The sequence below is a fragment of the Alteromonas sp. IB21 genome (genome assembly GCF_016405965.1).
Lineage (GTDB): Bacteria > Pseudomonadota > Gammaproteobacteria > Enterobacterales > Alteromonadaceae > Alteromonas.
In genome coordinates this window covers 67065-124735 of record NZ_JAEFCD010000011.1, presented here as the reverse complement: position 1 = coordinate 124735, position 57671 = coordinate 67065, and the positions used below count along the sequence as shown (strand labels likewise).

Sequence of the window (57671 nt, the reverse complement as noted above, 5' to 3'; positions counted from 1 at the left end):
GCTTCAAGACGCTCAATTTTATCTAGCGCATCTTGAACTCTTGCCTCTAACACCCGCACTTGCGATTCTTTTTCTTCGTATTTACTGCGAGATACAAACATAGTGTGATTACCAGTGTATTTATAAAATTGTTTTAACATTAACAGATTTTCAGGCTTTTTACCTATTAGCCTGAAGTAGTGTTGTTATCTAAATATCGGTATAAAATAGAGAAGCTTAAGCATTAATTCTTCTAAATTTTTCGCATTCATTGTTTAGGTAATAAGTGAGGGGAAAGCTGAGGGCGCCTTGCACTTTTTTTCGGTCCGTACCAGGTTGATAAATAATCCAGAATAACAGGTTCAGCTTCTCCTAGAGCCCACAACTTTTGGGTCTCCTGCATCCATCGGATAGTGTCTAACCAGCGCTCTCGACTCATGGCATTTTGTGTAATAAGAGAAGAAGAGTGGCAAGCGCTACAATGTGCTAGTACTAGATTGAAGCCTTCTGCTTTCACTAAACCAGACTGGGCGTCTATTTCAGGTTTGGCAACAGTCATTGACGTGCCCTTGATTACCTGTCCTTTTTCGCCCGCCCTCGCATAGCTAGTATGAAATGCAGCAAAAGATAAAATAAAGCCAATAAAAACAAGTAAGCCAGAGATGTACGGTTGTCTTTTGAGATTATTCACGAAGCACTTGCCCTTTCAAAAACTGGGATCATTACTTTCACACAACGCGAATAGCAATTCGATGACAGGCATTATTTAAGTAACCTTTGGGGTTCCAACCGGGCAAAACCATCGGCTGTGCTTTTCCATGTTCGTCTTGTGCTTTCGCCCACACCTCATAATAGCCTTGTTGAGGAAAATTAACCTGTGCACGAAATTGCTGCCACGCATGCCTGTTTGCTGGCGCACTCAAATGAGCCAGCTGCCATGTTTGCCCAAAATCAATAGAGGTAAACACCTTGGCTATTTTGCCCTCGCCACTCCAGGCATGACCGCGAACGTCTAGCTTCTTTGCCAGAGGGTGGTCGCTACCTGACTTAGGGAACGTAATAAGCGACTTAACCGGCATGGCTTCGATAATGCACATGTCCCCGTCGGCGACTTTTGCGCCAGGCGCAACAGGTTTACACGGAACTCGATAGGCTTTCCCTAGCATTTTCGCACCGTCGTGAATGCGATCTCGAATAACTATTTTTTTGAGCCATTTACCTGACGTTGATGCGGGCCAGCCGCCAAATACAAGTCGAAGCGGATAACCGTTCATTAAGGGAAGCGGTTCATCATTCATAGCCCATGCAATTAACGACTCATCTTCCATCGCTTTATCAATAGGTACGCCCCGCGAAATAGCCGCCTTACCCGGCGTTCGGCTCAAGTGCTGATCGTCACCGTAATAGCCAATGTAAACCGCGTCATCCTTTACACCCACTGATTCTAGTACGTCTTTGAGCCTTACCCCAGTCCATCTTGGACAGCCTACCGCCCCCGTTGTCCACTGATTACCTGTGGCTGCCGGAGAGAACTCGGCACGCCCGTTGCCGCCACACTCTAGCGTTAGCTGATAGGTATAGTGCTTAAATTGAGCTTTAAGCTCTTCAAGGGTAAAGGTCTTCGACCGTTCTGCAGACTCTCCTTCGATGGTGAGAGTCCAGGCGCTCGCGTCTGGCTTTTGCGGGGGAATACCGTTATTTCTCACGAAAAAACGCGAGGCGGGTGTCACCGCATCATCTAACATGTGTGCGGGGGTTTCTGCGTTTAGTGGTCTGTCGTTGAGTATGGTTAAGCCGTCCTTGCCATCTATAGAAAATGGTGTTTCGGACTGGGCAAATGCAGCAGGAATAAGACCTGCCGGCATAAATTTACCATAAACGACTTCGGCGCCAAGCAACAAAGACAGGGACTTCAGACCTTTAATAAAACCGCGCCGAGTCAACGTGTTGCTAGTTCGCTGAAAAACCTGTTCGTCGGCTTTTACAGGGTCTTTAGCATAAAGTTCGTGAAGACCGTGTTTTTTCACTTAGACCACCTTATCAATACAAACGCATTATGTGCAGAACGTGCAGCTATAAATTGATGAACTGCCTTCACATGGCGTAAAGAAAACCAAGAATAAGCAGCGCAATCCATAGGGTTTCAACGACTATCATGACAATGGGGAGCACACCCACTTCGGCAAGCTTGCCCAGGTTTGATTTCATGCCGATAGCAGTAATGGAAATCACCAGAAAGAAACGAGAAACCTGCGTGCCTGCTTCAATCACAAATTCAGGTAACGTTGCAAAACTATTGAGCAGCATTAATGCAATAAACCCGATGAGAAACAGCGGCATTTTAGGTACTTCACCGCCCTCTGCTTGGGTATTGGTTTTATAGAAACGCTTGATGACAAGCATCATGATCAATACCACCGGCATGAGCATGGCAACGCGAACCAATTTGGTCAGTGTCGCCATATCACCGGCGCTTTCTGACACTGAGTAACCTGCACCTACTACCTGTGCTACATCGTGAATTGTGCCGCCGAGAAAGATGCCAGCTTCGGTATCTGTCATACCTAACTGTCCAGCAATTATCGGGTAAAGCACCATGGCGATAGTAGACATAGCCGTTACGCCGATAACGGTAAGTAACGTATCTCGCTCGTGGTTTTCACCTTTCGGGAGAATAGTAGAGATCGCAAGGGCTGCAGAGGCACCGCAAATAGCAACGGAGCCGCCGGTAAGCGCTCCGAAACGCTTTTGAAGCCCCAATATTTTTGCCAGTCCCACACCCAATACAATAGTGGTGAATATGGCGCCAGCGAGCATGAGTGCTGTTTGCCAACCTAATACCGCTAAATCACCTAGGGCTATTCTTAAGCCAAGCAAAACGACGCCCGCGCGAAGCAGCGTACTTGCAGTAAAGTCGATACCGCAAGCGCATGGCGTATCGTTTTGATAAAGAAACGATACCGCCATGCCTAACAATAAGGCGAACAACATAGCAGGGGCATTGTAGTGCTCACTTAAAAACAGCGCCGCCATGCCTGTGATGGTAGCAATACCCAGCCCAGGCCAAATGTTTTTACACTTTACTGCTATGTCATTCATGCCATCATCGCTCTGACGCAACCAAGGCCACAAGTACTACACGCTTGCGGTCACCAGAGTAAGGACGACGTCCGTGCATTGCGCGATAATTATCAACAATTGCTACGTCACCGTCTTGCCACTCTAAGTCAAACGTAAAGTCTTCTGATAGCGCAGCTACACGCTCTAACCCCTCTTTTGGGATAGCGCTACCGTCGCCGAACGTTATTGCTGAGGATGGGTTCTCGCGAACGCCTTTCCAGCCCATATAGGCTGCGATAAGTTGGTTATAAAACACTTCAGAGCCGTCATCTAACTCGATGACCGCAGGCAGTACAGGAGTGATAGCTTTTAAGCTTCCATCTTCCAACCATTCCCAGCTATAACCTAATTCTTTAAGTTTAGCCTCGCCTTCTTCCACCGTCTCAACGCTCAGCGTACTTTTCCAACTTCGCCCTTGACCAGAATTGGCATCATTTGCTGCTGGCATTGTGGTCGTGTACTTCAGACCCTTCTCTTTAAAATCGTTTGCTAGTGCTGGGTTTTCAGCTTTCAACGCTTCAAATAATTTATCTGAGCGACACAGGGGCGTTGCTCCTCCTTCATCCGCTGCGGTTTTACAGAAGAAAAAAAGCTTACTGGGAGAAATAGGCGTTTGCGCCATTTCGTGATGAAGAAAAATTTCAACATCTTTAGGCGCTTCGTTTGCGGTAAACACCCGTTCGGTATAATTGATGCGCACCGCGTTAGACAGCGACTCTTGGTAAGTAAAGTTAGGATAGCCGAAGCCTGCTGAAAAAACGTCAAAGGTCTCTGCCGAATCAAGAGGAAACCCTCTGAAAAGCAGCGCACCAGATTTAGCAAGCTTTGCTTCAAGTTCTGCTTGATTTGCTTTAACAAAGGCAACGGTTTCCGCTACGGTGGAACAGTTTTCATTGTTCACGACTATTTCAGGGAATACGCCGCCGTTATAGTTGTGCTGTGTAGGTACGCTTGCATACGCTACCGCAGAGCTGTCATTGACGTTTTTCATAATTTACTCCTAGTCGTAAATGGGGTGGAAACGATTAAAGGCTGCTTCGCAGAAGTGACCCGGATCGTTAAATCGACGGTTCATGTTTAACGCAGAAATTGCCTGCATTTCACTGTCGCTTAGTGAGAAATCGAAAAGCGCCAAGTTTTCTTTCATACGTTCCACTTTTGACGTTTTCGGAATAATGGCGTTACCGCGCTGAATACCCCAACGCAATACAATTTGCGCTGGCGTTTTATCATGGGCTTTTGCCGCAGCTTTTACTACGCTTTGCTCTAGCACTGATTCCGTCTGATCAGCCATTTCAAGCTCTAAGTATGAAAGCGCACCTAAAGGCGAAAATGCAGTGACGTTTAAACCATAGTCTTTCGCTAAGCGAATTAAACGTTCTTGGGTAAGATATGGGTGAGATTCAATTTGCAGCATGGCCGGCTTGATACGCGCGTAACTCATTAGGTCGTTAAGCAAGCCTGTGTTGTAGTTGCACACACCGATTTGTTTAATTTTCCCCTTATCCGCTAGCGCCTCCATGGCTTCCCATGTTTTGTGAAGCGGTACAGGAGCAAGCTCCATTTTAGGTTCAGCTGCATCTGGTTCGTAGAACCATTCAGGCGGATATCGTGTTTCGATTGGCACGAATTTTTGCGCGATAGGGAAATGGATTAGGTATAAATCTAGGTAGTCTAGCTGTAAATCAGATAGCGTTTTTTCAAGCGCCAGCTCAACATGTTCAGGGGCGTGAAAGGTATTCCACAGCTTTGATGTTATCCATAACTCTTCTCTGGTGCATAAACCTTCATCAATAGTGCGCTTTATACCTTCGCCCACTTCTTTTTCGTTACCATAGTCTGCTGCGCAATCTAGATGGCGATAGCCCGCTTTGATGGCTTGATAAGTTGTTTCGGCACAAATGGCAGTATCTACTTTCCAAAAGCCAAAACCTACCTCTGGTATCTTATTCATTGTTTTATTCACCTTAGAATTTGTTGCATTGAGCTAATTTGTTTTACTTTAACAGTATGCTCTTGTATAAATTCAGCTTCAAACTTTAGTCTTGTATAAGATATAAGTTATTACACAGACATTGCTATGTCAACAAACTGTTAACAAGCTAAATAAAAAGATTAGCGCTAGCATCAAGGTACCCTAATAGATACCTGTCGTAAGCTTTTTAATTCAGGCTGTGGGTAACTTAGAGTAGTAGCAACATAGGGTGCGGCTTTCTAGCGTGAAGAGTGGGCGACAGAAGAAGCAAAACAGAAGATAATGTAAGCGAAAAGCGCAAAGCCACCGTCTAGATGACTCAGCCTGAAGGTTCCTTAGGGTGTATCAAATTAATCAAGTTCAACTTGATAATGATAATGGTCGGTTCTGCACTTACTTTCGCGATACTCTATTAACTTGCCGTCAATAGATTCAGTAACCCGGGTGACCAAAAGTAATGGTGTTCCTTTTTCAATACCCAAGCTTTTCGCATCACTTTTTGACGCAAGAACAGCCTTGATGCTGTCACGGGTTTTAAAAACAGTTTGGTTATAGTCAGTCTGATAAAAATGGTACAACGTGTGAGGAATGTCTTCACGTTTTTCGATATCAAGAAACATTTTGGAAGGCAGGAAAATAGTCTCTAGCATACAAAATTCGTTTTCTAGTATGCGCCTGCGTTTAAGCTTCACGGTTTTATCCTTTGCCGTTAAAGCAAGGGCCCCCTGTACCGTTTCATTGGGCTCTACCAGCTCTTTGCTTATTAGCTCTGCTTTAGGTAAGTCAGCACCTTTTCCGTCGGCTTGCAATGGAAAGAAACGAAATAATGCATCTTGAGCGGTATGTTCAGAAACGAATGTACCAACGCCTTGCCTGCGGGTTACAATTTTAGTGTCAGTAAGCAGTGTTAACGCTTTGCGAACCGTTCCCTGACTCACGTTGAATTCATCAGCAAGTTTGAACTCACTAGGCAGCATTTCACCGGGTTGCCATCGACGCTCAACTATAAGCTGCTTGATGTATTCAGCTACTTGTTGGTATAGAGGCTGAAAGGCAAGACTTGGACCGCTGAGTTTGTGATCGAATTGAGATGAAGACATGAACCCTAACCTAAATGCTAAATTTTTGTTTTTATATCATACACAAGAGTTATAGCGCATTTTTGATTTAAATCACATACATCATAGGAATAACGTAAATGCTTTTGGAAACAATGCTGCCCATGTTTGCGCTGCTAGGTCTTGCGACGCTCCTGCAAACCCTAAGCGGGTTCGGGTTTGGGTTAATGGTGGTATCTAGCTTTACCTTATTCGGTATCATGCCGCTTACCGCGACAACATTTATGGTGAGCTTTTTAAGCCTTTTTAATTCGGTTAGCTTGGTTGCCAAAAATCGTAACCAAATTAGTTCGCGTGCATTTAAAATAATACTTATTAGCGGCATTCCTTTTATGGCGATTGGTTATGCGCTACTAGAATACTTATCGATAGGTATGGCTACGTGGTTAAACCTGTTACTAGGCTTCGCTATTTTAAGCTGCTGCGGCCTACTTTTAATAAAGAGAAAACGAGTACAACCATCAGGCCGCGCTTATGGTTTCTCTATTGCGGGCGCTTTAGGAGGGCTGCTCGGCGGTCTTTTCTCGACCTTTGGCCCTCCTGTGGTGTTTCAGTGTTATCGTCAAACATGGCCGATAAATGAAATACGCACTACATTGTTGGCCGTGTTTAGCGTAACCGCATTGATACGTCTTGCCATAGTACCTTTCGGCACACTCCCCTCGATAGACGTTGTGATTTCTGCACTACTCGCAGTGCCAGTCATTCTTATATTTACACGAGTAGGCCGCGTGCTGGCTGCGCGAGTGTCAGCATCTTCAGTGAGATTACTGGCGTTAACCATGCTCGCGCTAAGTGGCGTTACGCTAATTGTGAAAAACATAAGCTTTTAAGCCCTTTTAACCCAAACTTCAGTGATAATGAACAGAACTTAATAAGCTACAAACGCACCTCAGCGAAGCCACCCCGAATCTAAATCTTCATAATTTACTAATTGCAGATTGACACCTAAGTTACATTTCATTAACTTATGTCTTATATAAGACATCAAGGGTAATGTAAAAATGAGTAACGCTTTTTGTGTAACTGAGCCAGATTGGAACGATATTAAAGCCGCTGACATTACTGAGCAGCCCTTTTTGTCTGACGATAAAACACTTATTGTCCCTACGCAACACGGCGAGTTGAGCCTAAGTATCAGCCAGTTTGGTTTACGTATTCAAAGTGATGCAAACGTAACTGAGGACTTTGGAATGCTTACACAAGCACCCGATAGACAAACATTGGTACTTTCCGGTGACAAGTCCCACAGTACCCTGGCAGCAGGTGATTATCGATTAGAAATTTTTGCAGCTCCTCTTCATTTCAAACTATATAAAAATGACGTTTTAGTTCAGCAAAGCGCCACTGACGGCCACTTTGTGCGACAGCATCGCTTACCGCCGTTTGCTAAAACTGACAAGGGTTGGTTAGTAAGTTTAGAGCTAAGCTACGACGAAGCCGTTTATGGACTTGGCGAGAAATGGGGCAAGCTTGATAAACGCGGCCAACTTATTCGCTCGTACAATCATGATGCCTTGGGCGTAAACGCAGAGAAGTCATACAAAAATACGCCTTACGCATGGAGCCCAGAAGGTTGGAACCTTTTTGTACACACGCCAGCTCCTGTTACTCATGGTGTGGGATATGCGCTCTGGTCACAGCGAGCGTATGTGTGCTTGGTTGAAGATGAAGTACTCGACATGTTCTTGTTCCATCAAGACTCACCAGCTAAAAGCCTTCAAACCTACAGCGAATTAACAGGCTTTGCGCCAACGCCGCCTACGTGGAGTTTGGGCGTCATTCTTTCTAAAGCATATTATAAAGATGCTGATGAGCTACTCGCCGTTGCCCGAGAGGTGCGCGAAAAGAACATGCCTTGCGATGTAATAACACTCGATGGCCGCGCATGGCAAGACACTGATACCCGCTTTTCTTTTGAGTGGGACCCTAAGCGCTACGAAGATCCAAAGCCGGTTATTGATGAGCTTAAAGCCCTAGGTTTCAAAATCTGCGTATGGGAATACCCCATGATTTCAGTGAAAAACCCACTCTATAAAAAAGCGGCAGAAAAAGGCTGGCTCATAAAATATAAACGCACTGGCGAAGCGTATCGCTATGAATGGGATTTGAGCCCATTTGGTGAAGTGCTTACACCGCTACCAGACTCAGGTATTTTAGACTTTACCAATCCAGAAGCTTACGAGTTTTGGAAAACCTCGCATAAACCTCTTTTTGACCTTGGCGTAGACATGATCAAGGCCGACTTTGGCGAGCAGCTAGAAGACGACAATATGCTGTCTTATAGCGGTGATTCAGGCAATCGTCTGCACAACGTTTACAGTATGCTCTACAACCGCTGTGTCTATGAGGCGGCCGAGGCTTACTGCAAAACTGGCCCGTTCTTATTTAGCCGTTCAGCATGGACGGGAAGCCAGCGTTATCCTTCACAGTGGGGCGGCGACCCGCAAGCTGATTGGCACGGGCTCGCAGCAAGTATCCGTGGCAGCTTGTCTTGGGGAATGTCAGGCGGACCTTTTTTCGCCACGGATATCGGTGGTTTTTACAAAGATACCCGAGATGCAGAGCTATATGTCAGATGGGCGCAAGCGTCGGTATTTAGCGCTCACATGCGATTGCACGGCATTGGTCCTCGCGAACCCTGGTCTTACGGCGACGCCGCCTCCGACGCTGTTTTTGAGGCACTGAAGCTACGCTACAAACTTATTCCTTACTTAAGAGAAACTGCAGAAAAAGCATCACAAACAGGCCTTCCGGTGCAGCGCGCTATGGCGTTGGCCTTTCCTGACCAGCCGCTTTCTCACGCTTTTGAGCAACAGTTTATGTGTGGTGATGACTTGCTGGTTGTGCCTTGTGTTGTGCCTGGCGGTAAAATTAAATACTACTTACCTAAAGGCGAGTGGGTGCGCTTTGGTACCGATGACGTGGTACAGGGTGAACAATACATAGAAGAGATATTGGCACTTAATGATGTGGCGGTATTCATTCAAAAAGGCAGTCGCATAGTCATGGGCCCAGATGTTCAGCATACCGATATGGATATGTCGAATATCTCGCACTGGCCAGCATAGCGCTTAGGAGTTGTTCATGGATATTACCCTTACTCTACTGTCATGTATGGCATTTATGGCAGTGGTTGCCGTTATTTCTTACATGAAAACTAAAGGGGAAGTAAATACGCAAGACGGTTACTTCCTTGCTGGAAGAGGGCTTACCGGCACTTTTATTGCCGGGTCCATGATCCTAACAAACCTTTCCGCAGAGCAGCTTATTGGCTTAAATGGCTCTGCTTTTGGCTACAATTTAAGTGCGATGGCATGGGAAGTCACTGCCGGAATTTCTACCATTATCATGGCGCTTATTTTCTTACCCCGTTATTTAGCGGGCGCTTTCTCCACCTTGCCTGAGTTTTTGCGCGACCGATTTGACGATAGCGTACGTAGGATGACGGTTGTTCTGTTTATGGTGGGCTACTCATTAGTAACTATTCCGTCGGTACTTTACTCTGGCTCTATTGCCGTACTTCGGCTTTTCGATGTTCCAAGCCTATTTAACGTAAGTTATGAAGTAGGCTTAGTTATGACCATTGTGATTGTTGGCACCATAGGCGCGCTTTACGCTATTTTTGGTGGTTTAAAGGCAGTGGCAGTATCAGATACCATCAACGGTGTGGGCCTTTTAGTTGTGGGTTTACTGGTTCCCGTTCTGGGCTTGGTTGCCTTGGGAGACGGCAGCTTTAGCCAAGGTCTATCTACTATTGCTACAACGGAAACCGAAAAACTAAACGCCATAGGTGGCGTAGACGACCCTGTACCCTTCGGTACTATTTTTACCGGTATGATATTAGCTAACCTGTTTTATTGGGGTACAAACCAATACGTGATTCAGCGTACTCTTGGGGCAAAGAACCTGGTTGAAGGCCAAAAAGGCGTAATATTCTCAGGCTACTTTAAAGTGCTAGTACCTTTTATGATGATGCTGCCAGGCGTAATCGCATACCACCTGTATCAAGACGAAAATCTTCAAACTATTGATCTAGCCTACCCCCACTTGGTGAAAGATGTGCTGCCACAATATTTGTCAGGCTTCTTTTTAGCGGTCCTGCTGGGTGCGGTGTTTAGCTCTTTCAATTCTTTACTTAACAGTGCAGCCACCCTCTTTTGCTTGGATGTATATAAACCCTTCAAGAAGAATAACGTAAGTGACGAAAAGCTAATACGCGTTGCCAAAATCACCAGTATTGTTATTGCGGTTCTTTCCTTTATTACTGCGCCGTTGCTTATGTTTGCTCCAGAGGGATTGTGGCAAATCATTCGTATATTCACTGGGTTCTACAATATCCCTGTAATCACCATTGTACTGGTTGGTTTGTTTACCAAGCGAGTACCTGCCCTAGCCGCAAAAGTGGCCATTATTTTCCACGTCATCGCCTATGGACTGCTTAAGTTCGTATGGGAAGTCGATATCAACTTCATTCATATTTATGCCATCTTATTCGCTATCGAACTGGCCATTATGTTAACGATAGGCAAGTTCTATCCAATGGCGACACCATGGCACTTTACGCCCAAAGCCGAAGTTAATATGACCCCTTGGCGCTATGCGATACCGTGCGCCATTGTGCTTGTTGGCCTTATTGCAACACTGTACCTGATGTTCTCTCCTGTAGGCTTTGTGGGTGGTGTTAGCAGCGCCTTTATTCCGGCACTTATTGGATTATGGGCGACATGTTTTGTCGCAATTGGACTAAGCCTTAAATGGTGGCGTGTAAGATATGAGCGAGGTTTAGAGCGTCTAACCTCGCAGCCCGCATAAGCCAAACATTTTAGTTCTGTATAGAAAAAACACGAAAAAATTAACATAACGTTTGCAAACGACTTAACAATTGTTTAACTTAATCACTCTTATATAAGACACTAGATAAAAGATATCTTTTATCTAGTTCTTCAAATAGAAATTCGCGTAGCGCTGTACCCTACGTACTAAAAATAAAAACCAAGCACCGTCTACTTACAACGGTTGATATATCAAAAAAGTGTTGGCCATTGTTAGTTAGAGCGAGATAAGCGAAAGACCCTGGAGAACAACATGAATACAAAAAGATCGATCATTAGTAAGGCGGTAACCCTTGCTATGACATCTGGCTTGCTGCTTCACGCAAATGGCTATGCGCAAGATGCAGAAACCGAACAAACTGAAACAGCTAAAGACGACAAGTCATTCGAGCAAATTGTCGTTACCTCACAGAAACGTGTACAAAGTATTAGCGACGTCCCTGTTGCAGTATCCGTATTGCGCGGTGACCAGATAGAATCGGCTTTCGCAAACAATGTTGAAAATCTTCAAGCGCTTGTTCCATCGGTAAGCTTCCGCAAAGGTACAACAACCCGTAACTCTGCACTAACCGTTCGTGGTATTGGCACAATTTCATTTAGTATCGCTGCCGAACCAAGTGTGGCGACAGTGGTAGATGGTGTGGTACTAGGCCGTTCAGGGCAAGCTTTCGCTGACCTCTATGACGTTGACCGTATTGAAGTGTTGCGCGGTCCCCAAGGCACGCTTTTCGGTAAAAATGCTTCAGCCGGTGTAGTCAACATCACCACAAAAGATCCTTCACAAGAGCTAACGGGTAGCCTTTCCACAGAATTTTACCAAGACAACGAATATCGTTTAAAAGGCACGGTGAGCGGCGGTTTAACCGACGACCTTTCAGCTAGCCTGACCGTCTTCCAAGGTAAATTCGACGGCTACATCGACAACGTTTACAATAACGAAACGGTAAACGGCTATGACCGCGAAGGTGCGCGTGCAGTAGTACTCTATGAACCAACCAACGATTTAAAAGTAAAATTTATCAGCGAATTTTACAGTGCTGATGACGATTGCTGTGCCGACTTAGAGGGCGTATCAAGCGGTCGTAATCCAGATTCAGAAGCTGCGCCTAGCAGCGCGACTATTTCTGACGGTATTGATTTAGAGCAGCGTCAAATTGACCATGACTTTGAGTCTCGTACTATTGACGACCACTCAGCCTTCTCTGTTCAGGTTGATAAAACCGTTGGCGATTATACGTTCACTTCAATCACCGCTCAGCGTTCGTGGGAAAATACTGAATTCCGTGAAGGTGACTTCACCTCAATTGCTGGCGACAGCGACCAACCTGTATTTGGTGTACCATTCCAATTACACGATGTAGGTGAGCAAGAGTGGAGTCAGTTTTCTCAAGAATTCCGTGTTGCTTCAAACCTGTCTGGCCCATTTAACTTCCTAGCTGGTATGTTCTACTGGAACATGGATTCAGAACGCAACTTTACCCGTGATGCGAGCTGCCAGAATAATGCAGGCCAACTTGGTGATGCACTTTCGTTTTACGCACAAAACAATTTATCGGGTGACGACCTAAGTGCCGCACTATCAGACTTAGACGCTTACGCTGATTCATTGGGTGTATCGTGCAATGCAAACGATATTGTTTCTGCCACCGCATTTATGAGTACCGAATTTAATAACTGGGCGGTATATGGCGACGGAACTTATGACTTAACTGATGATATGCGTCTTATCTTCGGTCTTCGCTATACCGATGACGAAGTGTCTTATAAGCATCGTCGCATTAGTAATGATGAATATGGTCGTCGTGGTGTTGGTGTGCGCCCTGCTACCGAAAACACTGACGCAGAAGGTGTGGTAGATGAAACCAATCTGTCTGGCCGTGTTGGTCTTCAATACGACCTGGACCAAAACCAGATGGTTTATGCAACTTACTCACAAGGATACAAAGGCCCTGGTTTCAACGTTTACTATAACTTCAATCCAGCGAACGACGGTAGACCTATTGGTGCTGAAGAATCTGACGCGTTCGAAATAGGCTATAAGTACGCAAGTCGTGATTTGTTACTAAACGTTGCGCTCTTTAGCACTGACATTGAAGGCTTCCAAGCGAACAACTTTGACTGTTCAGACGGTGCGTGTATTACCCGTCTTACTAATGCTGGTGATGTTACCACCCAAGGCATTGAGCTTGACATGATGTGGAACGCTACTGACAACTTAACCCTTATCGGTGGGGCTGCATATACCAAAGCAGAAATTGACAAGTTTAATTGTCCCGAAGAGGCAACATGTACTGACCGTTCAGGTCTTGATGTGCCTTTCTCGCCTGACATGAAGTACTCACTAACAGCTGAGTATTTTATGGAAACAGAGCATGGTTTTAACGTTTATTACAACGCGTCTTACATCTACACCGATGAACAGTATTCTGACCTTCCGGGTAACACAGGTGAATTTAATCCGCACTCATTGCTACCTAACTACAGCATGCTTAATGCTAGTGTTAGTTTCTCATTCAAAGACGACGCTTTCCGTGTATCTTTGATTGCTAAAAATCTGTTAGACGAAAGCTATGCAACCACATATAGCGGTGACAACTTCCGTTATCAAATTCCTCGAGATGCAGACCGTTACTACGGCATAGCATTTAAGGCACAGTTCTAAAGCTTCAAAACGTGTGTGTTCAAAGGGGCGTGCAAACGCCCCTCTTTTTTGCTTCGCCTTCACTTGCCAATCAGCAGCAAGGTATGCCCTTATAAAAAAATAAAGACGTTCAACTAATTTCTTCGTGCTCATGATGATGAGAATGAGCATGCAAATGATCACTTTCATCACGGCAGGGTTCTCCCGGTAATTCAAACTCTATCGTGGTATGCGCAAGCTCAAATGGCGCTAGGCGCTCATGAACCTCGTCTTTTAGCAATCGTAATTTGTCGTTATCTATTGCACAATTAATTACTACATGCGCGGTAAGCACATGCTGCTCACCGTCAAGGGACCAAAAATGCACGTGATGGATTTCTTCAACGTGCTGTATCGACAGCAGCGCACTGCTGATTGCATTCCTCGTAGCTAAATCAGGTACACCCTGCAAGAAAAGCGTCATTGTTTGAACGACATAGCGCACTACGTTTACTAAAATAAAAAGCGTAAAACCAATAGATAAAATAGGGTCGAGAATAGGCCACTCTACAAAGTGAAGGACAATGGCAACCGCGAGTACTGCGACCCATCCCATTGCGTCTTCAATTAGGTGCCAGTTCAGCACTTTTTCATTCATCGAATGACCGCCATGAAGTTTATAAGCGGCGAAACCATTAACAATGATGCCGAGTATCGCCAGCCCAATCATCCCTTCGGTAACGGGCATTTCTGGGTTGTATAATCGGGGGATGGCCTCAGACAACACCCATATTGAGCCAACGACAAGGATCACCCCGTTTATCATCGCCCCCATAAGGCTCAAACGTTTAAAGCCGTAAGTGTATTTTTCGGTTGATGCCTTGTGACCAAGTTTACTTAAATACCACGCCAAGCCTATGGAAAGCGAATCACCTAAGTCGTGAACAGCATCAGCCATAATGGCGACACTATTAGTTAGCCATCCGCCAATAAATTCAATAATGGTAAAAATAAAATTGAGCCAGAATGCCCAACCAATACGTGTGGAGTCTTCGTTGTTCGTTGATGGATCACAATGGTGATGGCCGTGATGGTGCATGTAGGTGTCCGGTGCTATGTATACCCACAATACTATGCCAATCTAAATAAGCTTTTGCTTCTTTTTTCGCTCTTGAGGCAATTAAAATACTGCACTGAGGCAGAGGCAACAAACTGAGAATATAGCGTGGCGCGCCTATTGCGCACCACGCTGAAAGGTTAACTGTTGAGACTTACCCGCAGAAACGAGTAATGTAGTCTTGATGAGGAGGTAGTTTAGCAACGGTTTTATCAATACCTTGCTTGATACTATTTAATAAGGTTTCCAGCTCCTGTCGACTCATTGTATCAACAATCGGATGGTAGCTTTGTGGCATTAATCCCTGTCCAATCATAACTTGCTGCCAAGAATCATCAAACAATTCGCTACCTTCTCTAAACACACGTCCTGTTTTTTTGAATAAATCTATACGATGTCGCAGAGATGCTGGAATATCCATTTGACGACAGTGTCGCCAAAACGGCGAATCTGTCCTGTTAGTCACATGATAGTGAAGGATGATAAAGTCCCGAATGTGCTCAATATCAAAATCAGCTTGACGGTTGAACTCATCAATATCCTCTTGCACAATTCCTGCAGTTGGAAACATGCGAAGAAAGCGCACTATGCCCTGCTGAATTAGGTGAATACTCGTAGACTCTAAAGGCTCAAGGAAGCCGCTGGCCAACCCTAGTGCTAAACAGTTCCTATTCCATTGTTTGCGCCTTTTTCCCGTTCTAAAATGAATAACTCTAGGGTCGTTTAGTGGCTTGCCTTCTACGTTGTTTAACAGTTTCTCAATGACTTCATCATCAGAAAAATAGTTACTGCAAAACACCATGCCGTTACCAACTCGATTTTGCAGAGGAATTCGCCATTGCCATCCGGCTTCATGCGCGATACAACGAGTATAAGGGATAGGTTCTCCAACAGACTCTGTCTGAACCGCTACAGCACTATCGCAAGGTAACCAATGCGACCAGTCTTCATAACCTGTATGTAGCGCTTTTTCTATCAATAGACCTTTGAAGCCTGTGCAGTCAACAAAGAAGTCACCTTCAATTACTTCACCAGATGCTAAGGTTAACGACGTTATAAAGCCATCCTGCTCTCTTGTCGTTACTTCTTTTATTGTAGAATCGATGCGACGAAGGCCTTCTTTTTTCGCCAAGTTACGTAAAAATGCAGCATAGCGCGTGGCGTCAATATGATAAGCGTAATTCAGGCCATTGTTTGGCAAGTGTGCAAACTTATTTGCTTCTGCCGCCTTTCGCTCTAAGCAGTAATCACCGAAGTCCGTTGCCAGCCCCTCTTTCAGGCCTCGCATCCAGAAGTGCTGGAAACCCGCTGCCCAGCAGTCTTTCCCTGTTACACCGAAGGCATGTAAATAAGCATGCTCAAGATCTCTCCAATTCTCAAAGTTAATGCCCAGCTTAAATGTTGCGTTGGTTTGGGCCATGAATTCTTGCTCATTAATCTTGAGCAACTTATGAAAAAAGACAAGCGTTGGAATAGTGGCCTCGCCCACGCCCACAGTCCCTATATCAGAACTTTCAATAAGCGTGACGTCAACTTCTTTACCTAGCAGCCGTGTAAATGCGGCTGCTGCCATCCAGCCTGCGGTACCTCCACCTGCTATGACCAATCGCTGCTTTTTCTTTGTCTGCGTAGATGCCATATTTACCTCTAATTTAATGCTTTAAATTGTTAACCAGCCACGCTTTAAACTGGCGTATAGTATTTTCGTCTAGCTCGCCAAGAGGACCTTGCTTTGACGGTGGTATATGATTGAAACGCGTCCCGTCGTCATCAAAGACGTAATGTTCAAAAAGCGCCTGCCACGCTCTTCGCTGTGTCTTGGGTAGCTGCTTTAAAGTAAGTAGCGCGTGATATAAAGCATTTTCGGAGCGGCCGATATATGCAGGTACCTCTCGCCACCAATAATTGATAAGTAGATTAATTGATTCTGTGCCTTCTATGTGATGCCACCACATAGACGGTATGTAAAGCGCATCGCCCGGTAGTAACTCAACCACCAAGGAATGCTTCATCGCCTCCTCAAATCGAGGGTATTTGCTCAGGTCTGGGGCACTGAAATCGACCATACTGATCGGTTGACCTGCAGGCGTAAAATGCAGCGGCCCAACATATAAATTTTTCGTCTGAGAAGGGGGAAACAACGTTACTCTTCGCTTACCAGAAGCAACACAGATTAAATTATCAGGAGCGTCGTAATGCGCAGCAATTCGGCTTTTATTACCAATCCATAGCGTACCCAATGGGTCTAACGACTCGATCGCGATTTTGTTTTTTCCAAGCAAACCTGGCAGACAGGTATCTACTGTTGTAGAGCCCACATAAAGGGTCTCGGCCGTTGAATTATGCTGCTCAGCCAAAAGCGCGCCTAGCGCAGTTTTAAACGGCATTTTAACCCGCGAGAAATTAAAGCCGGTGATATCGTCGTTATAAAACATGCGGCCATCGGCAGACGCTGGCAATCGAATTGCGTCAACGACTGCACCTCTATCAAACTCAAGAAGATAGTCACACAAAGATTCATTGCTAACCTTCGCAGCTTGAACAAGTGGCCACTCTGCAACAAGCTGCTCAATAACGAGCGGTTCGTCCCGCCCAGTAAGATAGTCAGCAAGTTCACTTTGCGAGCATTCAAGGGTCGACGTTGTTACAGTTTCTGGTTTGGCGCAGCGATGCTGCCACATGTTATCCATAGAGGCGAAACGCTCTCTTATCTTTGCAACGGCTGAATGGTATAGTTCTCACGCGCGTTCTTTTTTAAGCGTAACAAGAGTACTCAGTTGAGACATAGACGCTAGCATCATATAAATCGTGTTTAGGTGACCTTTCTCGTGCAGATCTCCTAGTGCATCTTTATCCAACGATTTAAGCACATCTTCGTTAATTGTATAAAATCCAGACAAACGATTCGTTCCGTTGCCATCCAGATCAATATCTACAACAAACGACTCGATAAGGTTATTTGCCTCAAGGGCAGCTATAAATTGTCCGTGGCTAGCTTGAGACTCGTGTAGTGTGCTGAGTACATTTGCTACATTGTCGATATATTCGCTGTTACCTCCATGCGGCAAAAACACGTCAACACTATTATTGTGGGGTTCGTTTACTACTCTCGGGTCGTCCATATCGACATGAATAGACAAGCGCTCTTGGCCATCCGTGTTGCTTCTTCCAATTAAAAATGGCCCTTTTTCAATGACTAAAGGACGGTAAGAAGCGTGCCACTTGTCATCGTCTAGAAATAAGTTTTCACCTTGTTCTAGTCCAAACAATGCAACCATTTGAAAGTTGCCTTCACCATCTTTTGCGAAAACCAGAGGATAATGTGCTTGTGCATGTCTAGCCTCAACAGGAAAAGCGGCGACACACATTTGCTTAGCGTCAGGTGAAAGTGAAAAGTCTTGAATCACTTTTAGATTTTTATGTTCCACATTGTTTAGCAAAACATGATTTGCCATCATTTTCTCCTAGGTGCAATTCTATGCGCGAATTGCCTTAATTAGTTCACGATTAGTCGGAAGAGCAGCAACGTGCTTCTGAGAGAGTTTTTCGTTCGCCTTTACTGCGTTTAACGTTTGTCCCATCACGCTATCAGAGTATCGAGAGAAGTTAATAGCGAATTGCTCTGGCGCTTTCATTCCGTAAAGTACATACATGTAGCTAGCCGCTGGAAAAAGTTCGTCGGCATAGCAGAAATCTGTTAAAGAGATAGGTCTATACTGCCACTCAAGCAGCCAGTCTTTGAGCTGTTCAGAGGCATTATCAAGGTTAGTCATGAAGCGCCAATAGGGCGAATCCTTTCGTTCGCTTAACACGTAATGCAACTTAAGAAAGTCAACGATACGCTCCCAGCGACGCGTAAAGTTGCTATTAAAACGTTTGCTCACCGAAGGCATAATTTCACGATGATTTGGTAAGTGCTCCGAAATAAAACGAGCGGACATTTCAACCATTACTAAGGCTGATGCCTCTAGTGGCTCTACAAAACCTGCACTTGTCCCTACCGCGACACAGTTTTTAACCCATGCTGTTTTTCTATAGCCTGGACTGAATGTGATTTTTCTGAAGTCGCTTTCCGACACATCTTTCGTTTTTTTACATGATGTTAGATAGGCTTTGAGCGTTTCTGCTGCTTTTTCGTCACTTGCAAATTCGCTGCTATAGACGCAGCCTACGCCTTTTCTGTGCGGTAGGCCAATATCCCAAATCCATCCGTTCTCATGCGCTGTAGATAATGTCGCTGAAGCAATATCAACATTTTCATCTACGTAGCCAGCTTGGACTGCCATCGCACTGTTATTTTTCAGGCCATGTGATACATCGGTGATGGGTGAATTGAAATGTTTTCCAATTAGGCTTGCAGAGAATCCCGTACAATCGACGAATAAGTCACCATGTATTTCTTGGGACTTACATTGCAGACTTGCTATATAACCCTCAGCATCTTCTTTAATATTTTCTATATGGTCGTTAACATAATTAACACCCAATCTTTCGATACTGTGTGTTTTTAGTAATTTTGCAAATTTGTGAGCATCAAGGTGATAGCCATAATTAGCCACGGCGGCATATGGTGGTGTTTGCACCTGCTTTGGCGCCTTAGAAAAGTTACACAGTAATGACTGCGTACTAAACATTTCGGAAAAGGTGGATTTTTGATGCTTGTGACCCTGTGATAGCCACAATGCACCAACTTCACCCTCGAAAAATCCGGCCGGAAGGCTAAACGGATGGTCGTAGACATTTTCTGATTCTGTCGACTTCCAGTTTACAAAACGGGTGCCCTGCTTAAATGACGCATCGCACGATGCGATAAAATCGGCTTCACTGATCCCTATTTTTCTCAGTGTATCGCGCATTGTGGGCCATGTGCCCTCGCCTACCCCTAGTATTTTTACATCTGGGGATTCCACAAGTGTTACCGACACACGCTCATTGTTTGTGATGTTGTGCTCTGCAGCGAGAATAGCGGCTGTTAACCACCCTGCAGCACCGCCGCCTGCCACGACAATGGAAGTTAATGGAGCTTGGAAATGTGATTCCTTCATATTACTTACCAACAATGATGGAGTTTCGACTTGGTGAACACTACTCTATTTATAACGCAGATAAAAATAGAGCGTTACGGCATAAGCTACAACGCTCTTTAAGTTACAACTTAGTAATACTTAGAAGCTGTAACGGACACCAACATTGTAGCGAGGCTCAACATCGTAGATACCCATAAGCATATTCGGGTGTCTGCCATGCGCTCTTTGATATTCGCCGGTTACGTTAATACCTTCAACAAAGAGTTCAAGGTTCTCATTAACGTTATAACGCACGTTAACATCAATTTGATCGTATGCTTCTACGTAAGTCGGGTTACGTTCACCGTTTCCGTCAACCGTTCCTGATAGGAACTTATCACGCCAGTTCCACGCAACACGCACTTCCCACTCATCTTTTTCATAGAAAAGTACGGCGTTAGCTGTATCGCTTAGACCAAGGAGAACGAACTGGTTTTGTACCCCTTCACCTTTGTTTGTGTTGTAGTTATCGTAAGTAACATCACCGTCTACCGTTGTATAGTTGACGATAACACCAAAGCCAGTTTCACCGAATATGTGCTGAACCGCCATCTCAAAGCCGTCTACGGAACGAGAGGTATCAGAGTTAACTGCCTGAGTTACCGTAATAGGTAGCAACGGATCTTCACCAGGTATACCTTGTACAGGGTCACCAAAGTTTGCTCGCAAATACTCGAGTACTGCACCAGCATCGTCTGTTCCTAGTGCTGCAACAGCTTCATCGTAACGCGGTCCACCAAATGGTGTAGGCAAATCGAAAATCGTATCTACAAAGGTGTCTGAACCTATGAAGTTATCTACTGTTTTATCGAAATAACCGATAGACACGTAACTTCCTTCACCATAGTAATACTCTGTAGAGAAGTCGATATTCGTTGATTCAAATGGCAATAGATTTGGGTTACCCGCATTACCTGTACCGCCGTTAAAACGTGCAAGTTGGTTTACGGTTAAGCCACCTTGTATATCTCCGTATCCAGGACGGGTGATGGTTTCACTGTAAGATGCTCTTACGTACCAGTCTTCACTCATCTCCATCTTGAAATCAAGTGATGGCAAGAAGTGGTCATATCCACCGTTAAGTGTCGTAAACGTTTCGCCGTCAATGACTGCATTGAACTCGTTTGCTCCTGACCATTGAATAGTCGTGAATTGAGGAACAAGAGCCGTAGATTCTACGTCAGTGTCTTCGTAGCGCAGACCGGCACTTACCCACACTGGCTTACCTGCTAACTCAAACTCCATGTTTGCTTGCAAGTAAGCAGCAATTTGAGTTTCAGTAACACGGCGATCTACTTGATAATTTGGGTCCATACACAGACGCGTACCACATGGACTGATAGTTTCACCATTTGCTGCCGCTATAGCGCTTATCGCTCCAATCAAGTCCTGCATATTTGATGAATAATAGAATGGCTCTAAATCAGCACCATTACTACCTAGCACGTCATCGAAGCGACTCGGAAGGTCTTCTTGCATGAAGATATCATCTGGATAATCATCAGCCGTTCCATAACCACCCCATGTATCGCGCTGTGCAACTGAGTAAGCAGAACGGTTTTTCGACTCCATCGCTGTAATACCAAAATCAATACTCGTGATTGTTCCTTCGTCGAAGAAGTAATTACCACGGAATTGAACTTGGTCAATTTCAGACTTCATGTAGCTATTTCTGAATGACGTACCTGATGTAGACATGCGAGCAGGATCTAACCCGTTCACGCCATCTGCGTAAGTAATGTCCATGACAGGGAAGTCTTGTGAGTAGTCAACTTCAGTCAATACGCGGTCAAAAGACACTGCACTAACTACATTATCAGTACCTAAGTCATTAGAAGGGCCTGCCTCAGCAGTAGATGAATGGACATCTAACTCCAACGTAAGACTGTCTGTTGCAACCCATTCAACATTAAAACCAAGTGATTTGTTTTCGTTATAGGTTGAAGTATCTGAAGTACCTAAGCCAACGTCACAGCATGTAGAATCAGCGTAAATTACTGGGCCCATTACAGAGCCTTCTGAATTCGTGCCAGGAGTATATTCACCGTAAGCAGGAAGACCATTGAACCAAGTAGAAAGTTGCTGTCTCTGTGTTTGAACTTCCAACTCAGAGTAGGTGTAATCTAATGATGTAGTAATTCTGTCGTTAGGCGCATATTGGAGTGTCAATTGGCCATTTGTTCTTGTTCTGCTGAATTCATCAAAGTTATACGCTAGATTACGAGGTGTTGAATAAACATCATTCGGGCCTGGTATATTGGTAAATGAACCATCGCGAGGCAGCGAGCCCCAGTCTCCGCCGTCACCTTTAATAGTATACCAACCATTACCCGTTTCGGCGCTTGCCTGGCCGCCATCACGTTCCTGATAAGAACCGATAATCTGAATACCAAACTTATCGTCGTTGAACGTTTCACTGTAAATACCCGACACGAGTGGCGTGATAGAACTACCGGTCTCAGTTGAACCGTCCATCATACCTTTTGCCGTGATAGTGGCCTTTCTTCCAGGATTTGCCAATGGTTTTGCAGTAACCAGGTTAACCGTAGAACCGATTCCACCTGTAGGCTGAGATGCAAGACTCGTTTTATACACTTCTACCGCAGAAACACCCTCAGACGCCAAGTTCGCAAAGTCGTATGAACGTGACGATGATGCAGAAGTAGCAGCAATGTTAGCCGCAGGCATTTGACGACCGTTTAACGTGACCAAGTTATAGTCTGGACCAAAACCACGTACTGTGATTCGACTACCTTCTCCTTGAGAGCGATCAATCGAAACACCAGTAATTCGCTGCAGTGATTCTGCTAGGTTAGTATCAGGAAACTTACCAATATCTTCGGCAGAAATTGCGTCAACTACGCCTGATGCTGCTTTTTTTGTCAGCATGGCCTTCGTCAAACTTTCTCTAATACCGCTTACCTCAATAACCTCAAAGTTTCCGGCTTCGATTTCATTATCGCTTTCCTGCGCTTGTACTGGAGACGTAATGAGTGCTCCCAATACTAATGACATGCTTGATGCCAAACGTGTTTTCTTAAATGTAGTCATGTGTATCCCAGCATTACTGTTTAATGGATGTAGGAAAAGGCAAGCTATAGAAACGTTACCCTCTTCCCCCATTTTTAATTCGATACTTTATTCCGGCACTTAAATTCAGCGCCCTATGTAAGCGCTTACAAAAGAGTGCGGAATATTTGAAAGCGCTTACATACAACAATACGATCAGGATGAATGTAATGCAAGTGTTTAATAACTGTTAAATAAAAAACATGCTCCTACATTACTTAACAACACAGATGTAAAACACGCGTGGTTAGACACTCTTGACGGCTATACAGATTGAAATAAACATTGATCTCTCTATTCTCATTAAAAATCTGTTAACTACAAAAAATGACTGCCTTTGCTGTTTTGCAGCCCAAGAAATATCGATTACACCGCCGCTTTCGCCTTACTTTTAGAGGCAATGTATTAGACCAATTATTTAACAATATAAGGCTCAAAACCAAGCTAGATGCATTGACCTTTGATTGCCGTTGAATTAATGTTAGCAAAATGTAAGCGCTTACAAAACTCTAAAACAAAAATGTAAGCGCTTCCAAAAAGCTAAATGTGGCTTTTGCCACAACATAAAAACCCAAAATCTTTGACCAAGGCTGAAATAATGAATAAAAAATTCACTCAACTATCGCAGGTAGCTGCTGCGATATCAGTCACAACCCTAGTTGGCTGTGGTGGTGGAGCAGAAACCTCTACCAATATCACAGCTGTGGACGCGTCTGTTCCAGTCAGTGACTGGCAGCTTGTTTGGAGTGACGAATTTGACGGTACTAGTATCGATGACGATAACTGGACCCATGAAGTAGATTGTAACGGTGGAGGTAATAACGAAGCACAATGTTATACCGACAGTGAAGGCAACGCCTTTGTTTCAGAAGGCAGTTTAAAAATTGTTGCGCTTCCAGCAGAAGAAGGTGCCCCAAAACCTTACACATCAGCCCGTCTTAATACACGTTACAAAGCCGACTTTAAATACGGACGTATTGAAATGCGTGCAAAAATGCCAGAAGGCCAAGGTAGCTGGCCAGCATTTTGGATGATGCCAACGGATGAAGTTTACGGCGGTTGGCCACGCTCTGGCGAGATAGACATTGTTGAAGCAGTCAACCTAAAAGCAGCCAACGCTGAAGGTAATCCAGAAAATCATATCTATGGCACCCTTCACTACGGTCAAGAATGGCCAAATAACGATAGCTCTGGCCAAGCCTATTCATTACCAGATGGTGCAAACCCTGCCGATGACTTTCATACCTACGCCATTGAATGGCAGGAAGGAGAAATTCGCTGGTACATGGATGGATATTTGTACGCTACGCAGCGACGTTCTGAGGTGCGTTACAATGCCAGTGGTGAAGCCTCTGGCCTATCCCATCGTGGCTGGTACGCTGAGTACTATGAACAAGGTACTGGCGAGCTAACAACGCACTGGGATAATGCGCCATTCGACCAAGAGTTTTATCTGATTCTAAACTTTGCGGTAGGTGGCGATTGGCCAGCCAATGTAAATGAAACCGGTATTGATGCTGAAGCATTCGCAGAAGGTCAAACCTTCGAAGTAGATTATGTACGCGTTTATGAATGTGCGTCAGACCCAGATACTGGAAAAGGCTGTGAAACTGTACGCCCTGGATACGATTCATTAGACGATGCACTCGTGGAAGGCGCTGCGCCAGTACCTACTCCGCCTTCGACCGGCATTCCTCAAAATCTAACGATTTTTGACGGTGCGCCGAACCCTAATTGGCCAGCATGGGATTGCTGTGGTGGCACTACACCTGAACTTGTAGAAGATTCAGAGCAGGGACAAGTTTACGAGTTTACTATTAACGAAGCGCCAACGGTAATGGGCTTTATAAGCCGCAGTCAGTTTATAACTGACCCAGAAGGTGAAGCTTCGCCATTCGACGCCTCACCAATCGAAGAGACGGGCAGCGTTAAATTTGACCTCAAAGTGACGTCACTCCCAAACAATGCAACCACAAACTGGCTGTTTAAAGTAGAAAGTTCAGAAGGTTCGACCTTTGCCGAGCTGCCTTTGATGGACGGCTACGTAGGCCCAGCAGACACGGCCGGCGCGACACCAGAACAAGGTGTGTGGGAGTCTTATGAATTTCCATTGAGCACGCTAGCACAAGCCGGCCTTGATACCAGCGCCATTGACGTCATTATGGTTTTCCCGGCATGGGATACAGGTAACGGTGCCGTGTATCGCATGGCGAACGTAGAAATTTCTCAGGAAGGTGGCGTTAGCTACCCTGAGTTAGTTATCTTCGAGGACGGTCAAAACCCTAACTGGCCTATGTGGGATTGCTGTGGTGGCTCTACGCCCACTGAAGAAATGGATGATGAAGCGCATGGCCTAACTGCAGAGTTCCGCATTGGTGCAGAGCCAACGGTAATGGGCTTCATTACTCGCTCTGAATCTGGCGGTGGCGATACCCCATTTGATGCCACAGCGCTAACAGACGGTGGTTTACTACAGTTTGAAATGCGCGTGTTGAGTGCTCCAAACAATCCAGATTCAACATGGCTTTTTAAAGTGGAGTCAAACGGTGCATCAACCGCGGTAGAACTTCCTCTAGCGGATAGCGTTGAAGGCCAAGCCCCTGTTGAAGGTGAGTGGCAAACATACACTTTCCCTATTTCAGATTTACAAGCCCGTGGTTTAGACGTAAGCGCGATTGACGTCATTATGGTATTCCCTGCTTGGAGCACTGGTGAAGGGGCAGTCTATCGCCTAGACAACGTGAAAATTTTCCACCCTGATAACGGCGCAGAAGCACCTTCTGGCGGCCTCACTCTATTTGCAGATACGGCTGCTGATAAATGGCGCATTTGGGATTGCTGTGGCGGTTCAACACCCACTGAAGAAGTAGACGATGCAGAGCACGGCACTGTAGCTGAATTCCGCATCGGCGCAACGCCAACAGTAATGGGTATTATTGCTGATGACGGTCATTCGTACGACGCATCTGCGCTACTAACAAACGGCGCAGTTCGCTTTGAAATGAAAGTAAGCTCAATGCCAAACGATGCTTCTGCCCCTTGGTTATTCAAGATTGAATCTATCAATGTGTCGTCGGCGGTTGAGCTACCGATTTCAGCAAGCCTTGAAGGTGTAGATCCTGTTGAAGGCGAATGGCAAACCTATACGTTCCCGCTTCAAACCCTGTACGATGCGGGCTTAGACATCAGCGCCATCAACGTCATTATGATGTTCCCGGCATGGGGTTCAGGTGAAGGCGCAGTATACCGCATTGATAATGCAGAAATAGCCGCACAATAACAAAGCCACCGCCGCTCGAAAACGGGTGGCGGTGTTTTATTGATAAGAATCAGTAGGGCAATTATGAAAAACACATCTTTTAAAAAGACCCAGCTTGCCACATCAATGGCGTTGTTGATGGGCTCCACACTCGCACTACCTACTTACGCGCAAGACGCTGAGACAGCGACACCAGCAGAAGGCGAAGTAGAAGTTATTCAGGTTAGCGGTATTCGCGGCAGTATGATCCGCTCTATGGACTTAAAGCGCAGTTCAAGCGGTGTGGTTGACGCTATATCAGCAGAAGAACTGGGTAAATTTCCTGATACTAACCTCGCTGAAGCATTGCAGCGCATTACGGGTGTAACTATCAGCCGAAACAACGGTGAAGGCAGCCAAATTACCGTGCGAGGTTTTGGCCCAGAGTTCAACTTGGTAACCCTTAACGGACGCCAAATGCCAGGCACAGGTTTTACCCGCTCTTTCGACCTTGCCAACCTTTCATCTGAAGGCGTTAACACGCTAGAGCTTCAGAAAACGGCCCGCGCAGAAAACCCAAGCGGCGGTTTGGGTGCAACGGTAAATATTATCACTATGAAGCCACTGGCACAGTCAGGCCAGAATGCGACTATTTCGGTTAAGGGCATTTACGATACGTCTAACGAAGCGGGTGATGACGTAACGCCAGAGGTTGCAGGCGTTTATACAAATACGTTTGCAGATGACATGTTCGGATTCGGCGTATCTTTCTCACACCAAGAGCGTGACTTCCAGCAGCAGTCAGCAAATATTCAAGGATGGGTACTGCAAGAAAACGACGACCTGCCTCAAAACATAGACCCAAGCAATGTTGTTGATAACCGCACTAACATTACTAATGCGGCCTTCTTTCCAAAAGACATGAACTACAGCATCAACGATGTACAGCGTGAGCGTCAAAACGGCCAAGTAACCTTCCAGTTCCGTCCAGTTGACGAATTTACTGCAACAATAGACTATACCGCCTCTCGTGCCACCACAGGTGTAAACACTGTAGGTTGGGGTATTTGGAATAACTTTGATGCAAATATCAATGCCTACGAACTCGATGAAAACGGCACTGCCGTTTATGCTGATATCAGCGGCGATGACGGTTCGTTTACAGCAAGTCGAAACACAACTCGCGTTGATGCTCGCTCATTGGGTGTAAACCTAGATTGGATGGTAAATGACGACTGGCATCTACGTCTCGACTATCACGACTCGTACAACAAAACTGACAACGGTTATGATGAAGGGCTAGGTAGCGCCGGACAAATTATTTTGGGTTCAAATCAGCTGGATTCAAAAGTTTATGACTATCGCGAAGGTGAGATCCCACAAGTCTACGTTAACTGGAACAACGGCACTAACGAAATCATGCCGGGCGAGATTGACTCTAACTTCAGCCAGTTTATCTATTCACCGGGCCGCTCTGACATCGAGCAGCTGCAGCTTGACGGCACCTGGTACAACTCTGCGTGGGACATCCCGCTAGTTAAAATTGATTTTGGTGTTGCACGTACTGAGCAGTCGCTGACTGGCTTTACTGCATGGAGTGGGTTGCGCGGTGGCCCTGGCTTCAGCCCGTCGTTTACAGAAATATTCCCTGACAGCATGTTCGTTCGTAACGATACGTCGGGCTTTTTAGATGCCTTTGATGGTGGTGGCGCGGGCATGAACCCTGGCTATTACTACACTTTTGACTTCGATGAAGCGATTGCTCGTCAGCTTCAATTCATCACTGCTGACGTGGTGGGTGAGAGCAACGCGTATTCCATCGACCCGTATTTCAGCGGCGATCCTTCAGTAAGCAACGTAGAAGAAACAACAGATTCAATCTATGTGCAAACTGAGTGGGACTTTGAAGTTAGCGATTACTATGTACAGGTTAATGCAGGTCTTCGCTACGAAGAAACCGAGGTACCTAGCACCGCGGAAGTTCGCGTTCCTATCCAAGTAAACTGGGTTGCAGAAGGTGAATGGATTACCGTATTCCAAGAGGGTTTTGAAGAGCAAGACTTCACCGGTAAGTACGACGTGCTTCTGCCTATGTTCGACGTAAAAGTCGATGTAACAGACGATATTGTTGCCCGTTTCTCTTGGGGCAAATCAATTACCCGTGCACCTATCGGCTTTTTACAAGGCGGACGTTCATTTAGCGGAAGCCCTAAAATTGGCTCGAGGGTAGTATCTGAAGGCAGTACCGACCTTAAACCTTATGAGTCAACTAACTTAGACCTATCTTTCGAATGGTACTATGACGAAGCAAGCTATGCGTCAGTAGGCCTATTCAGAAAGTCAGTGAAGAACTATATCGATACTCAAGGTAGGCTTGAAACCTTTGACGGCCTTAACGATATTTACCAAGGCCCAAGATGGCAAGAAGCTGTTTCTGCGCTTCAGGCAGAAGGCATTCAAGCTACCAACAGTAATATTTACGACTACTTCAGAGAAGCAGGCTACGCTGATGCAGACGGCGTTGTCGAGCCTAATTCAGATGACCCGCTTATCGAGTGGAATGTGGTTAAGCCGCGTAACCTTGATGATTCTAAAACGGTAGAAGGTATCGAATTTGCCGTTCAGCATACCTTTGGCGAAACTGGCTTTGGTTTTGGCGCAAACGCGACGCTGGTGGATGGTGACGTAGAATACGACCCTTATAACCTAGAACAGCAGAACCCGCTAGTGGGAATTAGTGATTCAGCTAACGTCCAAGTGTTTTACGAGAAAGAAGGCCTGTCGGTAAAAGTAACCTATGCATGGCGTTCAGACTATGTTGTTGGTATTGGTCAAGCACAAGGCTCAGCTGATAACCCTGCCACCCAGTTCGACACCTTTGGTCAGGTTGATGCCAGCATCAATTACGATGTCAATGAGCACCTAACCGTGTTCTTAGAAGGTATCAACATTAATGACGAAACTGAACGTGGTTACGGCCGCTTTGAAGAGCAGTTTTTATTTGCTCGCCAATATGGACCTCGCTACACGCTTGGCGCTAGATATAGCTTCTAAGTTTAATAAGCACTTACGATAAGGGCCTGTTTAAGGCCCTTTTCTAATTCCAGCCCGCTAAAATCATCAAACATTTCTGCCATTTTTTGGTAACCTCACTTCATAAGCTCAGGTATGAGTAGTAGAAGAAGAAAACAAGTGAAGTATAAGAAGTGTATTAGCGCGCTAGTGCTATTTTTGATGGGAATTAATTCTACTTTTGCGATTAGCGGTGATAAATATTTCCAAGCATATTCCCAAATTATAAGCAGCAAACCCGAAAGTAAAGAAGCGTTGATGTCATTAGTTTCTGACTCTGAAAGCTTATCTGCGCCGTCACCTGTTGCATCCGTTTATATCGCTTTACTGCACTCAATCATTGACCATCCAACTGGGTTTGAAAAATACCACCTTGCTCCATCACATCATCTTAAAGAAGTAAAAAATACCCATCCCTCTTTGTACTACCGGCATAAAATTCTGTCAGCCTATAACTTGGCTATACAAGAAAAGTGGCGTTTAGCTCACGGCGAAATTGACAAAATCATCGCGTTTGCTCGTAACAAAGACAAAGAACTTTATTTTGATGCCCTTGCCACAAAATCAACCTTTCTTGCTCGTATGGGCTTAATAAGAGCATCGCTAAATGCAAGTGCGAAAATTATAGAAAAACTCCCATCACTATCTGAAAAACAATTTTTTGGAGATGGTGCAATCGAAAACATGGAGCTTCAGATAGGGCTGAGTATGTCTTACCTAGGCGAAGATAAACGCGCGTTAGAACTGTGTTCACGAGCAGAAGCATTTTTTCGTAATAGACCCAAGGCAAGTCCCCACAGGTATTACCAAATTGCACTTGATTGCCAACGAAGAAGTTTTGAAAATTCAGGTCGCATAGACGAAGCATTGAATACGCTTGAACGGTACATCGATTACGCAACATCAATTGAAGATTGGGATACTTATACCTATGGTCTTGTTTCAAAAATTGAGTATTTTTATACCTTAGAAAAAGTTAACGCGGCGCACGCATTAATTAAAAAAACCGAGGACTTTATATCCACACTACCTGACTCATACGATACTAACACCTATCAAATTTCTCGATTTAAAGCGCTAGTAGAACAACGCGAGTTAGAAACAGCTAAAGCACTGATGGATAATATTATCGACAGCCTAAGCACCGATTACAGCTCATCAGACTTGCTCTGGGCGCAGTTTAAATCTATTCAGTCTTCTTTCTTTGAGCAGTCAGGAAACAAAGAAGCGGCAATATCAGCACTGCGCGACAGCAAAGACTTTTATCAGTCCCTTTATTACCAGACGGACGATCGAGAGGAAGTGTTTAGCGACTACTATGAAAGTGCCCTTGCTGAGCGAAAATTGCAACTTTTAGAGAAGCAGCATGAATTAGCAGGTGTGGAACTCGCAAACAGCAACAGAACAAATTTAATTCTGAGTGTTGGGGCGCTGGTTTTAGTGGTGCTTCTAGCCCTCGTAACTTATCTATACATTGTTCAAAGAAGGCTGAAAAGAGAACAAGAAACACTTGCAACCGTAGATACACTGACAGGCGTTCGTAACAGAAGAAGTTTACTCGGCGCTGTACAGTTAGAGATTAGCCAAGCAAAAGCCTATCAAAATAATTTATCTTTAGCGTTGATTGACTTAGATAACTTTAAAGCCATCAACGACAACTACGGCCATGAATGCGGAGACGATTTACTTAAAGCGTTTTGCGAGCATGTATCTAACTCCATTAGAAAAACAGATACTTTTGGACGCTATGGCGGAGAAGAGTTCATTTTATGCCTTCCAAAAACCTCAGCTTCCGAAGCTAAAAAAGTTGTAGATTCAATCCTTGATAGCTATCGACAATTGCGTATTTCTACTGAGATCAGTGAACAAACCTTTTCCGCTGGCATCGCTGAATATCAAAAAGGTATTGAAACATCGGCACTAATCAATCAATGTGACGATGCACTATACGTAGCTAAACGATTCGGTAGGAATAGAGTTTGTATTTTTAGCGACGATGATTAAAGAGCATTTAATATTGAGGGTTCAATAGAAGTAGGTGTGTGGATTTAGTTGTTTACAAACAAAAACGTCGCCAAGGCTTTTGCCACGGCGACGCTCTTTAAGGTCTAGAGATAGAGCTTTAACTTACTCTTGGCAGCTTATAGTCGCTGATTCTGCTGCACTTGGCGTAAACTGAATATCTGCCACACTCAAGCTTGCTTTACCCGCACTACCTAATTCAAACGGTACAACAAGACCGGTGAAGTCAATACCTTCGTCAACAAAGCACTGTAGGTCAATACTCACATTCGTCCAGGTATCAACAGGCATTGCTTTAAGCTGTTCACTGATATCAAGTTGTGTTGAGCAACTTCCTTGCGCGTCGCCCTCGCCTTCACAGTTCATCCCCACAGTTACAGGCTGCGTGATATCTGAATGACGGCTTACATTGAAGCTAAGCGCACCTTGCGTGAGTAATTGCGCACTCAAATCCTCGCGGAAAAAGCTCTTACTTGCAAAGCGCATCGCCGCGAACTCAGAGCCATCGAATGTAACTTTACGGGCGTCTTCTTGAACAACTTTGTCGACTGTGCGGTACGTTAATGCTCCTACAGTATGCGTGCTTGCACTCACCGTTAACGATTCATCACCCGAATACAACCACAACACCCATGGAGACTGAACGGCACCGTTTAAAATTTCCATTGCCTCGTTGTTATCAGTGCTTACTTTAATTTCAGCATTTAGCGAATCGCTTAATACGTTTTCGGCATCAAAGGTTAGTCCAAATCCATAGGGTAGCAATGGTTCGTAGTTCTCATCGCCCTTATTCACGATTTGCTGAGGTTCCGACGGCCAAGAGAAAGAAAGCTTACCTTTGAAATCCTGCTTACCAAACAGTACATCTGCCACCGCTGCACCTTCAGAGCCCGGAAGCCAAGCCGCAACAAACGCATCTGAAGCATTAAGCTCAGCATTTACCCACATTGGACGACCACTGATAAACACCGATACTACAGGAATGCCTTGGGATTTCAGTTTTTCAAGCAGTGCTAAGTCTTTTTTGCTGCCGTGTTGATAAATTAAGGTTTCTCTATCACCATGGCCTTCAGCATAAGGTTCTTCACCAAAAACAACTATCGCCACGTCGGGTTTGGTTTCAAAGCTACCGTCAACCGAAAGCTTTACGTCACCGCCTGCACTCTCTACATGCGCCTTAATACCATCATAAATTGAGCTGCCACCGGGGAAGTCATCATTCGTATTATTCGTGCCTTGCCACGTAATGCTCCAACCACCTGATTGCTTGCCGATATTGTCGGCGCCATCACCTGCTACCAATATGCGTTTAGTCGCAGAAAGCGGCAGAGTTTTATCTTTATTTTTCAATAACACTAGCGACTCACGAACCGCTTGAGCGGCCACTTCACGGTGCTCAGCTTTACCAATTAATGACCGGTCGGCCGATAGCGGACGATTTGCCGGACTTGGCTTATCAAATAGGCCTGCTCGAACTTTGACGCGAAGAATTCGGCGAACCGCATCGTCAATACGCGACATTGCAATAGTGCCATCTTTCACCTGTGCAAGGGTATTATCGTATAGTACCTTCCAGTCACTAGGCACCATAAAAATATCCAAGCCGGCGTTAATGGCTTGAGCGCAATCTTCGTTGTTACACCCTTTCACCTGCCCATGACCGTTCCAATCGCCGACTACGAATCCGTCGAAACCCATTTGCTCTTTAAGTACGTCAGTTAATAAGTATTTATGGCCGTGAAGCTTTTCACCATTCCAGCTGTTAAATGACGCCATAACCGACTGCGCACCCGCCGTTAGGCCACCCACATAACCTTGCGCGTGAATATCGAACAAGTCTTGCTCACTGGCAATATTGTCGCCTTGGTCATCACCACCAACGGTGCCACCGTCACCCACAAAATGTTTCACCGTGCTGATAACACGCTGGTCGCTTAAAAAGTCTTTGTCTGCAGCGCCCTGAAGGCCTTTTACAACAGAAGCTGCATATTCCCTAACAATGGCAGGGTCTTCAGAGTAACTCTCATAAGTGCGGCCCCAGCGGTCGTCACGTACAACAGCAACCGTTGGTGCAAATACCCAATCAATGCCTGTCGCCATCACTTCTTTTGCTGTGATATGAGCAATTTTCTCTACTAGCTCAGGGTTGTTTGCTGCACCTAAACCTATGTTGTGAGGAAATAAAGTCGCACCAATAACATTGTTATGACCATGAACCGCATCCGTTCCCCACATCGTCGGAATAGTCGAGCCATCAAGGCTGTCATCCACCGAGGCTTGGTATAGCTTTTCGGCAAGCGCTACCCAGTCTTCAGGTGTCGCATGCTTGTCGTTATTTGGGAATGCGCCACCACCGTTTAGGTAAGAACCAAATCCGTACTTACGCATATCCTCGACGGTTATATTGCGAATTTCAGGCTGGATCATCTGTGCAATTTTTTGTTCAAGTGTCATGGTAGAAAGAATGTCTGAAACTTTGCTTTCTACCGCTGGGTCACTCTTCACCTCGATATTTAGCGCAGGCCAAATTTCACTGGCTTTATTCGGTTTATCATCGGCACTGTTAACTAAAGAAGCGTTATTTTCGGTTGTACAAGCACTAACTAAAACACTAACCAGTGCACCTGTAACAACTTTTGCGATTAGACTTTTTCGCATTATTAATCCTCGTTACTTTTCAGTGGATTGAAATTTAGCTACGCGGCTTCCCACAAGACCATAATAGGCGATGTAGAGATAGCAAGAAGCTGGAAGTAAAAACGACAAGGTGACGCCGATAGAGTCCGCCAGCATTCCTTGAAGCAAGGGCACGATAGCGCCACCTACTATTGCCAAGCATAGGATACCTGAGCCTTGCGGCGTATCTTTCCCCAACTGCTGAAGGGCAAGACTAAAAATGGTAGGAAACATAATTGAGTTAAATAAGCCCACACCGAGAATAGTCCACAGCGCTACGCTGCCCGTACTTGAAAGGGATAACAAAATTAATATTATCGCAACGCAGGCGTTGAACGCCAACACATAGCCGCCAGAGATTTTTTGCATAACCACTGCACCGATGAAGCGTCCGACCATGGCCCCACCCCAGTAATAAGCCAGAAGTTTTGCAGCGCCTGCCTCTGTAAGCCCCCCAACTGCAGGACTGGCTAAATAGTTCACCAACATACTGCCAATAGCAACTTCAGCACCTACATACATAAATATGCCTACTGCGCCTAAAACAAGATGCTTGTGGTGCCATGCGCCGCCTTTGAATACACCCGTACTCGCGCTGGTATGATTTAGCTTGGGTAGCTTCAAATACATAAAAACAAGCGCTAACAAAAATAACGATGCAGCAAGAATTAGATAAGGCACTTGAACATCTGACGCACTTGGTGTGCCGCCGCTATGTTCACCGGTGGCCCCATATATCAGGTAGGAGCCGAAAAACGGAGCAACTGTGGTACCAAACGCATTGAACGCCTGGGTCATAGTAAGACGTGAAGACGCAGTTTTAGGGTCTCCAAGAGCGGTTACGTAAGGATTTGCTGACACTTGAAGAACAGTAATTCCCGAAGCAAGCACGAAAAGCGCTAGTAAGAAAATACCGTATATTTGCGTCGAGGCAGCAGGGAAAAACAACAAACACCCAAAACAGGCTATGCCCAAACCTAGAACAATACCTTTTTGATAACCAATGCGCGACACCACCATACCGGCTGGTAAAGATACGACAAAATAGGCACTAAAAAAGCAAAACTGAATAAGCATTGCTTGCGTGAAGCTTAAATTAAAAGCCCCTTTTAGATAAGGTATGAGAATGTCGTTCAGACACGTTATAAAACCCCACATGAAAAACAACGTAGTGAGCGAGATAAGTGCAAAACGGTAACCGCCGTTCGCATCTCCCCCTTGGGCGCTTAAATTATTAGGCTGCACTGGTGTGTCCACAAATAACCTCTGTTGCTATTTTTCTAATTAATGATAGATTTAAATTTGAAAGCGCTTACACAACACTCAAGCCGTGATTTTATAACTTTGTAAGCGCTTACATTGGACAGATAATTACACGAAGCGTTATCGAATTCAATGTAAATATGATGTTATTTACTTTGTGCTGCACATTGTAAATATAAGATTTTGTAATAATCAGGACATTCTCACGATGCCAGAAATTAACCTCCCTTCTACTTCAGCGATGTTATCGAAAGATTTTTTATTTGGTGTGGCTACATCAAGTTTTCAAATAGAGGGAGATAGAGAGGGAAGGTTAGATTGCATTTGGGACAGGTTCTGTGAAGAAGAAAATACGATTTCTGATAACACAAACGGAGATATTGCCTGCGAGCATGTGAAATTTTGGAAACAGGATATTGAGCTTATCGACTCTCTTGGCTTAGATGCCTACCGCCTATCTATCTCTTGGCCTCGCGTTATGAATCAGGATGGCAGCGTTAACGAAGTAGGCATGCAGTTTTACGTTAACTTAGTGAACGAGGTTATCGAACGTGGCATGAAAGTCTTCGTAACGCTATATCACTGGGATCTTCCTCAACATTTAGAGGACAACGGCGGCTGGCTTAACCGCGACACCGCCTTCGCATTTGAAAAATATGCCGAAGCGGTTGCAAAGACATTAGGCGAAAAAGTTTATTCATACGCCACGTTAAATGAGCCCTTCTGCTCTGCTTATTTAGGTTACGAAGAAGGGATACACGCACCTGGCAAAACCGGTATGGCTAACGGGCGTCGGGCAGCTCATCACCTACTACTTGCTCACGGCCTAGCGCTAAAAGTACTTAAGCGTCTGTGCCCAAACAGCAAAAATGGTATCGTGCTTAACTTTAGCAACTGCCACACGGTTGGCAGTGACAGCAACGATCTTGAAGCCGCAAAACTTGCTGATGAATATCATAATCAATGGTATTTACAGCCAATTATTGAAGGTAAGTACCCTAGTGTTATCGATCGGCTCGACGCAGACGTTAAGCCCGAGATCCATGATGGTGATATGGACATCATTTCACAGCCTATCGATTACTTGGGCATCAACTTTTACACCCGCACCTTGTATAAAAGTGACGGTGCAAGTTGGTTTGAAGTTGTGCCTCCAGCTACCACCGAACTTACGGCTATGGGTTGGGAAATCACGCCAGATGCATTTACAGAGTTATTAGTTGATCTTAATCAGCGCTATGCGCTGCCGCCTCTTTACATTACTGAGAACGGTGCGGCTATGAATGATGAGCTAATTGACGGCAAAGTAAAAGATGACGATCGAACTGCCTATTTTCATTCTCACCTTAACGCGGTTGATGAAGCTATGAAGCAAGGCGTGGATATACGCGGATATTTTGCGTGGAGTTTGATGGATAACTTCGAGTGGGCGCTAGGCTATTCAAAGCGCTTTGGCATCGTATATGTAGACTATGAGACGCAAAAACGTACGTTGAAACAAAGTGCTTTAGCCTACTCAAAACTGGTTAAGAGCCGTGTAAGTGGGTACATTAGCGGTATCAATTAAGAATAAGTACCGAACTATATGGCAACAATTTATCAAGTCTCAGAAGCTGCGGGTGTTTCGCTAGCTACCGTCTCTCGTGTTATGAATGGTAACGCACGGGTGAGTGAGCGCACGCGTAAGAAAGTGGAGGATGCAATGGCATTGTTGGGATATCAACCCAATGCTATTGCCCAATCTCTGGCGTCAAACCGCACGAACAGTGTGGGTTTGCTCGTATCAGAATTGCACGGCTCTTACTTTGGCGACTTGATGAGTACGGTAGAAAATGTGCTAAAACAAAATGGAAAGCACGTGATTATTACCGCCGGACACGTAGATGAGAAACGCGAACACGAGGCCATAGAGTTTTTAAAAAGTCGTCGCTGTGACGCACTCATTTTGCACGCTGAGGCGGTTTCTGACGAGTATCTTAAACAACTCGTCGACAGTAGCACTCCCGTTGCTGTCATTAACCGTAAGGTAGATGAATTAAACGATAACTGCTTTGTTGTGGACAACGAACAAGGCGGCTATCTGGCCACACAGGCAGCAATTAACGCGGGCCACAAACATATTGCGTATATCAGCGGCCCACTGTTTAAAAAAGATGCCAGCGACCGCCTTTCAGGCCATAAGCGCGCGCTTGAAGAGGCCGGTATTACGTTTGAAGAAACCAGTATGTTTGAAGGTGATTATCACGAGTCAGCTGGCCAAGAAGGCATGCTTCACCTTCAAAAACACTACCCCAATTTTACTGCACTAGTTTGTGCCAACGACGAAATGGCCTCAGGCGCAATGACAGCAGCAAGAGAAGCTGGCTTTGATATCCCTGAACAGCTTTCCATTGTTGGCTTCGATAACGTGTTATTTTCGCGCTATCTTTACCCTAAACTCACCACAATAAATAACCCTATCCACGCTATGGGAGAAATGGCGGCTTATTGGGTGCTTCAACATGTTTATAACATAAAGAGCCCTATCCCAATTGAGCACCTGTTTGTTCCTGAAGTGGTAAATAGGGATACATTAGGCAACCTATAAAATGAATAAAGCCCTGTCTCCATCGCTGTATTACACCCTAATTGTCTCGCTTGGAGGCTTTATTTTCGGCTTCGATGCCAGTGTGATCGCGGGAGCAAACGGCTTTATAGACGCTGAATTTGGCTTAAATGATTGGCAGCAAGGGTTTGTTGTCAGCTCCCCTACCTTAGGGGCGCTCATTGCCATGCTATTCGCTGGCGGTATCAGTGACGCTATAGGCAGGCGAAAAGCGCTTATTTTGGTCGCATTTCTATACCTACTTTCATCAGTGGGCTCTGCGCTTGCACCAAATTTTGAACTTTTAGTACTCTCACGCTTTATTGGGGGTATCGCATTCTGTTCACTAATTATCGCCCCACTGTACATTTCCGAAATTAGCGCACCACGCAATAGGGGAAAGATGGTGTCGGTAAACCAGCTCAACATTGTGTTTGGCTTCGCCCTGTCTTATTTCACCAACTATTATTTGTTACAGCTGAGTAACAGCGCAGCCCCTTGGGTTACCGACATCGGCCTAGATATGCATTTGTGGCGCTATATGCTGGGCCTGGAAATTATCCCAGCACTTTTATGGTTTAGCCTTCTGTTTACCATTCCTCGCAGCCCGCGTTGGCTGGTTTTAAAGGGGCGGCAAGAAGAGGCAGAGCAGGTAATAAACCGCTTATTCGACCACGCACAAGCAAAAGCGCTGGTTGAAGACATTTCGTCATCGTTAAAAGAAAAATCTTGGTCACTAGGCGAGCGCCTTGGCTTTCTAAAAACCAAAGCCATGCGCTTTCCTCTGATGGTGGGCATTATTATCGCTATTGCTCAGCAAATTACCGGCATCAACGTTATATTTTTCTACGCCCCCACTATTTTTGAACAAAGTGGTGTAGGTACCAATGCAGCCTTTATGCAAGCGGTATTGATTGGCGTGGTAAACGTAGCGTTCACCATAGTCGCCATGCTCACCATAGATAAGTGGGGCAGAAAGCCTTTATTGTTGATAGGTCTTACCGGTGTAGTCATCAGTATGGCTATTTGCACTTATGGCTTTAAACAGGCGACGTATCAAGTGCAGCAAACGGCCGTTACAGAACTTTCCCAAGAGAGTCCTTCGGTCGCTGCCAAGCTAACCCCGTTAATCAAAGAAACCTATTATTCAGATGTAAGCTTTAAACGTGCGCTTAAAGCCGCGCTAACGAGCGGTGAATACGACACCTATCAACAACCGCTACTTACTAGCAGTATTACTATGAATGCACCATTAGTGCTTTTTGGCATCATTGCCTTTGTTGCTTCGTTCGCTATGTCGTTGGGCCCAGTTATGTGGGCCATGCTGGCCGAGATCTTCCCTAATCAAACGCGGGCACTCGCTATTTCTTTGGTGGGTATGGTGAACTCACTCACAAGTTTCTTGGTTCAAATGATATTCCCATGGGAGCTAGCCAATTTAGGGGCTGCCGCCACTTTCGCCATATACGGCGGCTTTGCTTTAGTGAGTTTGATACTGGTTGCCAAGCTGTTCCCTGAAACAAAAGGAAGAAGCCTGGAAGACATTACAAAAGACTTCGAGCAGTTCGCTACAAAGTAGCGCGATGGTCGCCATTGACGGTAACCATGCTCGCTTCGTCCAACTGTACGTTTTTTTGCACCACTAGGGCTTTAGGAGTGACGTGTGAAGCAATAATCACTAGATTATTTTTTGCATAGCGATTTAACACGGTACAGACACGTTGTTGTGTGTGAATGTCTAAGCCTTCGAACGGCTCATCAACAAGTAGTACCCGTGGTTTAGCCAAAATAGCCCGAGCCAGCGCGACGCGCTTTCTTTCACCACCAGACAATGGTCTTCCGGCTTTGCCTACCCACGTCGTTAAAGGCAAAAGCTTTTCCAACCCGAACTCTTGCATTAGCGTAATGAATTCACTGTGTGATATGCGCCTTCCAGCAGGGTCTAAATTCAAGGCAAGACTGCCGGATAATATAACGGGTTCTTGCTCAACATAGCGCCAGTTTGTGACTAAGCCAGGGGGGATGTTGACGCCATCAATCTCTCGTTTTCCGTTAGCAGGAAGTAGCCCAGCGAGCCCCTGAAGCAAAGATGATTTACCACAACCAGAGGCACCTGAGACACAAACCACTCCCTTAGCTGGCATGCTTGTATTCACTTTACTCGTACGACGGCTTTTTATAGAAAAATCCGTTAAGGTTATCGCGGTATTTATCTCTCTTTTGCAAAGCATCTTGATGGGCGTTGTATTCATTTGTCGAAGCGCTTTTACGCTTTGCTTGTACTGTGTAAACTTAGATATGCTTAAAAACGCGTTCCCCGCCCAATCGGGCGCCGCAAGCAATACCATAGGCACTACGATAGCGATGGGTGCAAAAAGCAGCGTCTGCGCGATGGATAAAGCACCAGACATCATTAGCACAACCAGCAAAAACGCTATACCCTGAAAGCACCACGCCGTGCGATTCGCGGTATTTTTTTGCTCTACCTTTTCGTGCCACACTACTTTAGCACTCACGTCTTTTATATTTATATCTGGGGCGCTTGCCTCTGCGGTCTCTAAGTTTCTGGCAACGTCGCGTTCTGGACTTTGTAAAGTATGACTTTCATCTGCGCAGGTCGTTTTGCCTTCGCGCATATTCGTAAACGCTGTACTTAAATGCCAGATAGCACTACTGTTTAGAAAGTTGGTTGACGCTTGTCTAAATTGGGCATTGGCGTGAGTCGCACGCTTAGCTATACGAAGCGCCCCTACCCCTTGTAATACCAAGGCGATTGACCACACAACAAACAATGCAATAAGCAATCCTGCCCCAGGAAAGCCAAACCCCACAGCCACGACACAAAGACACGTAAAAATAAACGTTGCGCTAGATAGTGGCGCTATCCACGCAATCCAGCGGCTAGCAAGCTCTTCTGTGTGTTGGGCTAGCGCTTCTGTCGTTAATGCTTTTTCATTAATTTGCGTGTTTTCAAGCTGACTAAATACAGACAACCTTATATTGGCTATCCGCGCCAGCAAATCGTTATGACCTACCCACATACTGGCGTAGCCTGATGCAATGCGAAGTAGCGCAAGTGCGCGGATAACAACAGCAGGAATGACATAGTTAAAGCCCACAGGCGCAATTGCACTCACTGCAATAAACCAAGAAGAAATAACCAAGATACTTATGCCTGCTACACCATGCAGTAGCGCGAGCAATAACGTTATATAGGCAGGTTTCGTATTATTCATTGGTTGCCTCCTGCCTTTCGTTTTGGCTAACCATTGAAGCGACTTTTACCGTACCGTTTTTAATAGCCCAGAAGTGTGTAAACCAATTGGCGGGCATTGCTTTGTGTGAAGCCCATATAAGCGTTTTATTCTCACCTAAGCGGTTGATGAGTTGGGCCAGTCTATGATGCTGGGAATCTGGTAAATGCGCTGTTGGCTCATCCAATAGCCATATATTGACTTTTCTAAGCAATGCTCTAGCCAAGGACAGACGCTGCGCTTCGCCTCCAGAAAGTAATGGGTAGTCTGTCATTACCGTGTCTAACCCATAAGGCAATAACGCTAGCCACGGCCCGAGTTCTACCGCTTGCAGTACCTCGTTAAGCGCTTCATCCGTATAGCTATCGTCAAGGCATAGGTTCTCTCGTACCGAACCTGGTGTAACCACGGGGTGCTGAGTGATCCACACAACCGGTTCGTTAAATTTGTGGGAAGCGGGGCGCTGCCCACCCAGTGCTTCTAGAAGTAGCGTCTTTCCTGAGCCTGAAGCGCCACTGAGTAAAATTTTATCGCCTTTAGAAACATTAAGGCTATCTGCGCAGAGCAGCACTGGGGTTTCGCTTTTACAAGAAGATAATGAACTATAAAGAGAGGCGTTCATCTCAAAAACGTTCACGTTAGAGGCTGTAAGCAAAGATTCACTTGGTCGTTTATTCATACTTTCAAAATAGCTTTCCACCTTTTCGTCTGAATGCGTTTTATCTTGAGCGTGAGCTTGAATAGGAATAGAAAATAAAGGATATAGTTCGTCTTGCGCGGCCTCTGCCTGTGCTTTTTGATGATATACCTGACCCAACTTTTTCATTTCACTTAATAGCAGGGGAACAGTAAGCAGCACCCACAAACCTTGCTGTAATGTTATTGCTGGCCCAATAGTTAATTCGCCCAGCAATGAAAAACCGATAAATACTGCCACTAAGGCCACGGCAAGCGTGGCGAAAAAATCGAGGACGCTGTTAGATAGAAACGCCACACTCACCACTTTCATGGTTCGCGCATTTAAGTTTTCACTGGCTTGTTTCAGCAGGTCAGTTTGTTTTTGATGGGCCTGAAAACTTGCCAACATGGGCAGTGCGGCCAAGCGGTCAGTAAACAAACTGCCCAGTCGTTCAAGCGCAACAAAGTGCTTGCGATGCAAGGCTGCCGCTCCTTTCCCCACTATGATCATAAAAAGTGGCACAACCGGCAGTGTCAGTAGCAAACCAAGCCCAATCACGGGGTTTACATAGAAAATAACGGCCAAAGCCAGCAGTGGCACTATTACAGCGATCATTTGCTGCACGCGATATTCTAGCGCCCAATCAGTAAAAGCCTGTATGTGCTGCAGCCAAAGGGTTTGCCAGTAATAAACAGAGTGCTGGCGAATTAGCGCATGCTGACGCGCCACAAACACCTGTTTCAAATGTGCTTCAAGTTTATCAAGTACCTTCACCTTCCCCCTACTGGAAAGGGCGTTAAACGCGCCTTGGAATAACCAGCACAACGCTAAACAGCTAGAAAGCCCTACTATATCGCCACGGGTAGCGGGCGTTTTATTCACCACCCAGTCTTGAGCAATATTAGAAAAGTAATAAAAGCCAATAATTAAAGAAAAAAGCGACAAACACTTAACCGCTACCTGTGACATAAGCGAACGGCGCAAGCCAAGCGATTGCGCGCTATCCATTTCCTTACACCATTTAGTAAGTGTTTGTCTGCTGGAAATCTTTTCTTTAGTCACTGTTCGTTTCTATCTTTTTCGTTGTTCTATTTATTTTTAACTTTTTTCGAAGTAGTGGTGGGCTGGCTGCAAGAACTCTCAGCGGCAGGGATGCCGCTGCGAAGCCCCCACAGATGGGTTCACGGCGTGTTCTTGCGGCCAGCCTACCTCCACTTCTACTCTTGGTCTTCGGGTCTATCCATGTTTTCCGTTGCTTCCAACCACATCGCATTAATAATGCCGAAAGAGCACGCCAGTAAAACACCTAATATCCAAGCGAAATACCACATAAATATCTCCTTAATAGATAGTGTGAGATTGGTCGAGGTCGTCGTTTTTGATACGACCGCGCATCACATAAAAACTATAGGCAGTGTAGCTCAGTACAATAGGCACAAAGATACAGGCAACGATGAACATAACGTTTAGCGTCATATGGCTAGACGTTGCATCCCATACTGTAAGGCTAGCTTCTGGCATGGTGATACTTGGCATTAAGAACGGGAACATTGAGAAGCCCGCTGTTAAAATTACGCCTGTGATAAATAGTGCGCTTGACACAAACGCCATACCTGCATTTCCCTTCTTAGAGAAGAACGCGCAGGCAAGACCAGCTACTACACCTAAAACAGGCGCTATCACCATAAAGGGGTATTTACTGTAATTGCTCATCCAAGCGCCCGCTTCAATAGCTACCTCTTTCTTAAGCGGGTTAGATGTAGCAATGGTGTCAATTGATGAGGTGATGACAAAGCCATCTAAACCAAATGCTACCCACACACCAGCAATCACAAAAAGCGCTACGCCCACCAAGCTCAATATTACCGACACCGCACGGGCTCTGACTTCAATAAAACCATCGGTTTTCATTTGTAGCCAGGTTGCACCGTGGTTAAGTAAAATAGCCACTGAAAGTAAGCCACTCACTAAAGCAAATGGTGTTAAAAGACCAAAGAATGACCCGGTATACGTTGACTTAAGCGTGTTATCCAGTTCAAACGGCACACCTAATAGCAGGTTACCGAACGCCACACCAAATATGAGCGAAGGAATAATGCCTCCAGCAAATAGCGCCCAGTCCCATGCTTTGCGCCACTGTGGGTTTGGCAGTTTACTGCGGTAATCAAAACCAATAGGACGCATCCATAGAGCAATTAACGTCAATGCTAAAGCAAGGTAAAAACCTGAAAACGCGGTAGCATAAATCATTGGCCACGCCGCAAAGATGGCGCCACCAGCCGTAATAAACCACACCTGATTTCCGTCCCAGTGAGGCCCGACGGTGTTAATCATCACACGACGTTCTTTGTCATTTTTTCCGATAAGGGTAAGCAGTGCGCCCACCCCTAAATCGAAGCCGTCAGTGACGGCGAACCCAATTAGCAGTACGCCAACTAAGCACCACCAAATGACTCTTAGCAGTTCATAATCAATCATGCTTTTGCTCCTTGCTCATCAAGGTCAATAAGATCAAGTTCGGTTTCAGTCGTTTTATCTTCCGGTGGAACGGGACCTTTCTTCGCGAATTTCTTCATTAGATAGAAGCCAATGATGAACATCGCTGTGTAGAAAACGGTGTAGGCTATAATGGTGATTACCACGTCACTAATTGCCAAGTTAGACACCGAGGTATGCACTGGCAATACTTCTGCGATAGACCATGGTTGACGACCATACTCAGCAACGAACCAGCCTGCTTCACACGCAACCCATGGAAGTGGTAGGCCATACAGTGCACCTTTTAATAGCCAGCGAGGCTTGGTGATTTTGTGTTTTGTGCTGTAGTAAAAAGCACACAAGAACAATGCAAGCATAATAAAACCTGCAGCAACCATGATGCGGAAGCTCCAAAATAGCGGGGCCACCGGTGGAATGCTATAATCAACAGCTTGTTGAATTGCCGTTTCTGATGGGTTTGAAACATCGTCAGTATAGGGTTCAAGCAGCATTGCATAACCAAGACTGTCTTTGTTGGCTTCAAATGCGGCGCGCTGCTCAGCCGTTGCGGTACCATTTCTTACGTCATCAAGCACTTCATAAGCTTTGATGCCGCTTAAAATACGCTCGCGATTCTCTTCTTTAAGATCCTTAATACCTTTCACTTCTTCGGTTAACGAGCGAGTAGCAATGATGCCCATTGCCCAGGGAATTTGAAGGGCGTATTCGGTTTCTTCTTTTTCATCGTTAGGTATACCAAAAACAGTGAACGGTGCTGGCGCGGGGTGCGTCTCATATTCAGCTTCAACTGCAGCTAATTTCACTTTTTGCACGTCACCTAGTTCATAGCCACTTTCATCACCTAAAACAATAACTGACAAGGTAGCCGCTAAGCCAAAGCTAGCTGCAATCGCAAACGAACGACGGGCAAACGCAATATGCTTGTGATTCAGTAGATAATAGCTAGAAATTGCCAATACAAACATGGCACCGGTCACGTAGCCTGCTGAAACCGTATGAACGAACTTAACCTGTGCTACCGGATTAAAAATAACGTCTGCGAAGCTGGTCATTTCCATACGCATAGCTTCAAAGTTGAATTCAGCGCCTACTGGGTACTGCATCCAGCCATTAGCGATTAGGATCCAAAGCGCTGAGAAGTTAGAACCAATGGCAACTAACCAAGTAGCCATAAGGTGCTTCACCTTAGACATTTTGTCCCAGCCAAAAAAGAACAGGCCCACGAAGGTAGACTCCAAGAAGAAGGCCATCAGCCCTTCAATAGCCAGAGGCGCGCCAAAAATATCGCCGACATAGTGGGAATAGTATGACCAGTTCATGCCGAACTGGAATTCCATGGTTAAGCCTGTGGCTACGCCAATAGCAAAGTTAATACCAAACAGCTTTCCCCAAAACTGGGTCATTTGCTTGTATATCTCTTTACCTGTCATTACATAAACTGACTCCATAATGGCAAGTAGAAAGCTTAGCCCTAGTGTTAAGGGTACAAAAATAAAGTGGAACATCGCAGTTAATGCAAATTGCCACCGCGATAGTTCTATTAACGTATCGCTCATGGGTTATCTCCCTCGTCTCTCGTGCGCGATAAGCGCTTGACCTTAAGTGAATTTATTGGTTATTCAGTGGTTATCACATGAACATTCAACACAGCTAGAGCACGGTTTATGCCATTCATCACTTCTCTCACCAAACTCAACCGACAATTGATGAGTGGCAGTCTATTCGTACTGTGCAGGTTAATTATTTCATGACGAAAAGTTGCGCACTTTGATCCATCGCAAGGATCTAATATGAATCTTGCGCCAATTTTGTCACTATTGGCGACAAAATTGACACAAATAAAAAGGAGACGGGGACGTTGTATCGTTGTTTAAAACGGTTGAGAAAAGAGCTTTTGCTTTAGCTGATGCAAAATTAACTTAAGTTACTGCGGCGAGTAGATCAGCGTGAACGCGCCGCGCAATTCACCAAGCTCAAACCCAGTGGCCTCATCCTTAGGGTAATGCTTTAAAATGGTTTCCTTTACTGAAGGTGCAACTTGGGTGCCGTGGCACGCCATACAAACCTGGCCTTGTTGAATAGCCATCATGTACCGAAATTCGCCACTGTCACTGTCATACTTATAGGTATCTATAGGCGTAGACTGCTGTTTATCCTCTAGCTTAGTCTTTTCCAATAAAGAGGCGAAAAGCGCTAGTTGCTCGCGCTCCCACTCGTCTGGCGCGTTATTCGGGTTTCTCACTTTTATCGCAGTACGTCCTACTTCCCAGCCATTTTGGCTAAGCCCCTCGGCGATAGGCTCGGCGGCCAACTTGCACTCTTCTACACCCGCTTGCAAACCGCCAGACTGAATTGCCTGTTTTAGCCTAGATTTAAGCGCTCCACCAAGGGCTTTAGCATGGACTCTTGCCTGCTTCACTTTTGTCTGCACTTCGCTTTCAGCCAGCTCATTGTTTTGTGCATTAGCGATAGGGCACCCGGCGCTTACGGCTAACCCTAACGCAATTAAAAAGATGCTTTTTTTCATTGTGTAACTCTCCTATTGACTGAAGTATTGGCACTCAGGCATTGTGATTCAACTAAAACAATGAACAAGCTCTATGCCAATATGTTAAGTTGGCAGGATAAAAGTAGCATTAACTAATACGCTGACAATGAACATATCAATTGTACAAGCAATGATAGATGCAATAGACAAGCCCGCTATTTTCATCAATCAAAACTACATTATCGAGGCGGTCAATGCGCCTTACAGAGATACTTACCCTGTCGATATAAAGCTCGGGTATAGCACCTGTTATCAGGTATCTCATCGAAACAATAAGCCCTGTGACCAATGCGGCGAGCAGTGCCCTATGCAGGAAAGCAGAAAGACTGGTAGAGCTTCAAGCGTAGTTCATATACATACCACCAGCGAGGGCCAAAGCTACTGCGACATTCTGATGCGCCCTATCTTCGACGGTCACGGGGATTTAATAGGTTATCTGGAGATTCTGGATAAGCTTGCCTTCGCGTCTAACCGCCCCTCTGCTGGAAAAATGATTGGCGAGTCAGAGGCATTTAAAACGATGCTGAATAAAATTAACCGCGCTGCGAACTCAGATATATCCGTTTTACTGTTTGGTGAAACCGGAACCGGGAAAGAACTGGTTTCCCAAGCACTGCACTCAAGTAGCCATCGCGCTGAAAAACCCTTCGTTGTTATTGAATGTACTGGATTGTCTGATGCTTTACTTGAAAGTGAGTTATTTGGCTATGAAAAAGGCGCATTCACCGGCGCGACCACCAATAAAAAAGGACTGGTAGAAGCGGCGGAGGGTGGTACCCTATTTTTTGACGAGGTAGGCGATATTCCACTTGCCATGCAGGTGAAGCTGCTAAGGCTTTTTGAAACCCAAACTTACCGCCCTGTGGGAAGCGTGGTCTCGAAGAAAGCCAATTTTCGGTTGGTGTGCGCATCGCATAAAAATTTAAAGCAAATGGTAGAAAAGGGGGAATTCAGGCGTGACCTTTACTATCGAATAGCCGGCTTCCCTATCAATCTTCCGTCCTTACGAGAAAGAAAGTCAGATATTGCGCTGATCGCAACGCATTTTTTAGCGCAGTTCCACGAGAAAAAGCGTTTTCATAAAAAAGCCCTCGAAAAATTAAGTAGCTACTCCTATCCGGGTAATATTCGCGAGTTGCGCAACATCGTTGACCAAGCAGTATTACTTGCCGATGAGACCGTAATCTACGAGTCGGATCTCCCCGTGTTAGACGATTTCACCGGCGAAGATTACACTTCAATGGGGGGTAAATATGAGGAAGACCCACCAACAACAAGCGGAGTTAATCTTGGCAAGGATATTATGACTCTCGACGAGGTAGAAGATGCTTATCTTGCTCAGGTAGCAAGCACTTTTAGAGGCGATATAAACAGCCTCGCGGACGCACTAGGCGTAAGTACCCGCACGCTTTACCGAAAACTAAAAAAAGCCGGTGTTAAAGAACTTAATTAAACATTAGGCGGCAAACTGCGTATCAACGCCGATGCAGCATCGCTTTTTGCTTTAGATAACGATATTACTGGTAGTGTAAATGCCAGTGTAATTGCCCCAGGTAGCGGGCAACAGTATCAGGGCAATGCACTTTACAAAACGGACCAGGCTTTCTTTAGCGGCGCGTTTATGCATCAGCAGCGTGACGAACGAGAGTCTGGTAATAACATCGTTATACCCAACAGCTATTATCAGCGAAACGGCGGCAAATTTAGACTTGGCTATGAATGGGGAAAACACCAATTCGACGCCAGCTACCAACGGCTAAATACTAATGAAAGCGGTACGCCCGCCCTCGCTATGGATATAGGTTTCATCGATGCTGCATGGTACCGGGTCGGTTATCGCTATAACGCCGGGGAAGCTGAGTACTTTGCTATAAATTGGTTTGGCAACAGCAACCAACATGCCATGGATAACTTTTCCCAGCGCATGGTGCTGGGCGTGAGTGGCATTTGTCTTTGAGCTATCGTTTCTAAATAGTGGAAAGAAAGCGATAAACTGTAAATGACAGAACATATTGAGCTTAAGAGGCAGGCCTCTTAAGCTCTCGTTTTTTCAATTAAAGTAAGCTCTCTGTAGCCTGCCATAAAAGACGTAGGGCTAATAGCGTCACCACGATTTTGAACGTCAGCATAAACTTCTCAGCCGGCACACGCTTTAACACTTTGAGCCCTAAAAACGTGCCAAGTGCGCCACTGACGATCATTGCAATGACAAGCCCAGCCCACTGTGCAAAGGAAAAACCCACGAAAGTAAAGACAAATGCTTTAAGGCCATGTTGGAGTGTCATGCAGCTGGCTAAGGTGCCGGTTATCTGCATTTTACTGTAGTTATTTCGGTGTACAAATGCCGCCACTAAAGGCCCTGTCGCTCCTACAAACATTGAAACCAATGTGGTCACCAACCCCGCCAGCGTCCTTCCCGCGGGTCTCATTTCTTGTGCTTTAGGTTTGCTCCCCCACACTAGAAACAAAATAAATACCGCGACTGCAAATTGAATAACAACCAGCGGCAGTTGAATCACAATAAACGATGCTAAGAAAGCGCCGACGATTGCGCCTAGCGAAAAATACTTCAGCATACGCCAGTCGATATGCTTCACCGTCATCAGTGCTCGGTTTCCGTTTGAACCAAGCTGTACCAGACCGTGAACGGGGATCAGTGCGCTAACCGGCATAGTACCAGCCATTACTGCCAGTAATAACACCCCGCCGCCAATACCCAACGTTGCGGTCATCATTGATGTAAAGAACGACAAAACAACAAGCACCACAGACGTTGACATCGACAACGCATCATTAGCCGTCAACCAGTTATAAAGTAAATCCAAGATTTGAACTCCATCATAATTTGTGATGCCTTTACGACGTTTCAGTGATCACAATGCCACCTTTATTCGTTCAATTAATAACCAGCAACAAAGTGTAGTAGATAAGGTCGTTATCATGCCTTCAGTTAACTACTTAAACAAAGCACTTCAAATATTAAGCAACAGGGATAGTACAAAAGATGCCAAGCTTGTTGCTAGGCAAATTCTCCATGACAGTGGCTTTACTGATAAAGATATTTGTGACTGTTTAAAGCTAGGCTCCACTATTCGCATTACCATATTTGAAGCCTAAACTAGCATCAAACCCAATTCTCACCGCTTACCCACCAGACCATATGGGGCTAACTTGTTCATCTAAAAAACCCATTGACTTTCTTTTTCGTGCACAGGATACTCAGGTCATTAAATACTCACTAGCAGCACACTGTTTTTAAACACTATGCCTAAAAACACGACTACACATACTGCTTTCTCAGCGTCTGCGCTGATTATTATCCTCGCTATTCCAAGGAATGGGCGGGTTAGCTAGTGCGTAAATAGAATTCACTAAACCCGCCGCAAAGGCGGGTTTTTTATTGGCTCGTCTAGCGGTACAAAAAACGGAACGACAGCCATGAACAACCCAATATCTCACGTATTACAACAGTTGCACGACGCAGTAAACCGCGGCGATCAAGATGCTTTATCTCAATGTTATGCTAACGGTGCAAAAGTGGTCGCCACCCCCATGTCCAGTTCAGTGCAAAATCAAACCACTGAAGAACATGCTACGCAACGCGACTGCGTTGACGCCTTACTGAAATTTCAAAAAAAATTCATGCCCGATCATTTCGTAACAACCGGAGATGAACGGGTTATACAAGCCGGTGACGTAGCGCTAGTCGTCGCCAAGCTTTACCTAGTGCCAAAAGCCACGCCCAACGCCCTACCCTGCGAGGGCAAACGGGCAGTTTATGTTTTACAAAAAGATGTGAGTGGTGAATGGCGCTGTGTCATCGACAACTTCTTCGGTACTGACTTGTTAGATTTTGCGTGAAGATGAACAGGCGTTTGCCAAGCGCAATGCTGAAAACTTGATGTTTGTAGAAGATTCGGTAAGACGTCTACATGCAGCGTTAAGTACGTATTACCAAGCTACCTATTTTCGTGTAAAAGTAGAACATCAAGAAAGTCTGCATGCACACGACGCCATTGCTGAAATATCAGGCCCAGTTTATCGATAAATTAAGGGGTAATTATGGTGTTGAAACCGGTAGACAGAAGACACTATAAAAGGAAAATAACGTTGTTATCTCTTAACAAGCTCTCTTACATCAGTAAAGCAGTATGCATCGGCGCTACAGTATCAGTTATCGCGGCATGCTCATCTGCGCCATCAACCCCGCTTGCTGGTGTAAAATCACACACTCTGTCAACTGCCGTGATATACCAAACCAGTAGCAAAGAATATCCTGTCCTCTCAAGCTTTGTGTACAACCAGGCTATTGCCGCACTGCCAACGCGTTTTGCTAATGGCGACGTCGTAGTAATGGATGTTGATGAAACTGTGCTAGACAACAGCACCTACCAAAAAGAGCGCGAGAGTATCGGCTTGGGCTATTCATCAAAAAGCTGGGCAGACTGGGGGAAACGTGAAGAAGCCACATTGGTGCCAGGCGTAGCTAATTTTATTGACGAGGTTGTTAAGCGAAATGGTAAGGTGGCGCTTATTACGAATCGCAATAAAGCGCTTGATAATCACACCTGGAATAACCTTTTAGCGCAAGGTTTGCCACTTACCACGAGTAATACCTGCGTGATTGGCCGCACTGCTGAAGATAAAGAAGCGGTAGGTCAGGAAGGTATGGTTAATGACAAAGACTTGCGAAGACTTCAGCTTACCCAAGGCAAGATCGCATGTTCAAATACGTCGACAGACACGGCATCAACCTGGGCAGCGCCTCACACTATTGTTATGCAAATTGGCGACAACATTGAAGACGTGGGCGGCGTAACCCAAGAATCTGCCAATGTTGATTCGCTCATGCCGCGGGTGGGCACAGAGATTTTCATTCTGCCAAACCCAATGTACGGTTCTTGGTAGCTTATTGAAAAAGATCTATCGTAAGCCCCAGTGTGAAAAATCTTTCTCAATATTTTCGAAATATAAGAATCGAGACTATAGTTTAGCTAATGGAGTTATTCTGCAAAGGATATAGAGTTGAATGTCTAAACTCGGATTGATAGTCGCGATTTTTGTTGCCACCGTTTTAACATCAAGACCCGTTTTCCCCTCTACCAACCAGCTGAATGCAGCGCCAAATGACGACGTTATTGCGGGCATCAAAGCCCTTCATCGATCTCCTGAAAAAGAAATGGCCAGATTGAGGGCGCTGCTCGATTCAAATAGCTCTTCGTCAAAACGTCACGAATGGTTATATCTTTATGCCTTGGGGAAAGAAAAACGAGGTGAATACAATGAGGCTCTAACACTCGCAGAGAGCTGTATAAATGATGTCTACGCTAGTAGCTTAATGCAGCAACGTGCAAAATTGCTCAAAGCTAAGATACTTTCACGCACAGGTGAAATACAAGAAGCGATTAGCCTGCTCAACGCGGTTAAGCAATGGTCTATGAACCACGGCGTGATTCAATTAAACATTGGTGTATTGATGACGCTAGGCGCTGCTTTCGAGAAAATTAAAGAGCCGAAACTTGCCCTCGATAACTACCTCTCCGCTTATAATCTAGCTACGCAGTTCAAAACTCAAGTCCCCCCCTCTCATATTGCCGGTTTGATAGGCAATATTTATTTGAAGCAGTCTAAATTCGAAGAAGCAAAAGCGTATCTGGATGAAGCCTATGAATTTGCGGTTAAAAAGAAAAACAGTGTTAACCAGAGTTATTTGGCAGAAAAGCTTGCGCGAACAGAGCTAGGGCTCTCGAATTTTAAAACTTCGGAACGCTTTTTTAACTTAGTCATCGACATTGCAGGAAAAAACAACGATTCTCCCCTACTTGCCAATGCACTCCTTGGAAAAGGGAAAATGTTGTTAGCCCAGAACAATAAAGCAGAGGTAATCAACACCGCTCGCACTTTATTTGAGGAGGCAAGCGACCTTGCCCGTCATTTAGAATCTAAAACTATCTATTTTGAATCACTTATCGAGCTTTCTCGTCTTGCGTTGTCCAACGGAGACAAAACGAGGGCTTTAGAAAAGGTTAGACTTGCAGAAGAAGTAATAGCAAATGAGGAGCCGGGGTTTCCCCATTTAGAGGCCGCTTATCTCAAACTTTCTATTCTGGAAGCGTTTGACAACAAGCAAGAAACGATAGACGCACTTAAGCAGTATATTGCGTTAAATGAGTTGATAACCGAATCAATGGATAAATCTCGTGTACAAATAATACGAACGCTGTACGAACTGGATGAAATTGAGGCAGAAAATAGCGACTTGAAGGCCGTCACTCAATTACAGGAAGAAAAGCTTACTCTTAATCAACAACGAAACTTTTTATTGGCTGTAATAGCAGGCTTATTTCTATTACTCAGCGTATTATTATTCTTACTCTACGTTAAGCGTGCACGTTATCAAAAAAGACTCGAACGACTTGCCACTACCGACGGACTAACCCGGTTTTATAACAGGCCGAAAATTCTAGAATTGTTAAATGGCTACCTAAACCAACTTGAAATTACTGGAGAAAAATTTTGCGTTGCCATGATAGACATCGACTTCTTTAAATCTATAAACGACAACTATGGCCATAAAATGGGAGATGATGCGTTGAGTCTTTTCGCCCACACTGCACGACAACTCTTCCCAAAACACGTCGATATGGGCAGGTTAGGTGGCGAGGAGTTTCTGTTTATTTTTCATAACACTGAAGAACGCCAAATCTATGATCAACTCGATAACTTTCGTCAGCTGTTAAAAACGGCCTCATCCAACCAGCTATCTAAAGACATCACATTAACGTTTTCTGCAGGGCTGAAAACAATAAAATCTTTGCAGACCACTACTGCTATCTTGGAAAATGCTGACATAGCACTTTATGAAGCTAAAGAAACGGGAAGAGATAAAACAGTGATGATTAAATGTTTGTAATTTAATACACACCGATGGGAAAAAACTACATTGTTATTTCTCAAAGGCCTCCCCTCAAAGTACGCCAACAAGACAAAAATCAAAAATAACACCTTAAAATCATTACCTTAAATAAAAAACAGACGCTATAAATAAAATTGGCACATTTAACGCATAAGTTAGACTAACGGATAACAACAGAACGCAGCTTGTAGCTAGGATAGCTTTAGCGACGGAGAGGCCAAACTGCGTAGGTTGACGATACTGAAGGTGACAACATAGGAAGTACATGGATTAGTCACCAAGGATGAATGGAAACGTCAGTATTTAAAACTTGAGGACGGCTGTTGAAGATCCGTTAAATTGCTGGTCGATGATGAGGTTAGGAAAAAGAAAACCTAGATAAACTCGCAGGATGCAAAGGCCTTGTTTCATAAGGATTGCAAGCAGGCACCGAGTACCTACATCGCAAGCACTGACAGTGATGTCTCGTGCAGCAAGGGATTGTTGACCCTATTTGGATTTGTTGAAATACATGTGTGTTGTTTCGGCAGAACCATAGTGAGGACACTGGTAATGTCGTCGATGTTATTAGTGAGTTGTCACCCGACGACATTCCTCTCCCCTCAAAGGCCCATCCCGGCCTTTACATACCTCTGATTTTGGCCCGCCTCTGGCGGGCATTTTTTTATCTCCTTTTGTGTTAACATTTCGACGACTTTTTCGCCTATTTAAGAGCCAAGCCTGTGCTTTCGTCTTCTGCTTCTACCACCGTGTTTAGAATTCTTTTCTGCGCTCTGCTTGCAACGTCTGTTGGCCAAAGTGTTATGCTCACTACACTTCCTTCTATGGGGCGACAGGCCAACCTTTCTGAATTCCATATTGCGACAATAATGTCTAGCTCTGCGCTGATATTCGCGATAGGCACTAATGTGTGGAGTAAAGTAGCAAAGCACGCTGGGTTTAAACGCATTCTTATGGTGGGCTTGGCTGGCTATAGCGCAGGAACCTTTGTCTTTGCGAGCGCATGGATGGCTGGCTTTTCCGGTATTATCAGCGGAACTAATTTATTCCTGGCCTTACTGATTAGCCGCAGTATGCAGTCAACTATTATGTCAGCTACACCACCCTCAGCGGTAGGTTATGCCGTTGCAATAAGTTCGACACAAGGGCGAGTAAGCGCAATAAGCAAAGTGACATCGGCAAGTAATGTAGGTCAAATCATCGGGCCTGCCTACGCAGGTTTACTCGTGGGCTTCGGCTTGCTCGCGCCGCTTTTTAGTATTGTAATACTCACCTTATTGGCCGTAACACTGGTGTACTTTAAGCTACCTGTCCTCGCGCCATCGTCTCAACAACACGCCACGCAATCCGTGAATACAGACACGCCTTCTAAGACGAGAACACCGTACGTATTTGTTGGCGCTTGCATATGTGTTTTTTGCGCTATGGCTATGATGCAGCAAACATTAGGTTTTTTCTTTATTGATTTTTATCACTACACGCCCGTGGAAGCAGCTAGACAAGTTGGCTTTGCCATGATGGTGAGTGCAGCTGCATCACTCATCGCTCAATTTGGATGGGTTCAGAAAGGCCGCGTAAGTAAAGAGTCCATGACAATGATTGCGTTACCACTTCTAGGATTGGCCTATCTGCTCTTATTCCTGCAAACATCACTGTTTGTTTTATATGTAGCAATGGCGCTAATGGGATTAGGCATGGGCTACATTGTGGGGCCTCCGCTCGCCGCGTTGATTTATCAATACAATATCGCCCTTCCCTTTGCAACCGCATCAGCACTGCTCGCTGTCACCACTGGCATTATTTTCATAACGCTTCACCAGGTGAAGAAAACAGGCCAAAACACGTGACTAAAACGTCCAAAGTTACACATTTAGAAAGGCCCAATAATAAGGTATTTAAATTTTTACCTTTTATTTTTAAAAAAGCGGAACCTTTTGTAATTTAGGCTATCTTACTAAGTACATGAAGTCGTTGAGTGTGCGTCTTTGTGGTGTGTAAATGTGTTTTCCAAGTTATGTTGTGGTTTTTTAAGGGGCTTCATGCCCCTTTTTCTTTGTCTCGAGTTTACTCCCAAGCCTATTAGCATTTCCCTCTATCAATCGATAAACCCGAACTTAATGTTCTTTTTCGTTCCATCTTTAGAAATAGTAATGAGAATTATTAGCAAATAAAATAACTGTTCTAGTTTAAAGGAGAAGTGAATGGCTAAACCGCAACCACGCCAAGCTACAGTTACAAAATCTATTCGTATAACCCCTACCATGCAACGGATTTATTTAGGTGGTGACGACTTGCGCACCTTTCCTTCTGTATCAGCGGGCGCGTATGTAAAGCTTATGTTCGATCTTGACGGGAACCCATTACCGCGCCCTACAGAAATGAGTAAAGTTGCCATGCGTACTTACACCGTTGCCAGCTTTGACGCGACAAAGCCAGAAATGGTAATTGATATGGTTGTACATGCCGACAATGGTATTACTGGCCCAGCCTCAGCATGGGCTGTTTCAACCCAGCCTGGAGATACCATTACGTTGGCAGGCCCTGGCACTAGCAAAGGCCTAAACGACCACTATGACTGGGTTTTACTCGCAGGCGATATGACCGCACTGCCGAGCATTCGAAACCATCTTGCCGAACTTCCATCCAACGCAAAAGGGTACGCCGTCATCCAAATTGAAGATGAAAACGATAAGGTTGCGCTTAGTAAACCTGAAGGCGTCACCGTAATATGGGAACATACGCAATCACTCCCAACGTGTCTTGCAGAGCTCAATTGGCTAGACGGCACGCCTAGCATATGGATAGCATGCGAGTTTTCAGATATGAGAGCAATAAGAAGCTGGCTCAAAGATGATAAGAACGTGGCTCATGAGCATATCTATATTAGTAGCTACTGGAAAAAAGGTCGCAGTGAAGATCAGCATAAGATAGATAAAAAGCAGGATAGCGACGCTTTTGCCAAGACATTAAACTAGTCTCGCCCCATGTAGGGTTTGCAATGCGTTGTAAATCCTGCATAAAACTACTATAGCTTCCACCCTCCAATTGATTAAAAAACTATATTTTTCATAAGCCTACATATTGGAATGTGACTTGCTGCAGTTAAAGTAACTGGCAGGTTTTCTATGACCAGTTTTTTACCAATTGTTTAGATAAGGAGAGCACGTTATGAACAATGATCGTATTGAAGGTAATTGGAAAGAGATGAAAGGTAAGGTGCAACAAAAATGGGGCAAGCTTACTGATGACGACCTAGATGTTATTGACGGTCGCCGTGAAGAACTAGTAGGTAAAATTCAGCAAGAATACGGTAAAAGCCGCGATGAAGCTGAAAAAGAAGTGGACGCATATTTCAATTAATCTCTTCGTCTGCGAAATACACTCGAAGCTAACCCGTTGTTTTGCGTTATAGCGGGTGCTATTTAGTTTTGACAGTAGATACTAAAGGGCCGCAACAACTGTTGCGGCCCTTCCTAATGTGCAAGGAATAAGGGTCGATTTGGTCGCCCTTAGACTATGAACTTTTATTTTTCTGCAGCAGTCATGCTCTTTTCCCACCAAGGAAGTGAGAAATCAATATTATCCGGGTCGTAAGTTTTGGCGTATTTCATTTTAACTGAACTCCAAAACGCCGCTTTGAATACAGGATCATAGATAACAAACTCACCCTTTTCGCGGTATTGCTCAAACAATTGTTGGTATGCGCCCACCGGCGTTAACGGGTTATCTTGCTGAAAAACCACGTCGCCACCATACGCCTCGTACAAGGCTTTAGAAACTTTCCAGCTTTTCGCCATACCGTGGGCCATAGCTAGACGATAGCGCTCAATTTCTTCACCTTGAAACTCGCTGTTATCATCTAATTCAACGGTCCACTGCTTAATAACCGAATAAGCTGACTGAACCTCTCCATCATCAGGTTCTATATCATTTTTATGTGCAAAGTCAGAAAGTACAGATTCTGTAATTTTATTACCCAATGCGCGCTGAGCGAGTATAGAGCGGACTTCTTTTTCCGACT

Annotated in this window: 43 protein-coding genes (2 of these 43 cut by a window edge); 20 read left to right on the top strand and 23 right to left on the bottom strand. The window is 45.1% G+C overall.

What is annotated here, in order from left to right; all coding sequences use genetic code 11:
- The 7 genes from JC525_RS09760 to JC525_RS09730 form a co-directional block, all read right to left on the bottom strand.
- On the bottom strand, positions 1 to 101 hold the beginning of the coding sequence (locus tag JC525_RS09760; protein WP_198815661.1) for a methyl-accepting chemotaxis protein. 982 nt of this gene lie to the left of the window's left edge; 101 of the gene's 1083 nt are visible here — the first part of the coding sequence; its start codon is at positions 99 to 101; its stop codon lies off the left edge, out of view.
- A 146-nt stretch (positions 102 to 247) separates the two neighbouring features.
- The gene (locus JC525_RS09755) at positions 248 to 670 is read right to left on the bottom strand and encodes a hypothetical protein (protein ID WP_332874096.1); all 423 of its coding nucleotides are present in this window, start codon (positions 668 to 670) and stop codon (positions 248 to 250) included.
- A gap of 37 nt (positions 671 to 707) precedes the next feature.
- Entirely contained in the window at positions 708 to 2006 is a 1299-nt protein-coding gene (locus JC525_RS09750; protein ID WP_198815660.1) for a sulfite oxidase, read from the bottom strand.
- 67 nt (positions 2007 to 2073) lie between these two features.
- Positions 2074 to 3078, bottom strand: a complete 1005-nt coding sequence (locus JC525_RS09745) for a YeiH family protein (RefSeq protein WP_198815659.1) — start codon at positions 3076 to 3078, stop codon at positions 2074 to 2076.
- A gap of 4 nt (positions 3079 to 3082) precedes the next feature.
- Positions 3083 to 4090 (bottom strand): TauD/TfdA family dioxygenase, encoded by a 1008-nt coding sequence (locus JC525_RS09740; protein WP_198815658.1) that lies wholly within the window; start codon positions 4088 to 4090, stop codon positions 3083 to 3085.
- A gap of 9 nt (positions 4091 to 4099) precedes the next feature.
- Positions 4100 to 5053: an aldo/keto reductase gene (locus JC525_RS09735; RefSeq protein WP_198815657.1), complete on the bottom strand. Its 954-nt coding sequence runs from the start codon at positions 5051 to 5053 to the stop codon at positions 4100 to 4102.
- Between the two features lie 371 nt (positions 5054 to 5424).
- Positions 5425 to 6174, bottom strand: coding sequence for a GntR family transcriptional regulator (locus JC525_RS09730; protein ID WP_105932620.1), 750 nt, complete (start codon positions 6172 to 6174; stop codon positions 5425 to 5427).
- A gap of 98 nt (positions 6175 to 6272) precedes the next feature.
- On the opposite strand from JC525_RS09730, the gene JC525_RS09725 reads away from it, so the two are divergent.
- From JC525_RS09725 to JC525_RS09710, 4 genes are all read left to right on the top strand, one after another.
- The gene (locus tag JC525_RS09725) at positions 6273 to 7025 is read left to right on the top strand and encodes a sulfite exporter TauE/SafE family protein (RefSeq protein ID WP_198815656.1); all 753 of its coding nucleotides are present in this window, start codon (positions 6273 to 6275) and stop codon (positions 7023 to 7025) included.
- A gap of 171 nt (positions 7026 to 7196) precedes the next feature.
- A complete protein-coding gene (locus tag JC525_RS09720; protein WP_198815655.1) occupies positions 7197 to 9263 on the top strand; it encodes a glycoside hydrolase family 31 protein in 2067 nt (688 codons plus the stop codon).
- 16 nt (positions 9264 to 9279) lie between these two features.
- On the top strand, positions 9280 to 11007 hold the full coding sequence (locus JC525_RS09715) for a solute:sodium symporter family transporter (protein ID WP_198815654.1): 1728 nt from the start codon (positions 9280 to 9282) through the stop codon (positions 11005 to 11007).
- Between the two features lie 273 nt (positions 11008 to 11280).
- Positions 11281 to 13689 (top strand): TonB-dependent receptor, encoded by a 2409-nt coding sequence (locus JC525_RS09710; protein WP_198815653.1) that lies wholly within the window; start codon positions 11281 to 11283, stop codon positions 13687 to 13689.
- Between the two features lie 109 nt (positions 13690 to 13798).
- Here JC525_RS09710 and JC525_RS09705 read toward each other — a convergent pair whose 3' ends face one another.
- The 6 genes from JC525_RS09705 to JC525_RS09680 all read right to left on the bottom strand — a co-directional run bounded on the left by JC525_RS09705 (position 13799) and on the right by JC525_RS09680 (position 22881).
- On the bottom strand, positions 13799 to 14746 hold the full coding sequence (locus JC525_RS09705) for a cation diffusion facilitator family transporter (RefSeq protein ID WP_198815652.1): 948 nt from the start codon (positions 14744 to 14746) through the stop codon (positions 13799 to 13801).
- A gap of 172 nt (positions 14747 to 14918) precedes the next feature.
- Positions 14919 to 16403, bottom strand: a complete 1485-nt coding sequence (locus JC525_RS09700) for a tryptophan halogenase family protein (RefSeq protein WP_198815651.1) — start codon at positions 16401 to 16403, stop codon at positions 14919 to 14921.
- 13 nt (positions 16404 to 16416) lie between these two features.
- Positions 16417 to 17454 carry a cupin-like domain-containing protein gene (locus JC525_RS09695; RefSeq protein WP_233095095.1) on the bottom strand — a complete coding sequence of 346 codons (1038 nt, stop codon included), beginning with the start codon at positions 17452 to 17454 and terminating at the stop codon, positions 16417 to 16419.
- Positions 17455 to 17502: 48 nt separating this feature from the next.
- The gene (locus tag JC525_RS09690; RefSeq protein ID WP_198815650.1) at positions 17503 to 18219 is read right to left on the bottom strand and encodes a SapC family protein; all 717 of its coding nucleotides are present in this window, start codon (positions 18217 to 18219) and stop codon (positions 17503 to 17505) included.
- A gap of 21 nt (positions 18220 to 18240) precedes the next feature.
- Positions 18241 to 19809: a tryptophan halogenase family protein gene (locus tag JC525_RS09685; RefSeq protein ID WP_198815649.1), complete on the bottom strand. Its 1569-nt coding sequence runs from the start codon at positions 19807 to 19809 to the stop codon at positions 18241 to 18243.
- Between the two features lie 120 nt (positions 19810 to 19929).
- On the bottom strand, positions 19930 to 22881 hold the full coding sequence (locus JC525_RS09680) for a TonB-dependent receptor (RefSeq protein WP_233095094.1): 2952 nt from the start codon (positions 22879 to 22881) through the stop codon (positions 19930 to 19932).
- 616 nt (positions 22882 to 23497) lie between these two features.
- On the opposite strand from JC525_RS09680, the gene JC525_RS09675 reads away from it, so the two are divergent.
- The 3 genes from JC525_RS09675 (at position 23498) to JC525_RS09665 (ending at position 31213) form a co-directional block, all read left to right on the top strand.
- The gene (locus JC525_RS09675; RefSeq protein ID WP_198815648.1) at positions 23498 to 26179 is read left to right on the top strand and encodes a family 16 glycosylhydrolase; all 2682 of its coding nucleotides are present in this window, start codon (positions 23498 to 23500) and stop codon (positions 26177 to 26179) included.
- Between the two features lie 63 nt (positions 26180 to 26242).
- On the top strand, positions 26243 to 29191 hold the full coding sequence (locus JC525_RS09670; RefSeq protein ID WP_198815647.1) for a TonB-dependent receptor: 2949 nt from the start codon (positions 26243 to 26245) through the stop codon (positions 29189 to 29191).
- Between the two features lie 138 nt (positions 29192 to 29329).
- Complete coding sequence (locus JC525_RS09665; protein ID WP_198815646.1) at positions 29330 to 31213, top strand: GGDEF domain-containing protein; 1884 nt, start codon at positions 29330 to 29332, stop codon at positions 31211 to 31213.
- 123 nt (positions 31214 to 31336) lie between these two features.
- Here the strand turns inward: JC525_RS09665 and JC525_RS09660 are convergent, their stop codons facing one another.
- Positions 31337 to 33889, bottom strand: coding sequence for a glycoside hydrolase family 3 protein (locus JC525_RS09660; protein WP_198815645.1), 2553 nt, complete (start codon positions 33887 to 33889; stop codon positions 31337 to 31339).
- 12 nt (positions 33890 to 33901) lie between these two features.
- A complete protein-coding gene (locus tag JC525_RS09655; protein WP_198815644.1) occupies positions 33902 to 35164 on the bottom strand; it encodes a sugar MFS transporter in 1263 nt (420 codons plus the stop codon).
- A 214-nt stretch (positions 35165 to 35378) separates the two neighbouring features.
- Between JC525_RS09655 and JC525_RS09650 the strand changes: the two genes are divergently transcribed.
- The 3 genes from JC525_RS09650 to JC525_RS09640 are packed head-to-tail and all read left to right on the top strand — an operon-like array spanning position 35379 to position 39333.
- Complete coding sequence (locus tag JC525_RS09650) at positions 35379 to 36737, top strand: GH1 family beta-glucosidase (RefSeq protein ID WP_198815643.1); 1359 nt, start codon at positions 35379 to 35381, stop codon at positions 36735 to 36737.
- Positions 36738 to 36755: 18 nt separating this feature from the next.
- Positions 36756 to 37757, top strand: coding sequence for a LacI family DNA-binding transcriptional regulator (locus tag JC525_RS09645; protein WP_198815642.1), 1002 nt, complete (start codon positions 36756 to 36758; stop codon positions 37755 to 37757).
- Between the two features lies 1 nt (position 37758).
- Positions 37759 to 39333 (top strand): sugar porter family MFS transporter, encoded by a 1575-nt coding sequence (locus JC525_RS09640; protein WP_198815641.1) that lies wholly within the window; start codon positions 37759 to 37761, stop codon positions 39331 to 39333.
- On the opposite strand, the gene JC525_RS09635 is transcribed toward JC525_RS09640, so the two are convergent.
- The 6 genes from JC525_RS09635 to JC525_RS09610 all read right to left on the bottom strand — a co-directional run bounded on the left by JC525_RS09635 (position 39323) and on the right by JC525_RS09610 (position 46713).
- On the bottom strand, positions 39323 to 40990 hold the full coding sequence (locus JC525_RS09635; RefSeq protein ID WP_198815640.1) for an ATP-binding cassette domain-containing protein: 1668 nt from the start codon (positions 40988 to 40990) through the stop codon (positions 39323 to 39325). The two genes, JC525_RS09640 and JC525_RS09635, sit on opposite strands and share 11 nt — an antisense overlap.
- Positions 40983 to 42695 (bottom strand): ABC transporter transmembrane domain-containing protein, encoded by a 1713-nt coding sequence (locus JC525_RS09630; RefSeq protein WP_198815639.1) that lies wholly within the window; start codon positions 42693 to 42695, stop codon positions 40983 to 40985. The genes JC525_RS09635 and JC525_RS09630 overlap by 8 nt, the downstream gene beginning before the upstream one ends.
- A 209-nt stretch (positions 42696 to 42904) precedes the next feature.
- The gene (gene cydX, locus JC525_RS09625) at positions 42905 to 43018 is read right to left on the bottom strand and encodes a cytochrome bd-I oxidase subunit CydX (protein WP_012519975.1); all 114 of its coding nucleotides are present in this window, start codon (positions 43016 to 43018) and stop codon (positions 42905 to 42907) included.
- A 10-nt stretch (positions 43019 to 43028) separates the two neighbouring features.
- The gene (cydB, locus tag JC525_RS09620; protein WP_024017156.1) at positions 43029 to 44165 is read right to left on the bottom strand and encodes a cytochrome d ubiquinol oxidase subunit II; all 1137 of its coding nucleotides are present in this window, start codon (positions 44163 to 44165) and stop codon (positions 43029 to 43031) included.
- A complete protein-coding gene (locus JC525_RS09615; RefSeq protein WP_020746761.1) occupies positions 44162 to 45742 on the bottom strand; it encodes a cytochrome ubiquinol oxidase subunit I in 1581 nt (526 codons plus the stop codon). The genes cydB and JC525_RS09615 overlap by 4 nt, the downstream gene beginning before the upstream one ends.
- A gap of 368 nt (positions 45743 to 46110) precedes the next feature.
- Complete coding sequence (locus tag JC525_RS09610; protein ID WP_198815638.1) at positions 46111 to 46713, bottom strand: Tll0287-like domain-containing protein; 603 nt, start codon at positions 46711 to 46713, stop codon at positions 46111 to 46113.
- A 151-nt stretch (positions 46714 to 46864) separates the two neighbouring features.
- Between JC525_RS09610 and JC525_RS09605 the strand changes: the two genes are divergently transcribed.
- Both JC525_RS09605 and JC525_RS09600 read left to right on the top strand, forming a co-directional pair.
- Positions 46865 to 48187: a sigma-54 interaction domain-containing protein gene (locus tag JC525_RS09605; RefSeq protein WP_198815673.1), complete on the top strand. Its 1323-nt coding sequence runs from the start codon at positions 46865 to 46867 to the stop codon at positions 48185 to 48187.
- Between the two features lie 168 nt (positions 48188 to 48355).
- Positions 48356 to 48691 carry a hypothetical protein gene (locus JC525_RS09600; protein ID WP_198815637.1) on the top strand — a complete coding sequence of 112 codons (336 nt, stop codon included), beginning with the start codon at positions 48356 to 48358 and terminating at the stop codon, positions 48689 to 48691.
- 97 nt (positions 48692 to 48788) lie between these two features.
- Here JC525_RS09600 and JC525_RS09595 read toward each other — a convergent pair whose 3' ends face one another.
- On the bottom strand, positions 48789 to 49559 hold the full coding sequence (locus tag JC525_RS09595; RefSeq protein ID WP_198815636.1) for a sulfite exporter TauE/SafE family protein: 771 nt from the start codon (positions 49557 to 49559) through the stop codon (positions 48789 to 48791).
- A gap of 25 nt (positions 49560 to 49584) precedes the next feature.
- On the opposite strand from JC525_RS09595, the gene JC525_RS09590 reads away from it, so the two are divergent.
- The 8 genes from JC525_RS09590 (at position 49585) to JC525_RS09555 (ending at position 57010) form a co-directional block, all read left to right on the top strand.
- Complete coding sequence (locus tag JC525_RS09590; RefSeq protein WP_012519983.1) at positions 49585 to 49851, top strand: hypothetical protein; 267 nt, start codon at positions 49585 to 49587, stop codon at positions 49849 to 49851.
- A gap of 321 nt (positions 49852 to 50172) precedes the next feature.
- A complete protein-coding gene (locus JC525_RS09585; protein ID WP_198815635.1) occupies positions 50173 to 50595 on the top strand; it encodes a YybH family protein in 423 nt (140 codons plus the stop codon).
- The gene (locus tag JC525_RS09580) at positions 50588 to 50782 is read left to right on the top strand and encodes a GTP cyclohydrolase, FolE2/MptA family (RefSeq protein WP_233095093.1); all 195 of its coding nucleotides are present in this window, start codon (positions 50588 to 50590) and stop codon (positions 50780 to 50782) included. Before JC525_RS09585 ends, JC525_RS09580 begins: the two co-directional genes overlap by 8 nt.
- A 62-nt stretch (positions 50783 to 50844) precedes the next feature.
- Positions 50845 to 51642: a 5'-nucleotidase, lipoprotein e(P4) family gene (locus JC525_RS09575; RefSeq protein WP_198815672.1), complete on the top strand. Its 798-nt coding sequence runs from the start codon at positions 50845 to 50847 to the stop codon at positions 51640 to 51642.
- Between the two features lie 121 nt (positions 51643 to 51763).
- A complete protein-coding gene (locus JC525_RS09570) occupies positions 51764 to 53647 on the top strand; it encodes a tetratricopeptide repeat-containing diguanylate cyclase (RefSeq protein WP_198815634.1) in 1884 nt (627 codons plus the stop codon).
- A 725-nt stretch (positions 53648 to 54372) separates the two neighbouring features.
- Positions 54373 to 55497: an MFS transporter gene (locus tag JC525_RS09565; protein ID WP_198815633.1), complete on the top strand. Its 1125-nt coding sequence runs from the start codon at positions 54373 to 54375 to the stop codon at positions 55495 to 55497.
- A 354-nt stretch (positions 55498 to 55851) separates the two neighbouring features.
- Positions 55852 to 56625, top strand: a complete 774-nt coding sequence (locus JC525_RS09560) for a siderophore-interacting protein (protein ID WP_198815632.1) — start codon at positions 55852 to 55854, stop codon at positions 56623 to 56625.
- A 193-nt stretch (positions 56626 to 56818) separates the two neighbouring features.
- Positions 56819 to 57010, top strand: a complete 192-nt coding sequence (locus JC525_RS09555) for a CsbD family protein (RefSeq protein WP_012519989.1) — start codon at positions 56819 to 56821, stop codon at positions 57008 to 57010.
- Positions 57011 to 57174: 164 nt separating this feature from the next.
- On the opposite strand, the gene JC525_RS09550 is transcribed toward JC525_RS09555, so the two are convergent.
- Positions 57175 to 57671: the 3' portion of a SurA N-terminal domain-containing protein gene (locus JC525_RS09550; RefSeq protein ID WP_198815631.1), read on the bottom strand. Its footprint extends 181 nt past the window's final position; only the last 497 of its 678 coding nucleotides appear in the window; its start codon lies off the right edge, out of view; the stop codon is at positions 57175 to 57177.

What these genes read in the sequence shown, in the direction of transcription:
- JC525_RS09745 (WP_198815659.1), bottom strand. Translation starts at nt 3,078, where the DNA reads ATGAATGACATAGCAGTAAAGTGTAAAAACATTTGGCCTGGGCTGGGT.
- JC525_RS09740 (WP_198815658.1), bottom strand. Translation starts at nt 4,090, where the DNA reads ATGAAAAACGTCAATGACAGCTCTGCGGTAGCGTATGCAAGCGTACCT.
- JC525_RS09735 (WP_198815657.1), bottom strand. Translation starts at nt 5,053, where the DNA reads ATGAATAAGATACCAGAGGTAGGTTTTGGCTTTTGGAAAGTAGATACT.
- JC525_RS09730 (WP_105932620.1), bottom strand. Translation starts at nt 6,174, where the DNA reads ATGTCTTCATCTCAATTCGATCACAAACTCAGCGGTCCAAGTCTTGCC.
- JC525_RS09725 (WP_198815656.1), top strand. Translation starts at nt 6,273, where the DNA reads ATGCTTTTGGAAACAATGCTGCCCATGTTTGCGCTGCTAGGTCTTGCG.
- JC525_RS09720 (WP_198815655.1), top strand. Translation starts at nt 7,197, where the DNA reads ATGAGTAACGCTTTTTGTGTAACTGAGCCAGATTGGAACGATATTAAA.
- JC525_RS09715 (WP_198815654.1), top strand. Translation starts at nt 9,280, where the DNA reads ATGGATATTACCCTTACTCTACTGTCATGTATGGCATTTATGGCAGTG.
- JC525_RS09710 (WP_198815653.1), top strand. Translation starts at nt 11,281, where the DNA reads ATGAATACAAAAAGATCGATCATTAGTAAGGCGGTAACCCTTGCTATG.
- JC525_RS09705 (WP_198815652.1), bottom strand. Translation starts at nt 14,746, where the DNA reads ATGCACCATCACGGCCATCACCATTGTGATCCATCAACGAACAACGAA.
- JC525_RS09700 (WP_198815651.1), bottom strand. Translation starts at nt 16,403, where the DNA reads ATGGCATCTACGCAGACAAAGAAAAAGCAGCGATTGGTCATAGCAGGT.
- JC525_RS09695 (WP_233095095.1), bottom strand. Translation starts at nt 17,454, where the DNA reads ATGGATAACATGTGGCAGCATCGCTGCGCCAAACCAGAAACTGTAACA.
- JC525_RS09690 (WP_198815650.1), bottom strand. Translation starts at nt 18,219, where the DNA reads ATGGCAAATCATGTTTTGCTAAACAATGTGGAACATAAAAATCTAAAA.
- JC525_RS09685 (WP_198815649.1), bottom strand. Translation starts at nt 19,809, where the DNA reads ATGAAGGAATCACATTTCCAAGCTCCATTAACTTCCATTGTCGTGGCA.
- JC525_RS09680 (WP_233095094.1), bottom strand. Translation starts at nt 22,881, where the DNA reads ATGACTACATTTAAGAAAACACGTTTGGCATCAAGCATGTCATTAGTA.
- JC525_RS09675 (WP_198815648.1), top strand. Translation starts at nt 23,498, where the DNA reads ATGAATAAAAAATTCACTCAACTATCGCAGGTAGCTGCTGCGATATCA.
- JC525_RS09670 (WP_198815647.1), top strand. Translation starts at nt 26,243, where the DNA reads ATGAAAAACACATCTTTTAAAAAGACCCAGCTTGCCACATCAATGGCG.
- JC525_RS09660 (WP_198815645.1), bottom strand. Translation starts at nt 33,889, where the DNA reads ATGCGAAAAAGTCTAATCGCAAAAGTTGTTACAGGTGCACTGGTTAGT.
- JC525_RS09650 (WP_198815643.1), top strand. Translation starts at nt 35,379, where the DNA reads ATGCCAGAAATTAACCTCCCTTCTACTTCAGCGATGTTATCGAAAGAT.
- JC525_RS09645 (WP_198815642.1), top strand. Translation starts at nt 36,756, where the DNA reads ATGGCAACAATTTATCAAGTCTCAGAAGCTGCGGGTGTTTCGCTAGCT.
- JC525_RS09640 (WP_198815641.1), top strand. Translation starts at nt 37,759, where the DNA reads ATGAATAAAGCCCTGTCTCCATCGCTGTATTACACCCTAATTGTCTCG.
- JC525_RS09635 (WP_198815640.1), bottom strand. Translation starts at nt 40,990, where the DNA reads ATGAATAATACGAAACCTGCCTATATAACGTTATTGCTCGCGCTACTG.
- JC525_RS09630 (WP_198815639.1), bottom strand. Translation starts at nt 42,695, where the DNA reads ATGGATAGCGCGCAATCGCTTGGCTTGCGCCGTTCGCTTATGTCACAG.
- cydX (WP_012519975.1), bottom strand. Translation starts at nt 43,018, where the DNA reads ATGTGGTATTTCGCTTGGATATTAGGTGTTTTACTGGCGTGCTCTTTC.
- cydB (WP_024017156.1), bottom strand. Translation starts at nt 44,165, where the DNA reads ATGATTGATTATGAACTGCTAAGAGTCATTTGGTGGTGCTTAGTTGGC.
- JC525_RS09615 (WP_020746761.1), bottom strand. Translation starts at nt 45,742, where the DNA reads ATGAGCGATACGTTAATAGAACTATCGCGGTGGCAATTTGCATTAACT.
- JC525_RS09610 (WP_198815638.1), bottom strand. Translation starts at nt 46,713, where the DNA reads ATGAAAAAAAGCATCTTTTTAATTGCGTTAGGGTTAGCCGTAAGCGCC.
- JC525_RS09605 (WP_198815673.1), top strand. Translation starts at nt 46,865, where the DNA reads ATGATAGATGCAATAGACAAGCCCGCTATTTTCATCAATCAAAACTAC.
- JC525_RS09600 (WP_198815637.1), top strand. Translation starts at nt 48,356, where the DNA reads ATGCATCAGCAGCGTGACGAACGAGAGTCTGGTAATAACATCGTTATA.
- JC525_RS09590 (WP_012519983.1), top strand. Translation starts at nt 49,585, where the DNA reads ATGCCTTTACGACGTTTCAGTGATCACAATGCCACCTTTATTCGTTCA.
- JC525_RS09585 (WP_198815635.1), top strand. Translation starts at nt 50,173, where the DNA reads ATGAACAACCCAATATCTCACGTATTACAACAGTTGCACGACGCAGTA.
- JC525_RS09570 (WP_198815634.1), top strand. Translation starts at nt 51,764, where the DNA reads ATGTCTAAACTCGGATTGATAGTCGCGATTTTTGTTGCCACCGTTTTA.
- JC525_RS09560 (WP_198815632.1), top strand. Translation starts at nt 55,852, where the DNA reads ATGGCTAAACCGCAACCACGCCAAGCTACAGTTACAAAATCTATTCGT.
- JC525_RS09555 (WP_012519989.1), top strand. Translation starts at nt 56,819, where the DNA reads ATGAACAATGATCGTATTGAAGGTAATTGGAAAGAGATGAAAGGTAAG.